The organism is Rhizobium sp. SVR5-9E (assembly GCF_056755095.1).
In genome coordinates, this window is sequence record NZ_JBNDHS010000002.1 from 168,980 (window position 1) to 225,582 (window position 56,603).

The window sequence follows — 56,603 nt, forward strand, 5'->3', positions numbered from 1 at the left end:
CGATCGTCGCAACCGAATGCGCCGGCGAAAAGCCGAGGACAGTGCAGAGATCAGTGTTACCGACCTGAGAGGAGACTGCACGCAGTTCGGTAGCGCTACCGTCTTTATGAACACGCTGGAAAACGACGCCGGTATCGACTTCAGCCGGGTTGAAAGTAATGGAGACTTCCGCGCCGGAATGGACGCCGATGCCCGAAAGCGTCACCGGGCGCGAAACCGTCGTCTGGAAGCCAAGCATGCCAATAACCATAAATATCTGCCTTTATTGCCCTTGCGGTCCCTAGCGCCAAAAGCACGGAAAGCAAACCGCCAAGTAATCTTGCCCACCGCCGAATTGTCGCCATGAAGCAGCGAGGCACGGTGGCCGGGCTCCATACATACGTGTGACAGGGCTGCAATCCAAATCACTGTTCGTTTCGCTTTGTTACGAAACATCCGCTTGAATTGCTTCGGAAAATATGCGGTTTCGTGCCGCTTTGAAACGCCTGTGCCCGGGACTGTTATCCCGGGCACATCCGTGGCGATTCGGTGGCGCGCTTAGTTCGACTGGCGGCGCAGGAATGCAGGAATTTCGAGCTGGTCGTCTTCCTGCACCATGCGGGCTTGCGGAACGGCGCGGCCCTGATCGTCGAGATTCCCGCGGCGCGGTGCATAAAGGCTCGCCTCCGGCGAAAGCGGGCGGCGCTGCTGCGAAGCGGCGGCTGGCGCTGCCGTCATCTCCGTGGCGACCTCTTCCTCGCGGCGGCCAAGCGAATTGGTGATTCGCTTCAGCAGGCCCATCGGGCCACGCTCCTCATGTGCCTGGGGAGCGGCCGGTTGGGTGCGGCGGTCAATCTCGGCCTGAACGACCGGCGGGAAGTCCTCGACCTTCGGCATGCGGACCGGCTGCATGACAGCAGACTCCTGGCGAATCGGCTGCTGCATGACCGGCTGCGGAGCCGGCTGGCTCATGACCGGTGCCGGAGCGTGCTGCACGGGAGCCGGGCGAGCGGCCGGGACTTCCGGAGCGGCTGCGAAGATGCGGCTCTGCGGGCGGAAGGCTTCTTGAGCAGCAGGCTGCTGTACCGGCGCTGCCTGACGCGGAGCTGGCATCTCGAGCTCGCGCTCCATATCGGCTTCCGCCATGCGGATGGCCTGCGCGATCGTGTCGACCGGCTTCGGTGCCTGCATAACTGGCGCAGGCTGAACTGCGGCCGGTGCCGGAGCAGCGGCCGCGGAGGGACGGATAGCCGGCTTGGCGGCAGGCTGGAAGGTCTTGGCCGCCTGCTGGTTGAGCGCACGGTCGATACCGGTTGCGACAACGGAGACGCGGATGATGCCTTCCAGCGATTCGTCGAAGGTCGCGCCGAGGATGATGTTGGCATCCGGATCGACTTCTTCGCGGATGCGCGTCGCAGCTTCGTCGACTTCGAAGAGCGTCAGGTCGCGGCCACCGGTGATGGAGATCAGGAGACCCTGAGCACCCTTCATCGAGGTTTCGTCCAGCAGCGGGTTGGCGATCGCGGCTTCCGCAGCCTGCATCGCACGACCCTGGCCGGAAGCTTCGCCGGTGCCCATCATCGCACGGCCCATTTCGCGCATGACCGAGCGGACGTCTGCGAAGTCGAGGTTGATGAGACCTTCCTTGACCATCAGATCCGTGATGCAGGCAACGCCCGAATAGAGAACCTGGTCGGCCATCGCGAACGCGTCGGCGAAGGTCGTCTTGTCGTTTGCGATGCGGAAGAGGTTCTGATTCGGAATGACGATCAGCGTATCGACCGACTTCTGCAGTTCCTCGATGCCCGCTTCGGCGAGCCGCATGCGGCGGCCGCCTTCGAAGTGGAACGGCTTGGTGACGACGCCGACGGTCAGGATGCCCTTGTTGCGGGCCGCCTGAGCAACGACCGGAGCCGCGCCCGTGCCCGTGCCGCCGCCCATGCCGGCAGTGACAAAGCACATGTGCGTGCCGTTGAGGTGGTCGATGATTTCATCGATGCACTCTTCCGCGGCTGCGCGGCCGACCTCCGGCTGCGATCCGGCACCCAGGCCTTCGGTAACACTAGCACCGAGCTGGATGATGCGTTCGGCCTTCGTCATCATCAGCGCCTGGGCATCGGTATTGGCGACAACAAAGTCGACGCCCTGGAGCCCGGCGGAGATCATGTTGTTGACAGCGTTGCCGCCGCCGCCACCGACACCGAATACGGTGATGCGCGGCTTCAGCTCTGTGATGTCAGGCTTTTGCAGCTTGATAGTCATGTTACCAGTTCCTTCTCTCTATGGCCGCATCGCCACGCCGGCCAATTCACTCAATTTCAGAAGCTTTCCTTCAGCCACTGGCCCATCCGGGCGATGCGGCTGTTATTACCCCCAAGCGACATGAGCAGACCGCTCTGTGACGCATGTGTTTCCATGTCCGCGACCTGCGGATAGATCATCAGGCCGACCGCCGTCGAAAAGGCCGGGCCCTTGGCTGCCGTCGGCAGGCCAGAGACGCCCATCGGGCGGCCGATGCGAACGTTGCGGGCGAGAATGCGCCGCGCCACTTCCGCAAGACCGGTGAGCTGGCTGGCACCGCCCGTCAGCACGACGCGCTTTCCGACGATGGGGCTGAAGCCCGAGCGCTGGATACGGTCGCGAATCAATTCCATCGTTTCCTCGATGCGCGCAGCCACGATGCGCGAGACGAGCGCGCGCGGCACCTGAGTCGGCTGATCGCGCTCATCCTCGCCGATCGGCGGGATGGAGATCAGCTCGCGCTCGTCGGAAGAATTCGAGAACGCCGAAGCATGAACGACCTTCAGACGCTCCGCATCTTCGATACGGGTCGAAAGACCGCGCGCCAGATCGGTGGTGACGTGGTGACCGCCAAGGCCGACCGCATCGGTATGAACAAGCTTGCCTTCCGCAAAGACCGAGAGCGTCGTCGTGCCGCCACCCATGTCGATCGCGCAGCAGCCGAGCTCGACCTCGTCGTCCACGAGAGCGGCAAGACCCGACGCGTAGGGCGTTGCCACGATACCTTCGACGGAGAGATGTGCGCGATTGACGCTAAGCTCGAGGTTCTTCAAAGCGGCACGTTCGGCAGTCACGACATGCATGTCGACGCCGAGAACATCGCCGAACATCGCAAGCGGATCGCGGATACCGCGTTCGCCATCGAGCGAAAAGCCGGTGGCAAGCGAGTGGAGCACAGCGCGATCCTGGCGCAGCGACTGCTGGCAAGCGGCTGCAAGCACTTTCTTGAGATCGTTCAGCTCGACTTCCTGCCCGCCGAGATCGATCGTCGCCGTGTAAACGTCGCTTCCGAGACGGCCGGCAGTCAAGTTGACGATCAGGCTTTCGACGGTAAGACCCGCCATGCGCTCGGCCGCGTCGACGGCGAGACGGATCACACTCTCGAGCGCATCGAGATCGGCGATGACACCGGTCTTGATACCGCGCGAGCGCTGATGACCAATGCCGATGATTTCGATGTTGTGCGTACGGCCCGGAAGGATTTCACTCTCTTCCCGTGGCGTCAGACGGCCGATCATGCAGACGACCTTGGTCGAGCCGATGTCGAGCACCGAAACGATGTGAGACCGCTTCGACGAAAGCGGCTTCAGGCGCGGCAATCCAAAATGGGATGAACCGAACAAGCTCATATATTCTGCCCCGCCTTTTTCAAATCCTTGGTCCGCTGATCGAGAACGACCTGCCGGCGCGCCATGGCCTCCGGGGTCAGTTGGATTGCGGTCCTGTCCGCCAACCTGAGATCGACGGCTGCGATGTCACGCGCCAGAAGATCTTGTTCCTTGTCGAATTTCGAGAGTCTGGCGAGCGCCTGATCGACGTCCTCCGAGGGCAGCTTCACGACGATGCCGTTGTCCATGTGCAAATCCCAGCGGCGGCTGGAGACCCAAACATAAGCCTTCACGCGCGACTTGATGTCGGGCCACTTCGCAAACTCGCCTTCGAGCGAAACCGCAGCTGTTTCCGCATCGCGGCCGACGACGAGAGGCAGCGACGAGAACCTGTTGTCGCGAAGCGGCGCGATCACGCTGCCGTTCTTCTCGATCAGCGAAAGTTCCTGCCCGTGCTGCCAGATCGCATAGGCCTGGCGCTCCTTCAGCTTCACCTCGATCGTCTTCGGATAGACTTTCCTGACCTCGACGCTTTCGACCCAGGGAAGCTTGGCAATCTTCTGGCGCGCAGCATCGACATCGAGCGCCACCAGCGACGTCGTGCCATCAAGCCCGAGAAGCTGGAGAATCTCGATTTCCGAGGTCGCCGAATTGCCGGAGACCTTCACATCTTCGATCGCGAATCCGGCCGCCGTCGTCGTCGCCTGCGCGACCGCTTCCGTATGGCCGCCGAGCGACATTCCGTAGAGACCGGTCGCCGCGAAGAACACCAGAGCGGAGACCGTACCCGCATGGGCCGGAATATGGATACGGCCACTTCCCAGGCTGACGAGGAAGCGCACGATACGGCGCAGCGGGCGCGGCAGAACCATCCGGCCATCGCCCTCAGGCAGAGCGATGACCGATTGACGACTCGGGCGACCTATCCTTTTGACCGTCAACGAGAACAAGAAGCGTCCTCCACCATCCAGCGCAGAAACTCACCAAAGGAATAACCGGCATGGCCGGCCATTTCGGGCACAAGGGAGGTTGGCGTCATGCCGGGCTGGGTATTCACTTCCAGCCAGATAACTTCACCGTCTTCGGAGAACCGATCGTCATAGCGGAAGTCGGACCGACTAACGCCGCGACAACCAATTGCTTGATGCGCCCTTAACGCCAATGTTTGTATTTTTTGGTAAATATTCGGTGAAATTTTCGCCGGAATGACGTGTTTTGAGCCGCCGGCCGCGTACTTGGCGTCATAGTCATAGAAGTTGTGACCCTGCGGCACCACCTCGGTCACGCCAAGAGCCTTGTCGCCCATGACGCCGCAGGTAAGCTCACGGCCATAAACGTACCGCTCGACAATGACTTCTTCGCCGTAGCGCCACTCAGGCGAGCTGATGATCTGCGGCGGATGCGACTGATCCTCTTGAACGATCAGGACCCCGAAGCTCGACCCCTCGCGAACGGGCTTCACCACATAGGGAGGCGCCATCGGGTGCTCGGGCGGGAAGGCAAAGCGATTGATGACCTCTGATTGCGCAACCGGAATGCCTGCCGCAGCGGCAACCCCCTTCGCCTTGCCCTTGTCCATCGCAAGCGCAGAGGCCAGGACGCCCGAATGCGTGTAGGGAATTTCGAGATATTCCAGGATGCCCTGAATCGTGCCGTCCTCACCGAAAGGACCATGCAGCGCGTTGAAGACGACATCGGGACGAAGCGCCTCAAGCTTCGCGGAAACGTCGCGATCGACGTCAATGCGGGTAACCTGAAAGCCTTCGGCTTCGAGAGCATCCGCGCAAGCCGTTCCCGAAGACAGACTTACCGGTCTCTCCGAAGAAAATCCGCCCATCAGGACAGCGACATGCTTGCGACTCATACTTACCCCCAAAATAACTTTCAGCCTGCGTTTCGTGGTTTGCGCCACACTTGCCGGCGAATCCGGCTCACTTCAGACAGCGTAGGGATAAGACAACATTATGGTTAATGAAGTGTTTACTTTTATTAACCGATCGTCCGCGGCCACGATTTCGAACGCCTCTGAGCTGGCGGGTGCCTCTAAGTTTTCGACTCCAAATCAGCGCCTTGCGGCCGCCTGCTGAAGTTCGCTCAGAGCATGAAAAATCGGCACATGGTAACCTGCGAGACATCTGGAGAAGGCCCCAGTCCCTGTGCCTTGTCGAGCAATTTCCAGGCAGGCCAACCAGAAGCACACCGGTCAACGGGCGCCACGCAGGAAATGATCCTCATGCCTGGGCGTCCAATTTCATCACTTTCTTGCTTACTTAACGTTTGCGTGCACTAAAAATTGCGTTAAGACGCCGGCGACCCCGTCGAGGGCCGCCCTCAATATGAAATCCTAAAATGGAATGAAAATGTCTGAAGCGATATCTACCGTATCGCCGACACCTGCTTCATCGAACAGTGCGCAAGTCAATTCGCCGGCGCGTGTTCTGATCGCGAGCCTTGTCGGCACCACGATCGAATTCTTCGATTTCTATGTTTATGCGACAGCAGCCGTCCTGGTCTTCCCGACGCTGTTCTTCCCGAACAATGATCCGACCACCGCTCTCCTCGCCTCCTTCGCCACCTTCTCGATCGCCTTCTTCGCGCGCCCTCTCGGCGCCGTGGTCTTCGGCCACTTCGGCGACAGGATTGGCCGCAAGACGACGCTGGTCGCCGCTCTCCTCACCATGGGAATTTCCACGGTTGTTATCGGCCTCCTGCCCTCCTACGACTCCATCGGCGTCGTCGCACCGCTTCTGCTGGCATTGTGCCGCTTCGGCCAAGGCTTCGGTCTCGGCGGCGAATGGGGCGGCGCGGTCCTGCTGGCAACCGAGAACGCACCGGAGGGCAAGCGCGACTGGTACGGCATGTTCCCGCAGCTCGGCGCCCCGGTCGGCCTGTTCCTGTCCTCCGCGGTCTTCTGGCTGCTTCTTCAGGTCATCTCGCAGGATGCACTGCTGAGCTGGGGCTGGCGCGTGCCGTTCATCGCCTCGATCATCCTGATCGCCATCGGCCTTTGGGTTCGTCTTTCGATCACCGAAACGCCCGATTTCCAAAGGGCGATCGACAAGCATGAGCGTGTTGCCGTGCCGGTCGGCGAACTCTTCCGCAGGCACAAACGCAGCCTCTTCCTCGGCACCTTCGTGGCACTCGCCACCTTCGTGCTGTTCTATATCGGTTCGGCCTATCTTCTCTCCTACAACGTTAAGGTCCTGAAGATACCGTTCCTGGACGCGCTGGAAATCCAGATCATCGGCTCGGTCGTTTTCGGCATCTTCATCCCGATCGTCGGCAAGCTCGCCGAGAGATTCGGACGCCGTGAGATGCTGATCCTGACGACGGTCCTGATCGGTATCTTCTCCTTCTTCCTGCCCGGCCTGATGACCAGCGGCGAAGCAAGCATCGTCGTCTTCGCCATCGTCGCGATGGCTCTCATGGGCATGACCTACGGCCTGATCGGCACCGCGCTGGCGGCACCCTTCCCGACCGCAGTGCGCTACACCGGCTCGTCGATCACCTTCAACCTTGCCGGCATCTTCGGCGCCTCGCTGGCGCCCTATATCGCGACCTGGCTGCAGGCAACCTACGGCATGACCTATGTCGGCTACTATCTCGGCCTCGCCGCCGTGATCACGCTGATCTGCATCCTGGCGTCCGGTCGCGACGAAGTCTGATCGAGACTGTCTGCGTAAGTTCGAAGGCCGCGACGGAAAACCGCCGCGGCCTTTTTGTTGCTGCCTGTTGGCGTTGAGCATACTGTTCCTTCAGAACGGACGAGAACAGGGATGCTGACAAGGCGATCACTGCTGACACAGGGCCTGACTGCTGGCGTTGCCTTATCCATGCCATCGATCGCGCGGCCGGCAACCATCCCACCTGTCAACGTTACCTTCCTCGTCATCAACGACGTCCATGCCTGCCGTTTCGGAGACGGGCTCAGCCCGAACTGCCAGCAGGAAGGCAAAACCGACGCGAATCTGCTGCGGCATATTCTGGCGCTCAATAACATTCATCACCAGACGTGGCCGGACGCGATCGGCGGCAAGCCGAGTGGCTTGAGCGCCGCAGGGCAGCGTATCGCCCGCCCGCAAGGCATCATCGTCTGCGGCGACGTCACCGACGATGGCGGCGGACAGACTGCGGAGTTCGCCGAAGGCTCTCAGCTCCTGCAGTTCTCGCATCGCTACCAGCAGGGCCGCGGCCCGGACCAGGTGCACTTCCCGGTCTATGTCGGGCTTGGCAACCACGATCTCGATCAGGATGGGCGCCCGCCGCAGACCGACTGGTATCGCGACGAGCTTCGCGACTACGTGCAAATGAATCACAAGCCGAGCGTCTTCTTCAAGCCGCTGGTGCCCGTCGACAACTATGACGAAGCCTCGGACAATTACTCCTGGAATTGGGGCGGCCTGCATCTCATACAGGCGCAGCGATACGGCGGTGACACCAACAAAGGCACAGCCAGCGGTCTCGGCTGGATGAAAGAGGATCTCGCGACCTACGCTGCCGACGGCCGGCCAGTCGTCATCTTTCAGCATTATGGCTGGGACCATTTTTCAGTCGAGCGTTGGGATCCGAAAAAGAAGACCTTCGACGACGCTGGAACCGGCACGCCGCATTGGTGGGATGAATCAGAACGTCAGGATCTGCTCGCAACCCTCAGCGGCTACAATATAATCGGCATCTTCCACGGCCATGAGCACGACACGCCGATGGCCTACAAGGTCAACGGCATCGACGTCTTCAAGGCCAAGGCAGCCTTCATGGGCGGCTTCTGTCTTGTCCGGGTGACAAGCAACACGATGGATGTGGCGATCGGCGAAGCCGCAGATGACAAAGGCGGCGTCAGGTTCGACACCGCCTTCAGCAAAGCCCTGCGCTGAAGCGCTCTTATTCGCTGGTCACGCCCTGGAACGGCCGCACCTCGCGGCCCGGCATGAAGGCGCCGAGACGCTTGATCTCCCATTCGAGCTTGATGCCGGAGTTCTCGAACACTTCGCGGCGGACTTGCTCGCCGAGATACTCGAGATCGTAGCCGGTCGCCTGCCCCATGTTGATCATGAAGTTGCAGTGAAGCGACGACATCTGCGCACCGCCGATGACAAGACCGCGGCAACCAGCTTCATCGATCAGCTTCCAGGCCGAATGGCCTTCCGGGTTCTTGAAGGTCGAGCCGCCGGTCTTCTCGCGGATCGGCTGGACCGTCTCGCGGTGATTCCGCACAGCGTCCATCTCGATACGGATTTTCGCGCGATCCTCCGGGTAGCCTTCGAACAGCACGGACGTAAATATCAGGTCGGGCGAGGCAGCGGAATGGCGGTAGGAATACCCCATCTCCTTGTTCGACAGCACGATCTTCTTGCCTTTGCGGTCGATGGCATTGACCTCGACGACACGTTCGCGGGTCTCGCTGCCGTTGGCGCCTGCGTTCATGCGTGCCGCTCCGCCGATGCTGCCGGGGATGCCATAATAGAAATGCAAACCGCCGATGCCGTTGTCCATCGCCATTGCGGCTACGTGCTTGTCCGGGCAGATAGCGCCCGCGAGAATGCGATTGTCACCCGCAAGCTCCAGCCCACCGAAGCCCTTGGCGGAGAGACGCAGCACGACACCGGGAATGCCGCCATCGCGCACGAGAATGTTCGAACCAACGCCGACGACGGTCAGCGGCACCCCTTCCGGAAGGATCTTCAGGAAGGCGATCAGGTCCGCCTCGTCATGCGGCTGGAACATCAGCTCGGCAAGGCCGCCAGCGTGGAACCACGTGACGCGGTCCATCGGGGCATCCGGCGTGATGCGGCCGCGGATGTCTTTCACACCTGCGCCTAGAGACTTGAGAAGCTTTTCCCCATTCACCTGTTTCATGCGGATTTTCCCGAAAGGCCTTCCAGTTGCCCGGGCAGCGCGGCTGCCCAGTAAGTAATACTCCCTGCCCCTAACAGAACCACAAAATCGCCTGGCTTTGCAATCTCAGCGATCATTTCCGGTAGAAGCTCCGGCGTGGCAAGTAAACGCGCGTTTCGATGGCCGCCCGCCTTGATGCGTGAAACCAGCGCTTCGGAATTCGCGCCTTCGATCGGGTCTTCGCCCGCGGCATAGACCGGAGCGAGGAGGATGTTGTCCGCGTCATTGAAGCAGCCGGCAAACTCCTCGAACAGACTCGATAGGCGGGTGTAGCGATGCGGCTGGTGAACGGCAATGACGCGGCCCTTGCAGGCCTCCCGCGCCGCCTTCAGGACGGCCTTGATCTCGACGGGGTGATGTCCGTAGTCGTCGAAGATCTGAACGCCATTCCACTCGCCGGTGAGGGTGAAGCGCCGCTTGACACCACCGAAGGAGGCAAGTCCTTTCGCGATGTCTGCGTTCGAAATGCCGAGACGGTGGGCAACCGCGATAGCGGCCGTTGCATTTGAAATGTTGTGCCGGCCGGGCATCGGCATCACGAGATCATCGAGCCGGATCACCTGCCCCGTGCGGCGGCGGCGGATTTCGACATCGAAGATCGACCGCGCGCCGTCGATACGCACATTCATGAAGCGGACATCGGCCTGCGGATTTTCGCCGTAGGTGACAACCTTGCGATCCTCGATGCGGCTGACAAGAGCCTGCACTTCAGGATGGTCAAGGCACATGACGCCGAAGCCGTAAAACGGAACGTTTTCGACAAACTGCCGGAACGCGGCGCGGACGGCGTCGAAATTGCCATAGTGATCGAGATGTTCGGGATCGATGTTGGTGACGACCGCAACATCGGCTGGAAGCTTTAGGAAGGTGCCGTCGGACTCATCGGCCTCAACGACCATCCACTCGCCCTCGCCCATGCGGGCGTTCGTACCATAGGCGTTGATGATGCCGCCATTGATGACAGTCGGATCAAGCCCGCCCGCCTCAAGCAGCGCCGCGACCAACGATGTTGTCGTCGTCTTGCCGTGCGTGCCGCCGATGGCGATCGCATTGCGGAAGCGCATCAGCTCGGCAAGCATCTCCGCGCGGCGCACGACCGGCAACAGCTTTTCGCGCGCGGCGATGAGCTCCGGGTTTTCGTTCTTGATGGCGGTCGAGACGACCACGACCTCGGCGTCGCCCAGGTTTTCGGCCTTGTGGCCGACGGAGACTTTGATGCCCTTGTCGCGCAGGCGCTGCACGTTGGCGCCGTCGGACTGGTCAGATCCCTGAACCCTGTGGCCGAGATTGTGCAGCACCTCGGCGATGCCGCTCATGCCGATGCCACCGATACCGATGAAATGGACGAGACCTATGGCCTTCGGCAGTTTCATGTGTGCGCCCCCTTGAAGTCTGCAATCGTACGTACGGCGGCAATAGCCTCAACCATGCCGGCAAGCAAGTTCGCAGCGTCCGGTTTCCCAGCCTGCTTTGCCACCGCTGCCATGCGGGCAAGCTTCTCCGGGTCGTTCATCGCTTGGGTCAGGATCGACGCGATCTTCTCCGAGGACAGCTCGGACTGCGCGATGACCTTGGCACCGCCTGTCGCGGCAAGAGCAGCGGCATTTGCTGCCTGATCGTGATCAAGCGCATGCGGATAAGGCACCAGCACGGCAGGGCGGCCGATCACGGAAATTTCCGAAACAGTCGAGGCACCCGAACGGCAAATCACCAGATGCGCATTCGCAAGACGCTCCGCCATGTCAGTGAAGAACGGCGCAATATCCGCACCCATGCGGAGCTGTGCGACACAGCCGCTGACCATCTCCATGTCTTCGGGACGCACCTGCTGGGTGATGCGCAACCGCGCACGCAGTTCGTCGTCGAGCAGGCTGATGGCCGTCGGCATTGCCTTCGAGAAATATTGGGCACCCTGGCTGCCGCCGAAGACGACGAGGTTGAAGGGCTCACCGGCATGGGAAGGCTTGTATGGCACCTTCGCAGCTTCGATAATCACCGGACGGACAGGGTTGCCGGTCGTTACGGTCTTCTCGGGGTAAGCGCCGCCGTTCTCCGGCAGAAAGCCGCCCGCAATGGCCTGCACACGCTGCGCCAGTGCCTTGTTGGCCCGGCCCATCACCGCATTCTGCTCGTGGATCATCGACGGTACGCCGAGACGTGTGGCCGCAAGCAGCGGCGGCACGGTCGGATATCCGCCGAAGCCGACGACGACCGAGGGCTTGACGCGCTGGATCAACCTCTTCGCCGCCCGCATTCCAGTCCAGAGCGTCCAGAGCGAGCGGGCGACGGCAACCGGGTTCTTCGAACCGATCGTCGCCGACGGCACGACATGGATTTCGTCTGCGGGGAACTTACCGGCAAAGCGCTCGGCCCGGCTGTCGGTTACGAGGTGAACGGAATAACCGCGCGCCTTCAGCTCGTAGGCCAAAGCCTCCGCGGGAAAGACGTGGCCGCCGGTTCCTCCGGCGGCAAGCAGGACAATGCCTTTATTCATGGGATTCGCCTTTCAACGGCATATACCCCCTCATCCGCCTGCCGGCCCCTTCTCTCCGAGGGGAGAAGGGCAAATGCCGGGCCGCAGGCGTCCCCTCTCCCCGTCGGGGAGAGGGCTAGGGTGAGGGGGTTAACGCCGCACATAGCCATTATCTTACTCCGCCGGCATTCCGTGCGGCACGCGGAAGAGGCTCCGCTCCTGGGCACGTTTTTCCGGGCGATGGCGCGTCAGCGCGAGAATGAAACCGGCGGTGACACAGATCGCGACCATGGACGAGCCGCCATAGGAAATCAGCGGCAGCGTCATGCCCTTTGCCGGAAGCAGTTCGAGATTGACGCCGATATTGATGATCGACTGGATGCCCATCTGCAGCACGAGGCCAGCAACGGCAAACCGGTTGAAATCGTTCTTCTCCTTATATGCGTGCGACAACCCTCTCAAAACAAGGACCGTGAACAGCAAAACGAGTGCGATACAGAAAACGATGCCGAACTCCTCGGCAGCGACAGAGAAGATGAAGTCGGTATGGGCGTCCGGGATGATGCGCTTGACGATGCCTTCGCCCGGGCCCTGGCCAAACCAGTCGCCACGGATGATGGCCTCACGGGCGGTGTCGATCTGAAACGTATCGCCCTCGCCGGTCATGAACTTGTCTATTCGTCCCGCCACGTGCGGGAAGACATAATAGGCCGTGACCAGACCGCCCACGCCGCCGACGCCGAGCAGAATGATCCATATCCAGGGCATGCCGGCCATGAAGAACATGCCGCCCCAGACAGCGGTCGTCAGGATCGTCTGGCCAAGGTCGGGCTGAGCGACCAGAAGCGAAGCAACCATGCCGAAGAGGATGATCGCAAAGAGATTGCCGGGGATTTCGGGCTGGCGCGCATGCTCGGCGAAAAGCCAGGCACAGACGACGACGAAGGCCGGCTTCATGAATTCCGACGGCTGGATCGAGAGGCCGGCGAGCGTTACCCAGCGGCGGGAACCCTTGACCTCGACCCCGAAGAAAAGCGCCAGAAGCATCATCGCCAGCGAGACGACGAGCAGCACGATCGCTGTCCGCCGCACCTGGCGCGGCGTCAGGAAGGAAAGCCCGATCATGACGGCTATCGACGGGATCATGAAGGCCGCGTGGCGCTTTACGAAATGGAAGGGCTCAAGCCCGATACGCTCGGCAACCGCCGGCGAGGCCGCGAAGGAGAGCATGAAGCCGATGCCCATGAGGAAGATGAACATCGCAAGGAAAAAGCGGTCGATGGTCCAAAACCAATCGGCCAAAGGCCCACGTTCCGCGCGGCTTACCATGTCATTTATCTCCTGTTGCCGAACCGATCAGCATGGTCACTCCATCGAGCGCTGCCACATGGCTGACAAATGCATCGCCCCTGACTTCGAAGTTCTTGTACTGGTCGAAGCTTGCGCAAGCCGGGGATAACATCACCGCGACAGGGCCAGTCTCATCTTTTTCCGCGTCGGCAGCCGCATGCGCGACAGCCCGCTCCAGCGTCCCGGAAATCTCGTATGGCACGGCTTCACCCAACGTCGCAGCAAACTCCGCCGCCGCCTCGCCGATCAGGTAGGCCTTGGCGACGCGCGGGAAGAACGGCGCCAGCGTCGTGATGCCGCCCGTCTTCGGCAGGCCGCCGGCGATCCAATAGATGCGATCGTAGCTCGACAGCGCCGGCGCCGCAGCGTCGGCATTCGTCGCCTTCGAATCATTGACAAAGACGACATTGCCGCGCCTGCCCACCGGCTGCATGCGATGCTTGAGGCCGGGGAAGGAGGCAAGCCCGGCGCGAATCTCCTCGGGCGATACCCCGACGGCGAGGCAGGCCGCAACCGCAGCAGCGGCATTCTGCGCATTGTGGCTGCCGCGAAGCGTCTGGATACCGGTAAGATCGGCGATCGGCAGAGCGGTACCGGAAGACGCCTGCATGATCTTGGCGCCTTCGGCATAGATACCGTCAGCCAGCGCGTGCCGGCGCGAAATGCGGACCACCTTCGTCCCTGCCCGCTCGATACGGTCAGCGATCATTTCGCAATAGCTGTCGTCGACGCCAACGACGGCCGTCCTGCTGCCCGCGACCAGCCGTTCCTTGACGTCGGCATAATGCTGCATCGTGCCGTGGCGATCGAGATGGTCAGGCGTGAGGTTAAGCAGAATGCCAGCAGACGGGTTTAGCGTCGGCGCAAGGTCGATCTGATAGGATGAGCACTCGACGACATAATAGCGCGCGGGCTTCGGCGGATCGAGCGTCAGCACCGCGGTGCCGATGTTGCCGCCAAGCTGCGTATCCCGGCCGGTGGATTTCAGGATATGCGCGATCAGTGCGGTGGTGGTCGACTTGCCGTTCGTGCCGGTAATCGCAATGAACGGGGAATCCGGCGCGTGCGCCCGGCGTTCGCGGACGAAGAGTTCCACGTCGCCGACGATATCAACACCGGCGGCCCGCGCGAGATCGACCGTCCAGTGCGGCTTCGGATGCGTCAGCGGTACGCCCGGGGAGAGCACAAATAGCGACTGCGAAGACCAGTCGATGTTGTGGAGATCGCCCGTCCGGATGCCCTCCGCGCTCGCGGCCGCAACGCTATCGGGATTGTCATCCCATGCGGTCACGTCGGCGCCGCCTGCAACCAGCGCCCGGGCCGTGGCGAGCCCCGAGCCGCCGAGCCCGAAGAGCGCAACCTTTTTTCCAGCGAGCGTGGTGACCGGAATCATGGTCCGCTCACCGCAGCTTGAGGGTGGAAAGGCCAAGCAGCGCAAGGCCGACGGCGACGATCCAGAAACGAATGACCACCTGGCTTTCAGTCCAGCCCTTCTTTTCGAAGTGGTGATGGATCGGCGCCATCAGGAAGACCCGGCGTCCGGTCATCTTGAAGAACCCGACCTGGATGATGACGGAGAGCGTTTCCGCGACGAAGAGACCGCCGATGATCGCCATGACGATCTCGTGTTTGGTGGCGACAGCAACGGTTCCGATCGTGCCACCGAGCGCGAGAGAACCAGTATCGCCCATGAAGATTGCGGCGGGCGGCGCGTTAAACCAGAGGAAGCCGAGGCCCGCACCGATGACGGCGCCCAGGACGACGGCAAGCTCGCCGGTGCCGGGCACGAAATTGATCTGCAGATAGTTCGCAAAGACCGCGTTACCGGCAAGATAGGCGATGACGCCGAAGGAGGCGGCAGCAATCATCACCGGAACGATCGCCAGCCCGTCCAGGCCATCCGTCAAGTTGACTGCGTTGCCCGCCGAGACGATGACGAAACCGCCGAAGACCACGAACATGATGCCGAGATCGACCATGAAATCTTTGAAGAAGGGAAAGGCGACCGAGGAGCCGAAGGTCGAGCCTGCCGTACCGGAGGCAAGCGCCGTGCGCATCATGAAATAGACCGCGATGCCTGCGATGATGAATTCGATGCCGAGGCGCGCCTTGCCCGAAAAGCCCTTGTCGCTCTGCTTGGTGACCTTGAGATAATCGTCATAGAAGCCGATCGCGCCGAAGCCGAGGGTGACGAGCAGCGTCGCGACGACGTAGACATTCGAAAGGTCGGCCCATAGCAGCGAGGCGCCGACGATGCCGGCAAGGATCATCAGCCCGCCCATCGTCGGAGTGCCGGCCTTCTTGAAATGCGTCTGAGGCCCGTCCGCGCGGATCGGCTGGCCCTTGCCCTGCCGAATGCGGAGCGACTTGATGATCGCCGGCCCGAAGAGAAAGACGATGAGAGCGGAAGTGAAGAGGGAGGCACCCGTGCGGAAGGTAATGTATCTGAACAAGTTCAGAAATTTCAGATGGTCCGACAGTTCGACTAGCCAAATCAGCATTCAGGGCCCCTTGTTTACCCGGTCAAAGTTCGCGTTGCGTGTCGGCAAATGGCGTAAACTTGTCAAGGAGCGCGGCGACAATCTTGCCAAACCCAATCCCCAGTGACGACTTCACCATCAACACGTCGCCTGGCGCGACCGAGTTCAATGCATATTTTGCGAGTTCTTCCGCCGTCTCCCGGTATTCGACGTGCACGCTATCCGGAAGAGCATCCTTCAGCGCCGTCATCTCCTTGCCTGCGAGCCAGGCATGTTCGATGCCGGCCGCAAGCAGCGGCTCGGAAAGCTCCGAATGGAGTTCTTGCGCATAGTCGCCCATCTCCAGCATGTCGCCGAGCACCGCGATGCGCCGCCCGTGGCCAGCCGGATCAGCCGCCGCAAGCAGCGCGATTGCAGCGCGCATGGAAGCGGGATTGGCATTGTAGCTTTCGTCGATCAGCTTAAAGCTGCCATTCCCGATCGAAAGCTTGTGGCGGCGGCCCCTGCCTTTTTCAGGCTGCAGAGTGGCCAGCGCCGCGATTGCCTTGTCCAGATCGGCGTTGACGAGGGTGACGACGCCGAGGGCGGCCAGTGCGTTTTCAGCAATGTGCCGTCCGGGCGCGCCGATCGCCACTTCGAGCGTCTCGCCGTCGATCGTCAGCCAGAGCGCTGAGCTTTCATCCGAACCGTTGAATTCGGCAAGACGGAACTCCGCCTTGGCATGCTGGCCGAAGGAATGGATGTTCTGGACACCGAGCGATTGCGCCCTCTGCTCCAGGAAATCGTACTGCTCATTGTCCCGGTTGAGCACAACATGCCCGCCGGGCGCAAGGCCTTCGAGTATCTCGGCCTTTGCCGCGGCGATTTCCGTGATGCTGTTGAAATTGCCGAGATGTGCCGGAGCGATTGTCGTGATGACGGCAACATGCGGCCGGATCATCTGCACGAGCGGACGGATCTCGCCCGGATGGTTCATGCCGACTTCGAAGACGCCGTAATGCGTGTCGAGCGGCATGCGCGCGAGCGTCAGCGGCACGCCCCAATGATTGTTGAAGGACGCGACCGAGGCATGCACCTTACCCGACGGCGAAAGCACGTGGCGGAGCATCTCCTTGGTCGTCGTCTTGCCGACCGAGCCCGTGACGGCGATGATCTGCGCCCGCGAACGCCGCCGCGATGCGACGGCCAACCGCCCGAGGGCGGCAAGGACGTCATCGACGACGATCATCGGAACCGTCAGCCGGCCGAGCCCCGAAAGACGGGCTTCGCTGACGACGAGGAGCGTTGCGCCGTTCGCCATGGCCATCGAGGCGTAGTCGTGGCCGTCGACCCGGTCGCCTTTGATGGCAAAGAAGGCTTCGCCTGGGCTTATCGTGCGGCTGTCGATCGAAATGCCGGTAATGCCTTCAGGAAGCGTGCCGAACGGGCGGCCCGCCATGGCGTTGATCATGTCTTCCGTCGTCCAAAGCCAGCTCACGATTTCAGCTCCTCCAAAGCCTCACGCACCTCGGCATGATCGGAGAAGGGCAGCGTCACACTCCCGATGGTCTGTCCCTCTTCATGCCCCTTGCCCGCGACGATCAAGGTATCGCCGGATTTCAGCATTTCGACGGCCTGATAGATCGCTTTCGAACGATCAGGGATTTCAGTGGCACATGGCGCCGCCGCCATAATCTCGGCGCGGATCGCCGAAGGCTCCTCCGAACGAGGATTGTCATCGGTGACGATCACAACATCCGCAAGGCGGCAGGCGATCTCGCCCATGATCGGGCGCTTGCCCCGGTCCCGATCGCCGCCGCAGCCGAAGACGACGATCACACGGCCCGTGGTGAACGGGCGGACAGATTCCAGAACATTGGCGAGCGCATCCGGCTTGTGCGCGTAATCGACATAGGCAAGCGCGCCATCCTTCGTATGGCCGACGAGTTCGAGACGGCCGGAGGCGCCCTGCAGCTTCTCCAGCGCCGCCATGGCCGTCTTGGCCGGAACGCCGGTGGACATGGCGAGCGCAGCCGCAACCAGTGCGTTGGCGATCTGGAAATCGCCGGCCAATGGAATATCGACCTCGAAAATCTCGTCCCCGGCATGCACCTCGGCGATCTGCTTGTGGCGGAAGTGCTCGACCCGCTTGAGCGTCAGATAATCACCCTTGCGGCCGACGGTGCGGACATCATGGCCCGCTTCTCTGGCCGCCTTGATCGCCTGCTCGGACCAGGCATCATCAGCGAAGATGATGGCGGGCGAGCCCTTCGGCAGCAGCGTATCGAACAGCCGCATCTTGGCAGCCATGTAGCTTTCCACCGTGGGGTGATAGTCCATGTGATCGCGGCCGAGATTGGTGAAGGCGGCAGCCGAAAGCCGCACGCCGTCGAGGCGGCATTGATCGAGCCCATGACTCGATGCCTCCATCGAAGCGTGCGTGACGCCCTCGTCAGCGAGATCGGCGAGCAGTTTGTGGAGCGAAACCGGATCGGGCGTGGTCAGCGAGCCATATTGGTTGCGGGTCGGAGAAACGACGCCGGTCGTACCGATCATGGCTGCCGGGTGTCCGGCATAGGTCCAGATCTGGCGCGTGAAGGACGCCACCGAGGTCTTGCCCGCCGTGCCGGTTACGGCAACCATCGTCTCCGGCTGCCTGCGATAGAAATTCGCCGCGGCGACTGAAAGAAAGCGGCGCGGTTCCTTGACCGGAAGGACCGGAATGGAAGCCTCGACGGATTGCGAGGAAACGATCAGCGCCGCACCGTGTTTGGCGGCATCGGCGATAAAGCTGGCGCCGTCGGCCTTCGAACCGGCGACGGCAACGAATGCCATTCCAGCCTCGATCTTGCGGCTATCGGCTGAAAGGCCGGAGATCTCCAACCCGCCCAGCGGCCCTTCGAGTTGTTCCTTGATTTCCGGAAACGCACTTCCGGCGATGTCCCGCAGTTTCATTGAATGTCTTTTCTCTTCTCACGCCGACCACCCCACGCGAATCGGCGCTAATATTCATTCACACTCAATAAGACACCAGCAAGGCCGACCCGTCTTCGCCGAATTGCGGTTCGACCCCAAGGATCGGCGCGGCGCGCCTGATGATGTTCTTGACCATCGGTGCAGCCGTATAAGCGGCGATGTTCTGGCCCTTTTCGCCGTTATGCGGCTCGTCGCAGAAGGTCAGCACAACATATTGTGGATTATCGATCGGGAACGCTGCGAGGAATGCGTTGAAGTTCAGGTTACTCGCATAGCGACCGTTGACGACCTTGTCGGCCGTGCCCGTCTTGCCGCCGACATTGAAGCCCGGAACGTCGGCATTGCGCCCGGAGCCCTTGAGGCCGTTCAATTTGAAAAGGTAGCGAATGTTGTCGCTGGTGCTCTTCTTGACGATGACCTCTGCGGCCTCATCTGCCTGCTCTCGCGTCCGCGGCAGGAAAGTCGGCTCGATGAGCTTGCCTCCGTTGACGAGTGCGGCGCCGGCGACCGCTGTCTGCAACGGTGTCGTGGACACGCCGTGACCGAAGGAAATCGTGATCGAGTTGATCTTCTTCCAGACCTTCGGCTGGCTCGGCATCTTCACTTCCGGCAGCTCGGTCTTCATCTTCGTCAGCAGACCGAAGCGTGTCAGGTATTCCTTCTGCAAATCCATGCCGACGAGATCGATCATCTTCGCCGTACCGATATTGGACGAATATTCGAAGATTTCCGGCACGGTCAGCCATCGGCCCTGACCATGGAAATCATGGATGGTGAAGCCGCCGATGCGGATCGGCCGGGTGGCGTCGAAGCTGGAGTTGAGGGTAACCTTGCCGCTGTCGAGCGCCATGGCCGTGCTGAACGTCTTGAAGGTCGAGCCCATTTCGAACGTTCCGTTCGACATGCGGTTCAGCCAGCCTTCCTTGGCGCCCCCTTCCGGATTGTTCGGGTCGAAGTCGGGCGCCGAAGCCAACGCCAGGACCTCGCCCGTGTGAACGTCGAGAACGACGGCGCCGGCCCCCTTCGCTTCATAATTGATCACCGCGCTGGACACGACATCGCGCACGATGTTCTGGACACGCAGGTCGATCGAGAGTTTGACCGGCTCAAGCGGCTGATCGCTGGTCATGCCCACCGATGCCAGATCGGCGAGCCCCTGGTCGTCGATGTACTTCTCCATGCCGCTGACGCCGCGGTTGTCGATGTTCACGTAACCGAGGATGTGCGAGGCCGTCGGGCCACCCGGATAGAAGCGGCGCTTTTCCGGACGAAAACCGATGCCGGGAATGCCAAGCGCCAGAATCTGGCTCTGCTGCTTCGGCGTCAGTTGCCGGCGAAGCCATGCGAAATGCGAGCTCTTGACGGACAGTTTCTTGTAAGTGCCCTTCGCGTCGAGATCCGGCAAAACGGTCGAGAGCTTCTCGATCGCCTCATCCACATCGACGATCTTGTTCGGTTCGGCGAAGAGCGAAACCGTGCGGATGTCGGTTGCCAGCACCTCGCCGTTGCGGTCGAGAATATCCGGACGCGATGCCATCAGACGATCGGGCGGCAGGATGCTGGAGACAACCTCCGGATCCTTCAGCGCATATTCTACCAAGCGCCCGCCGATGATGCCGTAAATTGCGGTGAACCCCAGGATGAGGAGACCGACGCGGCTTTTTGCCTGACTGGCTCGCTTCTTGCGCGATCCCTCGAGCGGCAAGCTCGCCGATGGGCCGCCGAAACGGTTATAGACGCCGGAGGAAAAGTGCGCCTGGCTCTTCAGCACCATAATGCGAGAGAGGAACGACATGGCTACTCCACCGATCCGGTTGACATGAGGTCCTCTTCTTCTGGACGCGCGGCAGGAGCCGGCGGCGCCTTGGCGGCAACGGCCATTCCCGCGCCTGCGCCCGGCTTCGCGCGGTTCTTGGCCTCGGTAGTTGCCGGAACCGGAACCTGCGACTTCAGCATCGGCAACTCACGCAGATGAACAAGCGCCGTCGAGTCCGTCGGCTGCAGCTTGAGTTCGTCGTTGTATGCGTTCACCAGCCGCTCCAGCCGGTTAGGCTGCGACTGCAGCGCCCAGTCTGCCTTGAGCAGATCAATGGTGTCCTTTTCGAGCTTGATCTCGGCCTCGAGGCGATGAACCTCTTCGAGCTTCAGCTCTGCGCGGTGCTTGATCGTGTAGGTGACCGCAGCTGCCGCCGTCATGATGCCGATCAGTACGACGTCGAACGTTCTCAGCATTTCAACCCCCAAGCTTTCCGAGGCTGGCAAGATTGGGCAACCCGAAGATCGACATATCCGCGGCTTCAGCCGTCGCATGCGTACGAATGCCGGCCCGCAGCTTGGCCGAACGCGCCCGCGGATTTGCCTCGGCTTCCGCCTTGCCTGCAGCAATCATTGATTTCCCGAGCGGTTCGAAAGTCGCGGCGCGCTCATGCGCCACCGGCAGATGACGAGAGCCCGAAGCCTTGCCGGCGCGATCGGAGAAGAATTTCTTGACGATACGGTCTTCGAGCGAATGGAAGGTAACGACGACGAGGCGACCGCCCGGTTTCAAGACGCGTTCGGCAGCAAAGAGCGCCTGCCCCAATTCCCCAAGCTCGTCATTGACGAAGATGCGGAGCGCTTGGAAAACGCGAGTCGCCGGATGAATCTTGTCCTTCATCTTGCGCGGCGTCACCAGCTCGATGAGCCCTGCAAGATCGCGCGTCGTCTCGAACGGCTTTTCCGCCCGGCGTTTCTCGATGGCGTGGGCGATGCGGGGCGCCTGATCCTCTTCGCCCAGAAAATGAAAGATGCGGATGAGCTCCGCCACCTTGGCGCGATTGACGACGTCGGCGGCAGAGACACCGGAACCCGACATGCGCATATCGAGTGGGCCGTCCTTCTGGAAGGAGAAGCCGCGCTCGGCTTCATCGAGCTGCATCGACGAAACGCCGATATCGAGCACGACACCGTCGAGCCCGTCAGTCGGCGCGTGATCAGCAAGATTGGAGAACTGCGATTGAATGAGTTCGAGGTGACCGGCGTGGGCGGCGACCATTTCCTGACCGGCGGCAATTGCCGTCGGGTCGCGATCCAGCGCAATCACGTCCGCCCCAGCCGCAAGAATGGCTGACGTATAGCCGCCTGCACCGAAGGTCCCGTCGAGAATGACTTTTCCGGAAGCGGGCTGAAGCGCCGAAAGCACCTCGGCAAGAAGAACCGGAATGTGGCGAACCGGTCCGCCACCGGCATCAGTTGAACCTCCGCCAGGATTCGCCGCCATTCCATGCCCTCGTTTTATCCGGGGTGCCTGCCCGCCGGCCTGCGCCCCCCTCGTGCCTGTGTCTGGGCGGCCTGAAATGCACGCGGCTGCCACAGCTGAAAATGATCCGCCCGACCGACAAAGGCCACCTCGTCCGAGATGCCCGTAAAGTCGCGGATGAAATCCGTGACCATCAGCCGCCCTTCGGCGTCGAGCTTCATGAAGACCCCGCCACCATGAATGAGAAGCGACATCTCGTTCGCATCCGGCGAAAACGGATCCTCCGCAGCAATCTGCCGCTCGAACCTTTCGAGAAGGTCCGGGCCGCCGACGCTGATCGCCGGAAAGACAAAGTCCTGAAAGCAATACAGCTCCTGGACGTTGCGCTGGGCCAAAACGGACCGAAAAGCCGCAGGCACGGAAACCCTGCCCTTGGAATCGATCCTGTTGGTCGCATTTGAAAGGAAGCGGCTCATGACACGAAACATCCGTTTCCGAAAGGGCCCGAACGGAACTCAGCTGCCCGGGACCCTCAAATTCAGGCACAGCTTCGCCAGCCGGATGAACAATACTCCATCCGACGCCTCTGGAGAAAAAGACGCCTTGGCTTTGCGATTGATGGGCGCTTAATGGCCCTCTTGCAGTGCACTTCTGGGATATCATGGGACCATGTGGGCGTCAATGGGAAACGCCCGTCTCGCGATGAGCGCCGTATCTTAAATTCATAAGCCGTTAAGTTTAACAAAGGGTTAGGATTCCGGCCCAAGGAAGCCTCGAAAACGCCGCAGGAAGCCGAGCAGAATACGGCCATCAGCCCCTGAAAACCAAGGGCATAGCAAAAGCTGCCGCTGCCGCGGCGCCACAAGAAATTGATTGCCAGTTGGCCTGTAAGCCGGGTTCTGTATGGCTCCGGCCGAAACCGGAACGTGGCAGCCATTCCTCTGGGACAGCGTTTGCACGCTGCCTCACGCAACCCACCCGGATGACTGGCCTGGAAACCGGCCGGCGGGCTTTCGCCCGCCACGTCATCCCTATTCGGTCTTGCTCCCGGTGGGGTTTACCGTGCCATCTCCGTTGCCGGAGACGCGGTGGGCTCTTACCCCACCCTTTCACCCTTACCTGTCACGACAGGCGGTTTGCTTTCTGTGGCACTTTCCCTAAGGTCACCCTCGCCGGACGTTATCCGGCACCGTATTTCCGTGGAGCCCGGACTTTCCTCACCCTACCGCCTTTCGGCATTGGTAAAGCGCGGCTGCCCGGCCAACTGGCATGGCTCAAATAGTCGAGAGCGCTGCCAATTACCACCGGAAATATCGGTGTCTTACCGGAAAGCGGGTTTGAAATCCGTGCGGTAGCCCTGATCTCCGATTCCGCCTTGAAGCAGCAGCTCGGCCCCGAGACGGCCGATCTCATCCGAACTCTTCGCCGACGTCCCGGCGCAGCCGGTCAGAACGGCTATGTTCGGCGAGGACGTGTAGCCGATCATCGGATAGGCGCTCTTCGTGTGCGACACTGCGCAGGCCGCCGTCGAGACGGACAGCGGTCTCATATCCGGAACAAGTCGACGCGCAATGGCCATGAGATGATCGCGCGCCGACGGGCGGCCGTCGGTCCTGAACCAGGCGCGCAATTCCTTCTCCGTCTCAAGCCGGTAGTCATCGGGGTCGCCGCCGACCTTCAGATAGTACTTCCCATCAGAATAACGGATCGGCGGAAGCAGGTAGATGTCAATATCGGGAGCCTCGAGGATCAGCGACGGCATGGCGCCAAATTCTGCGGCCTGCGCATCGCTGACCTCAAACAGCGTAACCGTGCGACCATGAACCGATATGCCAACAGATTGCGGCAACAGATTCTGACCAATGGAAAAACCGCCCGCGGCCAGCAGCACCTTTTCGGCCGTATAGGTCCGTCCGCCGGAAGTCTCGACTGCGGCAACGCGGCCCTCGTCGCGGATCGCCGTCACGTAATCACGAACGACCGTGGCGCCCGCCTTCTCGGCGATAACTGACTGCGCTTTCACCAGCCGGCGCGGACTGATGTGACCGGCGCCTTTCGCCTGAAAGACGCCCTCGCTCCCTTCTGGCAAGGCGAAGAAGGGAAACGCTGATTTGAGGCCGGGGTCGTCCAGCCGTCTCGTTTCCACCCCGAGTGAGGCAGCGGCGTTCGCCGTCTTGGCGATGTAATCGCTCTTTGTCGGCGCCACGACGACGCAGCCCGCTTCGGTGTAGAACGCAATGCCGCTCTCCGCTTCGATCTCCGGATATCGGGCAATCGAGCGATTGGCGAGGAGCGCCCAATCCCGATCCGGATCGACGGTCCGGGTGATGCGGCCCTCGTCATAATGGCTGGCGAAAACGCCTTCATGCGCCTTGCGGTTTTCCGGCTCGTCGGGACCGATGACGGCCACGCCGTCCGTCTGCTTCGCGAGATGCTTCGCGGCCGCCGCCCCCATCATGCCCCGTCCGACGACGATATATTTGAAATCCGCTGCCATGAATGCCTCTTTGCCTTACCGGAAGACCGGCGTCAGTTCCTCGCCGAAGTCGCTTTCACCGAGACCGCCCTCGCAGATCAGCACGGCACCAAGACGCCCGAGCTCGTCCGACGATTTTGCGGCGACGAAATTGCCCCCGGTCAGGACTGCGATCCGCGGTGAATCCGTAAAGCCGGCATAGGGATAGCCATCCCTCGTGTAGGTCGCAACGCAGGGCGCCGAGGTAACCGGGGAGGACTTAAGCCCCGGCATGATGGTCGAGGCAATCGCCGCCAGATGCTCCCGCTCGGCCTTGTCGCCGTCGGCGCGGAACCATTCGCTTGCCGCCGCCAGCGTGTCGAACACACGGCTTTCCGTATCGCCGCCGAGTTTGAGGTAGGCCTTGCCATCGGGATAGCGTACCGGCGGCAGGATATAGACATGATCCTCCTCACGGTCGCCGAAAACGATCGTCGACGGCATGGCGCCGAAGATCTCCATCTCGCTTGCACCGAGTTCATAAAAGGCGACCGTCCGCGCCGAGACTCGGATGTCGACCGTGCGCGGCAGGAGATTATTGAAATTGCTGAAACCGCCGGCGGCGACGAGCACCTTCTCCGCCGTGTAGCGCACGCTGCCAGCGGTCACCTCCACATGCGAGCCTGCATCGCGAACCGCAGTTGCCGTTGCATCGATCAACCTGACGCCGCCTCTCTCTGCAAGAAGAGCCTGGGCGCGGACGAGCGCGCGCGGGTTGATATGCCCTGCCCTGCGGCTCTCCAGGTAGCCGTGAAAGGTGAGGTTGAACGCAAATTGCGGGAAGCGCCGCGAAAGCTCGTCCGGCGGCAGCGATTTGACGGGGAGTTGCATCTCATCCGCCACATCGAGCGCGCGACCGAGATAGCTCTCACCGCGGACCGCAGGCGGTCCGGCAAAGAGGCATCCCGCCTCCGTGTAGAAACGTATGCCGCTTTCGACCTCGATCTCCGCGTAGCGGTCGAGCGAACGGGCCGCCAGCGTCGCCCAAACGACATCATCGTCGAAGGTTCGGGTGATGCGCGCTTCGTCGTAATGGCTGGCGAAGACGCCATGATGGCTTTTCCGATCCGCCGGCTCACCCGGCCCGATCAGCGCAATACCATCCGACATGCCGGCGAGATGGCGGGCCGCCGCCGCACCCATCATGCCACGCCCAAGAATGATCGTCTTGAAATCAGCCGCCATGTCTCACCTCGCTTTCGAGGTCAGATAACACGGCGGTTAGCTTGATTCATACTCTTAAGTCGGGTTCGAAATCGATGCCGTTTCAGCCACTTCTGCCGCGCCTTGCATGAGCGCCAGCACCTTGCCGCAATAGGCCTTGGAAACCGGGTTCATGCGCTTCGCCGCATGGCCCGCGTTGTATTTAAGGATCGTCCCGCAGGTTTCCCCGCCGCCGAGCTCATGAGCCCCCGCTAGGTATTTCATGCCGTATTTGATGTTCGTCTCCGGATCGAAAAGGTCCTTCTTGGTACCTGTGTAACCCATCATGCGCGCCGTCGCAGGCTTGATCTGCATCAGCCCGACCTCACCCGCGCTGCCGAGTGCATCCGGATCGAAATTGCTTTCGACGCGAACGACGGCCCGAGCAAGCTCGACGGGGACGTCATATTCCTTTGCGTATTTGACGATCAAAATGGAATATTTGAGGGTCTCGAAATCCGGGATTGCATAACCGCTCTGGCGATCGACGGTCTTGAAGTTCACCGTCAGGGTTTCATCCTTAGTCTTGTTTCCCGTATCGTCAGCAAAAGCGCAGCCATACCCTATCAGCAACGCGCTCGCGCACGCCGCCGCACCAATAAGCATATCTCTCATCTAGTCTAATTACTCCGGCCCAAAGAATAGCTGGATCGCGCGCGGCGCAGTCGTCCGGTTACACGTCCCAAGAACTGGAAACATGCCGCAGCAATTCTCATCGTTTCATTTGACGCCCGCGGTTACACACAAAAAACCGGACGAGCCCCGCTCAGTGACTGAGGTTAGACCATCGTAATGAGGAGATAATTTGGAAAGGATGTGGCAGCGCGCCTGTCAATGCATTTTTGGAAAAAAAGTTGCTCGGAACGTCACACGGATGTCACGAATACCGCGACAGCGTCGCAAGCAGACGATGCAGCGTGTCGATCGTCGAAAAATCGGCAATTCCATCGACCCGTTCCTGCCGGAAATGCCGCTGGAAAGCTTCTACGTCACCGGCGGTCTTGTCGCTGAATTCGCCCGTGATTTCCGTAGCATAACCGTAGAGGGACAGCATGGACTGCAGCGCCTCGATCGGCTGGCCGCGGTCACCGCGCTGGAAGAAGCGGCCGCCGGTGATCGGTGCCGGCTCGACCCAGTGCCCTACGCCTGATCTATGCAATTCGCCCCAAGGAAATTTTTCGCCCGGATCAACCTTGCGAACCGGCGCAATATCTGAGTGTCCGAGCACCAATTCCGACTTAATCGACCAACGTTCAACACAATCGCGACACAATTCTATGACTGCCGCAATCTGTTTTTCGGGAAAATCCGGCAGCCCGCCGGGATGTCCGGCATTGGCGATTTCAATGCCGATGGACCGGGAGTTGATATCGCCCTCACCGCGCCAGCTGCTCTTGCCCGCATGCCACGCCCGCCGTTCCTCCGGCACGAGCTGAACGACATCGCCGCTCTCATGCACGAAATAGTGGCTGGAGACCTGGCTCTCGTCGCGACAGAGCCAGGCAAGCGCCTCTTGGTGAGAGGACATGCCTGTGTAATGAAGGATGATCATATCCGGCTTGCGACCGCCGGCGCGCTCGCCATGGTTCGGCGACGGCTGCACGGAAGCCTTGCGGTAATCGGCCGCGAATGTGGTCATGCGGCGCGACGTTCCTTCTCGATCGTCGCATAGGCGTCATTGAGGGCAGCCATGCGCTCGTTGGCGATCGCATGGAACTCTTTGGGTACGCCCCGCGAAATCAGCCGGTCGGGATGGTTCTCGCTGACCAGGACGTGATAGCGGCGGCGGATCGTCGGAAAGTCGTCGGAAGGCAGAACACCGAGAACCTTGTAGGGGTCGCGGCCAATCGAAACATGGCGCGCAGCGATCTGCTCGAAACGCTCGTCGCTCATCTCGAAGATCTGGCCGATGTGGCGAAGGAAATTCATCTCCTTTTCATGCACCAGTCCATCCGCCTTGGCGATGTGGAAGAGGCCGTCGAGCACATCTTCCAGTACCGAGCAATTGGCAGCGCAGCTGATGCAGAGCGAAGACAGCTTGGCGGCATAGGCTTCGTAACCAGCGATATCCTGACGCGCAAGATTGTAGAGTCGCGCGACGTTCTTCGCCTGGTCCTGCGGAAATTCAAAGATATCCTGGAAAGCCTGGACTTCCTTCTCGCTGACGATGCCGTCCGCCTTGGCCATCTTCGCGGAAAGCGCGATGATGGCAACAGAGATCGCCACCTTGCGGCGGGTCTCCGGATCACCCTCAAAAACGGTGCGGACAGCCTCGACCACCGCCGAGAGCACGTTGCCCGCAGCACTACCGATGGCATTCAGCAATCTTTCCCAGAAGGACATCAAAGTCTCTCGCATCGCAACATGTAAGAGACAGGTTGATCAAATAATCGAAGCCTTTGCAAGGCAGCCATTGGTCGCACTATCGAAAACACTTTTCACAATCCGGTAACAGTCGTGGTTCTTAGATGCGGCGCACCTCAAGCGTTCGTTGTTAGACTCGGCGACACCTTGTAGATTGCGACGACATCTCGGAGATTAGAAACATGGCGCTCAAGCGGATGGACAACGTAGGAATCGTCGTCGAAGACCTCGAGGGGACGATTGATTTCTTTCGCGAACTCGGCCTCGATCTCGAAGGACGGGCCACGATCGAAGGAGAATGGGCCGGACGTGTCACGGGACTGGGCGATCAGCGTGTCGAGATTGCCATGATGCGCACACCGGACGGCCACAACCGGCTCGAGCTTTCCCGCTTCCTCACGCCTGATGTCGTCGCAGATCACCGGAACGCCCCGGTCAACGCCCTGGGCTACCTCCGCGCCATGTTCACCGTGGACGACATCGACGACACGCTTGAAAGGCTCCGCGCGCGCGGCGCGCAGCTCGTAGGCGAAGTAGTCCAGTATAAAGACGCGTATCGGCTCTGCTACATCCGTGTGCCTGAAGGGCTTCTCATCGGACTCGCCCAAGAACTCAGCTGAGGACAAATGGTCGCCATGGACGGTCTTCTGCTCCGACGTATCAGCCACTGACGTTCTCAAACGGACTCTTAGACGTGATCGGCGATCGGGTGCCCCGATCGGGCCTCTCACCCCACGCTACGCTCTGCCCGCATACGATTTCCACAGCGGCTCTCCGGCCCGCATCCAAGCTTGAAACGATTAGATGAGCGCCCGAGGCGAAGCCCGCCTCTTTTTCGTAAATTCTTTACTTTACAGCGTTCTTTTCGTGCCGCATCCATGCGAGAGGTAAGCACATCCGAACGCTCAAGGAGGGAAAAATGGCCAAACAGAAAGTAGCAATGCTGACCGCCGGAGGCCTGGCGCCCTGTCTTTCTTCTGCCGTCGGCGGCCTGATCGAACGCTACACTGATGTCGCCCCCGATCTCGAAATCATTGCCTATAAATCGGGCTATCAGGGCGTGCTTCTTGGCGATAGCGTCGTGATCAGCAAGGAGATGCGCGAAAAGGCTCCGCTTCTCCATCGCTTTGGCGGCTCACCGATCGGCAACAGCCGGGTTAAGCTCACGAACGCCGCCGACTGCGTCAAGCGCGGTTTGGTCAAGGAGGGCGAAAATCCGTTGCGTGTGGCGGCAGAGCGCCTTGCCAATGACGGCGTGACCATCCTTCACACCATCGGCGGCGACGACACCAACACGACAGCCGCCGATCTGGCCGCCTATCTCGCCGCCAACAACTATAACCTCACCGTCGTCGGCTTGCCGAAGACGGTCGACAACGATGTCGTGCCGATCCGCCAGTCTCTGGGCGCCTGGACGGCTGCCGAAGTCGGCGCGCATTTCTTCGACAATGTCAGCAATGAGCAGAGTGCAGCACCGCGCACACTTGTCATCCATGAGGTCATGGGCCGTCACTGCGGCTGGCTGACGGCGGCAACCGCCCGCGCCTATTTGAGCCGCACGAAGAACTATGAATATGTCGACGGGCTGATGATGAATGCCGGTCTGAAGAGCATTGATGCCGTCTACCTGCCTGAGATGGCCTTTGACCTGCAGGCCGAGGCCGAACGCCTCAAGGAGATCATGGACAGGACCGGTCACGCGACCGTCTTCGTCTCGGAAGGTGCCTGCCTCGATGCCATTGTCGCCGAGCGGGAAGCCGCCGGCGACACCATCAAGCGTGATGCCTTCGGACATGTGAAGATCGACACGATCAACGTCGGCGGCTGGTTCCAGAAGCAGTTCGCCAACCTGCTCAATGCCGAGCGCTCGCTGGTTCAGAAATCCGGCTATTTTGCCCGCTCGGCGGCCGCCAATGCCGACGACCTTCGTCTCATCCAGAGCATGGTCGACCTGGCCGTCGAAAGCGCGCTCAACAAGGTCTCCGGCGTCACGGGTCACGACGAAGCGCAAAACGGCAAACTCCGGACCATCGAATTTCCGCGTATCAAGGGCGGCAAGCCCTTCGACCTCTCGACCAAATGGTTCGCCGAAGTGATGGAAACGGTGGGGCAAAAATACCAGGAAGTATGATTGACGCAGGGCGACTATGGTGTCTTTGCTTAGTTCCTAAGGAACAGGAGGAGATTCCATGTCGCTCGAAGCCTGGCTCGCTTTCGCCGCTGCATCCGCCATCATGCTGGCCATTCCGGGACCGACGATCCTGCTCGTCGTGTCCTACGCGCTTGGCCATGGGCGCAAGACGGCGCTGGCGACTGTCAGCGGCGTGGCGCTCGGCGACTTCACCGCGATGACGGCTTCCCTCTTCGGACTGGGCGCGCTCCTGGCTGCATCGGCAACGCTTTTCACGGTGCTGAAGTGGATCGGCGGTGCGTACCTCATCTACCTCGGTATCAAGCTCTGGCGCTCGCCGATCATCACCGAACCGGTCGCTGACAACGACAACCTGCCGGATCAAAAGTCACTGAAGATCTTCCTGCACGCCTATATCGTGACGGCGCTCAATCCGAAGAGCATCGTTTTCTTCGTCGCCTTCGTTCCGCAGTTCCTCAATCCTGCGAATCCCTTCTTCGAACAGATGCTCGTCATGGAGCTGACCTTCCTCATTCTCGCGACGATCAATGCTTCCTGCTATGCGCTTCTTGCGAATGCCGCGCGCGGCCTGATCCGCAAGGCAAGCGTGCAGCGCACGGTCAACCGTACCGGTGGAACGCTGCTCATCGCCGCCGGCGCCGTGACCGCGGGCTATCGCCGCATCGCCGCCTGAGGCTGGGTGGGTTGCGACACAACCACGAATAAGTTAATGGAAAAATCAGGGCTTAGGTTTTCAGTAACTTAATCGCTGCCAGGGCGGCGCGAATCGCGAAAGTGACAGAATGGTAGCGAAGGGGTTATCCGTCCTGATAGGCGGCCTTGTCTTGACGATGCTGGGCGGCGTTGCGGGATGCTCGACCGTCGAATACACGTCCCTGGCGGAATTGACCGCCGTGCAGACCGTTGTTCCGACCCCCAAGCCCGGCGAAGATGCAATGATGATGGCAGCGGTACCGGCCGCTGACGGCACCAGCCAGCCCGCAGACGCATTCGCCGCGGCCAGCCCGCAGGCAACACCGGCCCTCACCGCCGACGCGATGACTATGCCTGGGACGGAAGCTCTTGCCGATCCCGCCATGCAACAGATGGCGGCCGCGGCAACCCAGATCCCGCTGACGCCGGAAATGACGGCGATCCAGTCGGTCGTGCCCACGCCGCGCCCGGGCACTCCGCCCTCGCCATCGACCCAGCTTGCCTTCGCGGCGACGACGCCGCAGAGTGGCGCTCTGGCCGCCATTGCTTCCATTGGCGCGACGCAGCGCTCGATGTCGGACTTCACGTTCGACGAGTCCGCCCCGATGGATCCGCCGGCCGCGCCGCCGATGTTCAGCGACAGCGACGTCGACACCGCTCCCACCGTTGAAAAAAGCTTTATCAGCAAGCTGATCAGCAAGTACTCGAAGCTCTACGAAGTCCCTGAATCGCTGATCCATCGCGTCGTGCATCGGGAAAGCCGTTACAATCCCAACGCCTACAACAAGCGCGGTTATTTCGGCCTGATGCAGATCAAGTACAACACGGCGAAATCGATGGGCTATGACGGCCAGCCCAACGGCCTGCTCGATGCCGAAACCAACATCAAATATGCCGCGAAATATCTGCGCGGCGCATGGCTCGTTTCGAACAGCAATGAAGAAGACGCCGTCAAGCTCTATGCCCGCGGCTACTACTACGATGCAAAACGCAAGGGCATGACGGACATCGCCCAGGGCACCTACTAAAAACCACCCCGCCTGTAATGCCTAGTCAACTGGCCGGCAGCGCGGCCAGCACCTGTTTCAGCAGCACCTGCGGCTTGTAGCCTAGCGAGCTTGGCGTCAGCCCCATCCGGACAAACACGAGATTGGCGGAAGGCACGATTGCCATGCTCTGCCCGTCGTGCCCTTCCAGCCAGAATGTATCTTCCGGCAGCCCGGCCTCGGTGCTCGTATCGCCGCCCGGGGCAGCGAGCCATGCCTGGCCCTGAGTATATGTGCCGCCCGACGACCGGGTCGGCGTGCGCATGAAGCCGACGAATCCTTCCGGCAACAGCCGCTGGCCGTTCCAGACGCCGTCCTGCAGCAGAAACTGTCCAAAACGCGCCCAGTCATGCGCCGTCGCGTAGAGATACGAACTGCCGACAAAGGTGCCCCGAGCATCAGCTTCGAGAACCGCGCTCGACATACCGAGCGGTCTGAAAAGCGCGTCAGTCGGATAGGCAAGCGCCTTCTGCTGGCCGCCGATCCAATCCATCCATATCCGCGACAACAGGACCGATGTGCCGCTCGAATAGCGGAAACGCTCTTCCGGCTCCGCCTCCAATGGCGCATTGGCGGGAAGCGTAACCATGTCGGGGTCGAGATAGAGCATACGCGTTACATCCGCGACGCTGCCGTAATTCTCATTGAAGGCAAGACCGCTCTCCATCCCCAGCAGGTCACGGAGCTTGATGCGTGACCGCTCATCGTCCTTCCACTCCGGCAACAGGCTGGTCGTTTCGAAATTGCCCTTTCCTTCGTACATCGCGCGACCGACGAGCGCCGCGTTGACGGTCTTGGTCATCGACCAGCCGAGCAGCGGCGTCTTTGCGCTGAACCCTTCGCCATAGCGTTCCGCGACGATCCGGCCATTGTGAACGACGACGATCGCGCGCATCTGCGGACCGGCGAGCGCCTCGTTCGCCAACAAAGACGCCAGTTCTCCATCATTGGCGGCGGCAACGCCCTCGCCTTCCGGCCACAGGGCGGTGTTCTCCTCGGCAGGCGGAACTGGATCCAAGGGCGTGGCTTTGGCGGCAGCCTCGAAATCGCCGTCAGGCACGCTCGTGCAGCCGAAAACCCCGCGATAGAGAGCATAGCTGGGTGCAAAGAGACCAAGGATGCGCGCCGTCACACGCCCCTGCTCGCGATCGACCGAAACGCGTATCAGGCGCAACAGCGGATTGCCGGGCGCTTGCACATCGTTATTGAGGACTGCCTGCGGATCCCGTCCTGCCATGAACACGTTCGAGCAGACGATCTTTGCTGCATAGCCGTCACCGACGCGCAGGAGCTCCGGTGGCCGAACATAAAGCCAGATCGCCCCACCAGCCACGATGGCGACGATGGTTGCAGTGAGCGCCTTCAGGGTACGCCGAATAGGTCGCATATCATTCCCTCCACGAACGGAGAGAAGCAGGAAACGCTTTCACAAAAAAGAGCATGACGACGTAAACGGCGTTTCGTGACAGTCAATTCCTGTAGAAAGCCTACCCACAGTCTGCGTCATCAAACTGTAGCAGGGACGCGCTACACGCCCTGAACGCTAAAAGGGTGACAGACTCATATGACGGAATTTGCACCGGATACCGGCTTCCGCAAGAACCGGAAACTCAAGGACGCTCTTCTCCGCCACAAGGCATTTTCCAAGGACGGCTTTTCGGAACGGCTTTTCGGCCTGCTCTTTTCCGGCCTCGTCTATCCGCAGATCTGGGAAGATCCGGACCTCGACATGCAGGCCATGGAACTGCAGCCGCACCATCGCATCGTCACGATCGGCTCGGGCGGCTGCAACATGCTTGCCTATCTTTCCAAGGCACCCGCCTCCATCGACGTGGTCGATCTCAACCCGCATCACATCGCGCTGAACCGCCTGAAGCTTGCCGCCTTCCGGCATCTTCCGAGCCATGCCGATCTCGTCCGCTTCCTCGCCATGCCCAACGAGCGCTCGAACAGCCATGCGTTCGACCGCTTTCTCTCGCCTAGCCTCGACGAAGCGACGCGCTCTTATTGGAACGGCCGCAAGTTCGGTCGCCGCCGCATCACCGTCTTCGACCGCAACATCTATGAAACCGGCCTGCTCGGCCGCTTCATCGGCGCGGCCCATCTGCTCGCCCGCCTGCACGGCGTCGATCTCCGGCAAATGACGAAAACCGGTTCGATCCGCGAACAGCGGCAATTCTTCGACGAGCAGGTTGCGCCGCTCTTCGAAAAACCCGTCGTGCGCTGGATCACTGGACGTAAGAGCTCCCTTTTCGGGCTCGGTATCCCGCCGCAGCAATATGACGAACTTGCGAGCCTCGCCGCCGATCAGTCGATCGCGCCGGTGCTGAAGCATCGCCTCGAAAAGCTCGCCTGCCATTTCCCGATGCGCGAGAACTATTTCGCCTGGCAAGCCTTCGGCCGCCGTTACGCGGCTGCAGACGAAGGCCCGCTTCCGACTTACCTGAAGCCGGAGCACTACGAAGTGATCCGCGCCAACGTCGATCGCGTCAATGTCCACCATGCAAGCTTCACCGAGCTTCTCGCCGGCGAGCCGGCCGCCTCCCGCGACCGCTATGTCCTGCTCGACGCGCAGGACTGGATGACCGATCAGCAGTTGAACGATCTGTGGGCGGAGATCAGCCGCACAGCCCGCCCCGGCGCCCGCGTCATTTTCCGGACGGCTGCCGAAAAGAGCGTCATCGAAGGCCGCCTTTCTGCGGCGATCCGCGACCAGTGGGAATATTTCGAGGAGAAGTCCCGCGATATGACCGTGCTCGACCGCTCGGCGATCTATGGCGGCTTCCACATCTACGGGAAGAAGGCGTGACCGAGATCCGCACCATCGTGGAGAGCAAAGCAGAAAGACATGCCAATCTGATGGATGGCATGTATCGCTACCAGCGCCACGTGTATGATCTGACCCGCAAATACTACCTGCTCGGCCGCGACCGGACGATCCGTCATCTGGATGTTCCGGAAGGCGGTACGCTGCTGGAAGTCGGCTGCGGGACCGGCCGCAATCTGGCGCTCGCACATCGTCACTTTCCCCGCGCCAAGCTCTACGGCCTCGACATTTCGCAGGAAATGTTGATCTCGGCGCGCAAGACCTTCGCCACGAAAGCCACGATTCCTGACTTTCGGGTATCCGATGCCACGGCGTTCACGCCGCGAGAATTCGGGCTCGGCGGTTTCGACCGCATCCTGATTTCCTATGCGCTTTCGATGATTCCCGATTGGCAACGCGCGGTCGATGCCGCAATCGCCGCATTGAACCCGGGAGGACAGTTGCACATCGTCGATTTCGGCCAGCAGGAGGATTTGCCGCGCTGGTTCCGGACGATGCTGAAGGCATGGCTTGGAAAATTTCATGTCACGCCACGAGCCGATTTGCGCGAAGTTCTGGAAGCGCAAGCTCATGAAAATAAGGCGAGATTGTCGTTCGAGCAGATCGGCCGGGGCTACGCCTGGCGGGCGTCTATTGTCTCCGAGCGTTCATAATTAGCTTGAAACTAACCGATTTTTTACGTTGATATGCTGGAATGAGGGGGATTCCTCTACTGAAACTCGTCATTCGAAGGTCAGACTGTGGGGCAAGCAGATCACTCGGCTCACGACGGGACATCCATGCGCCGGCTTTTGTTATGCGTCCTGCCTTTGGCGTTGATGCTCGCCGGTTGTACGTCAGCGGGATATGATTATCTCGATACAGCATCCGTAAAGCCGCAGACCCGTTTCAAGGATTCCGACCCGCAGGATTTCGGGGCCAACCACCCGAACCGGAACGAAATCCACGGCATCGACATCTCCAAGTGGCAGGGCGATATCGACTGGCAGACCGTGAAGAATTCCGGCGTCGCGTTTGCCTTCATCAAGGCAACCGAAGGCAAGGATAGGTTCGACCCGCGCTTCAACGAATACTGGCAGCGTGCCCGCGCTGTCGGAATCCCGCATGCCCCCTATCACTTCTACTATTTCTGCTCGTCCGCCGACGAGCAGGCCGACTGGTTCATCCAGAACGTCCCGCGGGAATCGATGCGGCTGCCGCCGGTCCTGGACGTCGAGTGGAACGGCGAATCGCCGACCTGCCGTTTCCGGCCCGATCCCGCAACGGTTCGGGCTCAGATGCAGCGCTTCATGGACCGCCTGGAAGCCTATTACGGCAAGCGGCCGATCATCTATACGTCAGTCGATTTTCACCGCGACAATCTCGCGGGCTATTTTCAAGACTATCACTTCTGGGTGCGGTCCACCGCCAAGCATCCGGAAGTCACCTATGCCGGACGCCGCTGGGCTTTCTGGCAATACACTTCGACCGGCGTGATCCCCGGCATCAAGGGGCCTGCGGACATCAACGTGTTTGCCGGTTCTGCCAAGAACTGGACCAATTGGGTCGCAACCGTCTCCAAGGACCGAAATTCGTAGCAACGTCCGCTGATCTTTCTTGCTTCCGTCACATTCATCTGTGAAAGAGCGAGACATTTCTTTCGGATATAAGGACGACCCAATGCACCGCTCGCTCGCAAGCCGCTCTGCACTTGCTCTTTTGTTTGCAGTCACCTCAGCCGCCACAGCGTTTGCTCAGGAGCAGGCAATGGCTCCGGCGGCGTCCGCTGCCCCGTCCGCGGCGCCTCAGGCTCCTGCCGTGGCTTGTGGCGGTGATCTCTCCGAGTTTCTGGCTGGCGTGAAGGCAGATGCCGTTGCCGCCGGCGCCTCTGCCGAAGCAGCCGACAAGGCGCTCGCCGGCGCACAGATCGATCCGAAGGTCCTCAGCCGCGATCGTGCGCAGGGCGTCTTCAAGCAGACATTCCTTGAATTCTCGCAGCGTACCGTCAGCCAGGCCCGCCTCGATATCGGCCGCCAGAAGATCAAGCAGTTCGCCGATGTCTTCGCCAAGGCCGAGCAGGATTATGGCGTTCCGGCAGGCGTCATTACCGCTTTCTGGGCAATGGAAACGGACTTCGGCGCCGTGCAGGGCGATTTCAACACGCGCAACGCCCTTGTCACGCTGGCACATGACTGCCGCCGCCCCGAACTTTTCCGCCCGCAGCTGATCGCGCTGGTCGAAATGGTCCAGCACGGCGACCTCGACCCGGCGACCAATACCGGCGCATGGGCAGGCGAGATCGGCCAGGTGCAGATGCTACCGCGCGATATCGTCGCTTACGGCATGGATGGAGACGGCGACGGCCACGTACGCCTGAAGCAGAGCGGCCCGGACGCGATCCTGACCGCTGCGAAGTTCATCCAGCATCTGGGTTTCGAACGCGGCCAGCCGTGGCTGCAGGAAGTCACCCTGCCCGACGATCTTCCTTGGGAAAAGTCGGGTCTCGGAGGCAGCATGACGGCGGGCGAATGGTTCGCCCTCGACGTCAAGCCGCGCGACGGCAACACCAGCTTCGGCAATCTGGAGGGCGCCCTCGTTCTCCCGCAGGGCCGCCACGGGCCGGCCTTCATCGCCTATCCCAATTTCAAGATTTATCTCGAGTGGAACAAGTCCTTCATCTACACGACGTCGGCCGCCTACTTCGCCACCCGCTTTGAGGGCGCGCAGCCTTACCTCAAGGGGACCCCGGAACAAGGCCTGGCGAATGACCAGATGAAAGAGTTGCAGACCAAGCTGCAGTCCAAGGGCTATGACGTCGGCGAGATCGACGGCATCCTGGGCTCCGGCACGCGTGTGGCGATCCAGAAGGAGCAACAGCGTCTCGGAATGCCGGCCGACGGCTGGGCGACACTCGGGCTGCTGGACGCCCTCTAAGCAGCCCGCAATTTCGCGAAGCAGCCAATTTCGACCGCGTCCCGGCAAAGCCGGGGCGCGATTTCATTTTTTGCCGTAATGTCAATAGTTTCCGGCCATGCCTTGATGTTGCCGCTAGCGTTAACGGCCGGTCGCCAATTTTAACGCGCGGTTAAATTGCGTGAAAAAAATTTCATCGTGATTTAGCAGCTAATTCCAAATGGTTAGCTCATGGCTAGCCGCTTTATTCACAAGCTGCCGCTGCGTTGCAGCATGGAAATCGCTTCCCAGCCGACACAATTCAGACATATTATGCCGCCGTTAACGCGAGGAGGCAGACATGGGTATCACACGATCCTTGAATGTCCTGTTGGTTAGTGCAGCGTTCGCGTTCGTCTTGTCCATGCTCTTTATTTGAGACGTAGACGAACCCCATGACTGAAATACCAGGCTCCTAAGAGGCTAACAGTTCAACCAATTGAAAGCGCATGCCGGCCGCCCGGCATGCGCTTTCTTATTGGGTACGAGGTTAGCCCTCAGGCAGCCGCACCGGCCCTCTTCGCGCCTTCCCGCTCGAGGCCGAGGTTACCAAGCACAGCGGAGACAAGCGGCGAGCGGTTCATGGTATAAAGATGAAATTCGTGCAGGCCACGGCGAACGAGATCCTCGATCTGTTCGACGGCGACATCTGCCGCAACCTTCAGCCGTTCTTCCACCTTGTCGTCGAGACCGGCAAAGCGCTCATCGAGAACAGCCGGGATGACCGTGCCGCAAGCGCTGGCAAAACGCTTCAGTTGCGTCAGGTTCTGGATCGGCATAATACCCGGCACGATCGGGATCTTGATACCCGCGGCCCGCACCTTCTCCAGATAACGCTCGAAACTATCGTTGTCGAAGAAGAACTGCGTCAGCGCGCGATCGGCGCCATTGTCAGCCTTGCGCTTCAGCATGTCGATATCGGCCGCCACATCCTTGCTCTCCGGATGCTTTTCCGGATAGGCGGCAACCGAAATCTCGAAATCGCCCATCTCGCGAAGACCGGCGACAAGGGCGGCCGCGTTGGCGTAGCCGCCCGGATGCGGCTGATAGGGAGCTCCCGCCCCGCCCGGCGCATCGCCGCGCAGCGCCACGAAGTGCTTCACGCCGGCCTTGCGGAAATTGTCGATCACCTGATGCGTCTCGTCCTTCGTGGCACCGACGCATGTGAGGTGCGATGCCGTCGCAAGGGGCGTCTCGTTGAGGAACCGTGTGACCGCAGTCAGTGTCGGCGCCTTCGTCGTGCCGCCAGCACCATAGGTTACCGAGACGAAGTCCGGGTTCCAGTCCTGCAGCTCGGCCACGGCATTCCAGAGCTGACCTTCCATTTCCTCCGATTTCGGCGGGAAGAACTCGAAGGAAATGCCGATATTGCGGCGGTTACCGGTTTTCAAAGCCATTTTATATCTCTCCGGCCAATACTGTTTCTGCGCCCTCGGATGCAATGAGGCGCCTCGGATCGCGCGCAAGCCAGATGGTGACAGTAAGCCCCTTCTCGCCCTGCAGACCCGGATGAAGATCGACGGTCTGCTCCACGTCGAGCCCCGCCTTGTGCAACCAGTCGGACATGGCCTGGTGCGAGAAACCGAGGCGAACATGCGCGTGCTCGTCGCGAAGATACTCGAGCCCGTGCGGCGCGAGGTCGATGACCATCAGACGTCCGCCGGGCGCGAGCATTCGGGCTGCCTCGGCGATCGCGACTTCCGGCTGATCGAGGAAGTGCAAAACCTGATGGATGGTGACAAGATCGAAGTCCTGTCCCTCGAAGGGCAGGTTCAGAATGTCGGCATGCCGCACCGACGCCTTGGTGATCCGGGCCTTGTCGAGATTGGCGCGGGCAACGCTCAGCATGTCGCGGCTGGCATCGACCCCGATCGCGCGGCGATAGACCCCGGACAGCAGTTCCAGCATGCGGCCGGTCCCCGTGCCGAGATCGAGCAGCGAGTAGACAGGCTGATTGCCAAGCAATTTGATGACGGCGGCATCTACCTCCTCGTCGGCGGCATGCAGTCGGCGAAGCTCGTCCCACTCGGCGGCGTTACGGCTGAAATAGGCTTGCGCCCGCTCGGCCCGCTGACGCTTCACCGTAGCAAAGCGCTCGCCGTCGCGCAGAATGACCGGATCGTTCTCGGATGCATGCGCCAGGAGCACGCGCACCAGCGCCGCCGCCCTGCCGTCCTGCCTCAGCCGGAAATAGGCCCAGGCGCCCTCCTGATAGCGGTCGATCAGTTCCGCCTCGCCAAGCAGCTTGAGATGCCGCGAAATGCGGGGCTGCGACTGGCCGAGAATTTCGGTAAGATCGGTCACCGTCAGGTCGCCTCCGGCGAGAAGCGCCAGAAGGCGAAGACGAGTGGGTTCGCCGGCCGCCTTCAAGACGTCCACCAGCGCATCCAATCCCAGTCTGACAAACTCAGCCATAGTCGACCCAATCAACATATAAAGATATCTTTATGTGATTTGCGAAGGGCTGGCAAGCAAGAATCCGCTCTGTTCACGAAATTCGCTAATCCAAAAACGACCGGCTGAAACAGCAAAAGCCCCGGCGTCTGCCGGGGCTTTCGATGTAAAAGGGATAGAGAGATCAGCGCGTCAGGCGCTTGTAGGTCACCCGATGCGGGTTGATCGAGTCGACGCCGAGGCGGCGCATCTTGTCCTTTTCGTAATCCTCGAAGTTGCCCTCGAACCATTCCACATGGCTGTCGCCTTCGAAGGCGAGGATATGGGTCGCCAGGCGATCGAGGAACATACGGTCGTGGCTGATGATGACGGCGCAACCGGCGAAGTTTTCGAGCGCGTCTTCGAGAGCCGCCAGCGTTTCCGTATCGAGGTCGTTCGTGGGCTCGTCGAGCAGAAGCACGTTGCCGCCGGCCTTCAGCATCTTGGCGAGATGCACGCGGTTGCGCTGGCCACCCGACAAGTTGCCGACCTTCTGCTGCTGGTCGCCGCCCTTGAAATTGAAGGCGCCGCAATAGGCGCGCGAATTCATCTCGTACTTGCCGAGCTTGATGATGTCGTTGCCGCCGGAAATCTCTTCCCAGACGGTCTTGCCGCCGTCGAGCGAATCGCGGCTCTGGTCGACGTAGCCGAGATGCACGGTATCGCCAATGCGGACGTTGCCGGAATCTGGCGTTTCCTGGCCGGTGATCAATCGGAACAGCGTCGTCTTGCCGGCGCCGTTCGGGCCGATGACGCCAACAATGCCACCCGGCGGCAGCTTGAAGGTGAGGTCTTCGAAGAGGACGCGGTCGCCATAGGTCTTGGAAATGTTCTCCACCTCGATGACCACCTGCCCCAGGCGTTCGCCGATCGGGATGATGATCTGCGCGTCGCCGGGACGGCGATCCTCGGCCGCCGCGACAAGTTCGTCATAGGCGCGTATCCGCGCCTTCGACTTGGCCTGGCGCGCCTTCGGGCTGGCGGAAATCCATTCCTGTTCGCGGGAGATCGCCTTCTGGCGGGAGGCTTCTTCGCGGCCTTCCTGCGCCATGCGCTTCGCCTTCGCCTGGAGGTAGGCCGTATAGTTGCCTTCGTAGGGAATGCCGCGGCCGCGGTCGAGTTCGAGGATCCAGCCGGTGACATTGTCCAGGAAGTAGCGGTCGTGGGTGACCATCAGGATGGCGCCCGGATATTCGCGCAGGTGCTTTTCGAGCCAGGCGATCGTCTCGGCGTCGAGATGGTTGGTCGGTTCGTCGAGCAGCAGCAAGTCCGGCTGGGCAAGCAGCAGGCGGCAGAGAGCCACGCGGCGCTTTTCACCGCCCGAAAGATTGTCGACCGGCGCATCGCCTGGCGGGCAGCGCAGCGCGTCCATGGCCATTTCGACTTGGCTCTCGAGGTCCCAGAGGTTCTGGCTGTCGATGACATCCTGCAGCTTGGCGCCCTCTTCGGCCGTCTCGTCGGAATAGTTCATCATCAGCTCGTTGTAGCGATCGAGGATCGCCTTCTTGTCGGCGACACCTTCCATCACATTGCCCATCACGTCCTTGGACGGATCGAGCTGCGGCTCCTGCGCCAGATAGCCGAGCGTTGCGCCTTCGGCGATCCAAGCCTCGCCCGTCCATTCCTTGTCGAGGCCCGCCATTATCTTGAGCACGGTGGACTTACCGGCGCCGTTCGGGCCGAGGATGCCGATCTTTGCATCGGGGTAGAAAGAAAGGTGGATGTTTTCCAGCACCTTCTTGTTGCCATAGGCCTTGTTGAGGCCGGCCATGTGATAGATGAACTGACGTGCCATTATGCGCTGCTCCGGGCGGAAACTTGAAAACCGTGGCCGCTATGTAGGCGAAAGCCGGCGCCCGGGCAACGCCGAAACCGGCTTCTCTCGGCATTAACGGCAGTCTTTTCCGTCAGAACCCCGCGGCGTCAACGACGCCTTGATCGCACCCAAAGGAGGTGTGGCCGGCACTTTGAATGAGTTTTGCAAGACCCGCGCCGGCTTTCTCCGCCGAACCCGCATCCTCCGACAAGCCGATCGTCAGTTCGCTGATCACGCGCACGCCGCCCGCGCGGCGGCAGCTCATCTTGGCGCGCTCACCCGCTCCCGCACCAAAGCTCTTGTCGAACGCCGCCTTGATCTGATCCGCCTTGAGCGTCTTGCCGACATTTTCGGCAAAAAGCTCGCGCACAGCCGAACCGTTCAGATCACCGATCAGGCGGGTCGCGACGCCGAAGTAGTCGTCGGCGCTCATCTTCGCGCAGGTACCGTGCTTCGTCCATTCGTGGCGCTCGAGGCGCGACTGCGTTCCGGGCATCACCTTCGCGAGTGTTGCAGTATTCTCAGGCGTCAGCTTGACCTCGGGCAGCTTTTGCCAATCACCGTCCTTGTCTGCCGCCTGCACGTCCTTCGAGACGCCACAATAGTTCTGCCGTAGCGGCCAGAGACCATGCAGCGAGAAATTCGTCGCGTCGAAGCGCTCCTTCGTCTGGCTGCTGCATTCCGGCTTCTGCTGATTTGTCTGGCAGAATGCCGGCTGCCAGCTTGCGGCCAGAATGAAGCGTGTCCTCCCCTGTTCCTCCTGAGCCAGCGCCGCACCGGCAACGACCAACGACACGAGATACGCTGCAAAACACAGAAAAACCCTGCTCATCACGCTCTCCAACAAAGAACATTACAGGAACAACTAAGCATGAAGCCAAACTGTCTGCAACCCTGAATCGCAAGGAAATGCACCGTAAAATCGATGGGCCATGTTGCATTTGCCGGGCGATCTGCTCTGTTGCCGCCAGGAGCATAGAAAATGTATTTGCAGACACAATGGCTTGAGGCGCCTGAAACGGCGCTCGCATTTCATCATGAGCCAGCCAATGGCCAGCCGCGCGGCATTCTGCTGATTTTGCACGGCCTGGCCGAGCATTCCAAGCGTTACGCAGGCTTTGCAGCCGCAATGGCCGCGCGCGGCTATCACGTCTACGCCCATGATCACCGCGGCCATGGCGCAACGGCGGCAAGCGGCGCTCCGATCGGCCAGTTCGCGCGGCGTGACGGTGCAGACCGCGTCACCGCCGACGTCGCAGCAATGCGCGATCATGCGGCCTCGCGGCATCCGGGCCTGCCGGTCATCGTTTTCGGCCACTCCATGGGCGGGCTTGTCGCGCTGAACACGGCAATAACCCATCCCGAAAAATTCAACGCGGTTGCCGTGTGGAATTCGAATTTCGCGGTTGGTCTTGCAGGCCGCGCCGCCCAAGCCATCCTGCTTGCCGAAAAAGCCCTGAAAGGCTCGGACGTTCCAAGCGGGTTTTTACCACGACTTACTTTCGAGACCTGGGGCAAATCCATCCCCGGCCAGCGGACGGCATTCGACTGGCTTTCTCGCGACCCTAACGAGGTCGACAAATACATCGCCGATCCGCTTTGCGGCTTCGATGCCTCCGTTTCGCTCTGGCTCGACATCTTCGCCCTCACCTTCCGCGCGCCGCAGGAGCAGCATCTGGACAAGCTGCCCAAAGACCTGCCGATCCACCTCGTCGGCGGCGGCGAGGATCCGGCGACCGAGCGCGGAAAAGCAGTGATCTGGCTGGCGGACCGATTGAAGCGCCACGGCTTCTCCCGTATTAGCACTCAGATATATCAGGACATGCGGCACGAAACCTTGAATGAGATCGGTGCCGAAGCTGCAATTTCCGCCTTTGCCGATTGGTGCGATAAAGCAACCGCAAGGTCCTGACGAAAGGACCTTGGAATGAGCAGCGCCGCGACGACCACAAATGTCTCCTCCGAAGTAACAATGGGCCTGCTGCTCATGTTCCTTTCGGTGCTCGTGTCGCCGATCATCGATATCTTTGCGAAACTGGCGATCGTGACAATTCCGTCCGCGGAAATCACCTTGGCTCGCTTCGTCGTTCAAGCACTTTGCATGCTTCCGGTCGTACTTTTGCGGCGGAGCTGGGCGGCCTTTACATGGCGGCAAAGCGGCTACCATGCGATCCGCGGAGCGATCATCACCATTTCCATGGTGAGCTTCGTGGCAACGCTGAAATACATGTCGGTTGCCGATGCGATCGCGATCTTCTTCGTCGAACCGATCATCCTGACGATCCTTTCCAGCATCTTCCTGAAGGAGACCATCGGCTGGCGGCGATATACGGCCTGCGGCGTCGGTTTCCTGGGAGCGATGCTGATCATCCAGCCGAGCTTCCAGGAAGTCGGGTTCGTGGCGCTCCTGCCGGTGGTCAGCGCGCTCTGCATCGCCATTTTCGCGCTGATGACCCGCGTGCTGTCGCACCGGGAAGACCCTTGGGCGATGCAGTTTCAGACGGGTCTCTGGGGCATGTTGTTCTGCGCCATCCTGCTCTTCATCGGCCAGGGCACCGGCTCGGACGTCTTCGATCCGGTTGTGCCTTCGGCAATTGCCCTTTTCTACCTTGCAGGTGTCGGCGTGATGGCCGCCATCGCCGGCATACTCGGCGTCTACGCCTATCGCTCCGCACCAGCCTCGACGCTCGCGCCTCTGCAGTACTTCGAGATCGTTTCGGCAACGATCTTCGCCTGGCTGGTCTTCGGCGATTTCCCGGATGCCATCAAATGGCTCGGCATTTTGGTCATCATCGCTTCAGGCCTCTACATTCTCTTGCGCGAGCGGCGCTATGCATCCAGGCCGGTATCCGATACATCTGAATCCACACGGGCGCCGTGAGCCGTTCTCGGGAGGAACATGACGGGCAGTAACAAGAAGCCACCGCTATCAGGCATCAGGGTCATCGAACTCGCCCGCGTCCTGGCCGGTCCCTGGGCAGGCCAGATGCTCGCCGATCTCGGCGCGGACGTCATCAAGGTCGAAAATCCGGAAGGCGGCGACGATACCCGCCAATGGGGCCCGCCCTTCGTCGAGGGGGCGGACGGCGAAAACCTCTCGGCCGCCTACTACCATTCCGCAAACCGCAACAAGCGTTCGATCACCGCTGACCTCAGGACCGAGGAAGGCCAGTCGCTAGTGCGCCGGCTGGTCGCCACCGCCGATGTGCTGATCGAGAATTTCAAGCTCGGCGGGCTGGTGAAATACGGGCTGGATTACGAGAGCCTGCGCAAGGTCAATCCGAAACTCGTCTATTGCTCGATCACCGGCTTCGGCCAGACAGGTCCCTACGCCAATCTCGCGGGCTATGATTACATTGTCCAGGGCATGTCCGGCTTCATGTCGATCACCGGCGAGCCGGATCGCCAGCCGATGAAGGCGGGTGTTGCCACTGCCGACATCTTCACAGGCATATATGCGGTCTCGGCGATCGAGGCGGCCCTCATCCACGCCCTGAAAACCGGAGAGGGCCAACTCGTCGACATGGCGCTGCTCGACGTACAGTCCGCGGTGCTCGCCAACCAGAACATGAATTACCTGATTTCCGGCCGGGCACCGGCCCGGCTCGGCAACGCGCACCCGAATATCTCGCCCTATGAGGTCGTGCCGGCTGCAGACGGCTACCTCATCCTCGCTGTCGGCAATGACGGCCAGTTTCGGCGCCTCTGCACCATTTTGGGTATCGAAGGCGTCGCCGGCGACGAGCGCTTTTCAACCAACAAGGCGCGCGTCGCAAACCGCGACGAGGTACGCCGTCTGGTTTCGACGGAGACGTTGACGTGGCAGAAGGCCGACCTGCTGAAAGCCTGCGAAGCAAATGCGGTGCCTGCCGGCGCAATCAACACGATCGAGGAAATGTTCGCCGATCCGCAAATCAAGGCGCGCGAACTACGTGTGGATCTCCCAGACGCGGCCGGAACTGTGATCCCTGGCGTTAGGACGCCTATCGTGCTTTCCGAAACGCCCTTGCGTTACGAAAGGCCGAGCCCCCGGCTCGGCGAGCATCAGGAAGAAGTTCTGGCGGAGCTCGAGGAATTGGAGCGCGCACAGAGGGAGAGGAAACCCGCATCATGAAGAAGACCGGCGGCGAGTTGATTGTCGAAGCGCTAAAGGCGAACGGCGTGTCACGGCTTTCCTGTGTCCCCGGCGAAAGCTTCCTCGCCGTGCTGGATGCCCTTTACGACAGCGAAATCGAAGTGATCGTCTGCCGCCAGGAAGGTGGGGCCGCCATGATGGCCGATTGCTGGGGCAGACTGACCGGCGAACCCGGCATCTGCATGGTCACCCGCGGCCCCGGCGCCGCCAACGCCACGGCGGGCCTGCATATCGCGCGGCAGGACTCGGTTCCGATGATCCTCTTCATCGGCCAGGTCCAACGCGATGCCCGCGAACGCGAGGCTTTCCAGGAGGTCGAATTTCGCCGCGCGCTCACCGAATATGCCAAATGGGTCGGCGAGATCGATGACGCCGCACGCATCCCGGAATTCGTCACCCGTGCCTTTGCCATGGCCACCTCCGGCCGCCCGGGCCCCGTGGTTCTGACGCTCCCTGAAGATATGCTGCGTGATGAGGTGGAGGCGCCGCGTGCCAGGCCTTATGCGCGTGTCGCAGCTCATCCCGGCCGCCGCCAGGTCGACGATTTCTACATGCGGCTGCTTCGGGCCGAGCGTCCGATGGTCATTCTCGGCGGAACACGCTGGGATGCGGATGCGGTGGCCGACTTTCAGGACTTCGCCGCGCGGTTCAAGCTGCCGGTCGGCTGCTCCTTCCGCCGCCAGATGCTCTTCGATCACCTGCATCCGGGCTATGCCGGTGACGTCGGCATCGGCATCAATCCGGCGCTTGCCAAAGAGATCAAGGAAAGCGACCTGCTGGTTTTGCTCGGTGGCCGCATGTCGGAAATGCCATCATCGGGCTATACGCTGATCGACATCCCCTACCCGGCACAATCGCTGGTCCACATCCATCCCGATCCCTCCGAACTCGGCCGCGTCTATCGCCCGGACCTTGCGATCTCAGCCTCGCCGCAAGACTTCGTCGCCGCACTTGCCGATCTCGAAGCGCCCGCCGAGCCGCGCTGGTCGGAGCGGACGGAACGCATGCACGAGGCCTATCTTTCCTGGTCGAAGCCGCCGCAAACCGGCCCGGGTACCGTGCACATGGGGCCGATCATGGAATGGATCGAGGGCAACACGAAAGCGGATGCGATCTTCACCAACGGCGCAGGAAACTACGCCACCTGGCTGCACCGCTTCCATCGCTTCCGGCAGTTCAATACGCAAGCCGCGCCGACATCAGGCTCGATGGGCTACGGATTGCCGGCTGCCGTTGCCGCCAAGCAGCGCTTTCCCGAGCGCGAGGTCATCTGCTTTGCGGGCGACGGCTGCTTTCTGATGCATGGTCAGGAATTCGCGACCGCCGTCCGGTACAAGCTGCCGATCATCGCCATCGTCATCAACAACGGCATCTACGGCACCATCCGCATGCATCAGGAGCGCGAGTATCCGGGCCGTGTGAGCGGCACCGATCTGACCAATCCGGATTTCGCAGCCCTTGCCCGCGCTTATGGCGGCCACGGCGAGACGGTGGAGACGACGGAGGATTTCGCGCCAGCCTTCGAGCGTGCTCGCGCCAGCGGCAAACCGGCGATCATCGAGGTCAAGCTCGATCCGGAAGCCATCACGCCGACGCGCACGCTGTCGGAGATTGCCCAAACAAAAAGCCGGTGAGCGAACTCACCGGCTTTGGTGTTGGCATATGCTGTGAAGCTTAGTCGATCGCAGCAGTTACGGTGAACTCGACCTTGTACTTCGGAGCTGCAAGCTTGGCTTCGCTCGTCGCGCGGGCCGGCGTGTTCTTCGGGTCGACCCAGGCTTCCCAGGCAGCGTTCATTTCGGCGAAGTAGGACATGTCCGAGAGGTAGATCAGCGTCTGCAGGATCTTCGACTTGTTGGAACCTGCAGCAGCGAGTAGACGGTCGACCTCGGCGAGCGCCGACTTGCACTGTTCGGCAACGCTCTCGCCTTCGCCGACCTGACCGGCGAGATAGACGGTGTTGCCGTGGATGACTGCGCCGCTCATGCGGGCGCCGACGTCGATACGCTTGATGCTCATGATATTCTCCTGACTGTGAAATGAAGGGCGCGGTCGCAAAGCCGCGCCGGAAGATCAGTTACGAATGTGCTGCGTCTTCTGGTAGATCGCCGTGGAGCGCGCACCGGAGCGGCAATAGCCGAGCATTGGACGCGGAAATTCGTCGAGTGCGTCGACCATGCCCTGCACCGCTTCCTCCGTCACACCCATCGGCCCCACGGGCACCTGCGCGATCTCAAGACCCAGTTCCTTGGCGCGGGCTGCGATCACCGAAAATGGCGTCTGGTCCGGGCTTTCCTGGTCCGGGCGATGGCAGACGATCGACTTGAAGCCCATCGCCTTGATCTGATCGAGATCCTCCAGCGTGATCTGGCCGGATACCGAATATTCGTCGTCGATCTGGCGGATGTCCATCGCGCGTTTCTCCTCAAAATGAATGGCAGAAGCTCTACGACGCAAGACCGGAAGCGTCAACAAAACAGTTCGCTCAAACGAACGCGAAGCGAAGCGCATAACTCCGGCTTTCGCCTGGCTTCAGCATGTTGAACTCGCCGCCCGCCTGAAGCTCCTCACGCGAAACCCAGCGATGCGAAACCGGTTCGATGCCGAGCACGTCCGCCGGCGCCTTCTGGTTCCGCCAGACCTGCAGATAGGGCAACGTGTCTGTGCGGAAGCGCACGCGCAGCGTCTTGCCGCCGACAGCCGCCATCGGGCCAAGTCGGACCTCCGCTAAGCCGCCTTCGCTGGCCGCTGCCTCGACACAGAAGATGCCGCCAAGCTCTTCGCCGAAGGTCCACGGGAAACCGCCGCCTTCGAGCATCTCGCCTTCCAGCCGTGTACCTGGGTCGAACCATTTGCCCCCGGTATTCATGTGGTACATCAGGAAGGTCGGGACCGTCCGGCTGCTGGTGTTGACGATCTTGTCGTCCAGCGACACTTCGCCCGTCGTTCCATCAATGCGCCACAACCTTTCGATCCGCTGCGCCAATCCTTCGACGGTGACGATATCGATGTCGGCGCGGCATTCGGCGTGACCGTTCTCGAACTTGGTCCAGAGAACCCTGGCCGGATGGCCGGAAGCCGACCCATGCAACGGATAGATCTTGCCGTCCGTCCGGCCAGGGATCGGCTCGCGATGGCGGATGTGATCCGGACCACAGGTGAAGAGAAAGCCTTCGAGCGAGTGGTCGATCCGCGGATCGCCGTCGTCCGGAATAGCGCGCTTCGGCGCGATATCGACGCCTTCGACGATGCATCCGCCGATATCCATCACGGATGTCTCATCAAGCATCAGGCGCGGCCCCTTGGCGGCGGCGAATTCGATCATCGCGACTCCTCCTTATCTTTGAGATGCCGTAGCGTTAGGATCCGCACACCTGTTCGTCAATTGTGGAAAACATGCCCCCAGCGCAACCAGCGCTTCGCGATGGAACCCGCTTACAAAACCAAGCGTTTAGCCGCGGGTAACAATCACAGTTTTTTTCATCTTTTGTTTAGTACGAATTCATAATTTCCACATTAGCGTCAAAATTTGCGGGTGTGTGTCGGCACAGCCACTGGTCGAGGTGAAAGACGTGAATCGCTTTGTAAAATCGGGTTTGTCCCTTGCTGCTGCCGTGCTTGCGTTAACCGCTGTCGCACCCGTTGCGGATGCGCAGCAGTTTGGCCGCCGCGAGCGCGGTGTCGTCATGGTAACCCCGGACGGCGCCATCATTGATTACGTGCCGCCCGGCGCTGACGTCTATTATACACGCGATCGCAACGGCAACCGCGTCTTGGTCGATAGATATGGCAACGTCGTCGCGACCGAAATGCAGGCCCGCAACTATTATCCGCGGCCGCCTGTCCGCGAAACCTATGGCGACGACCCCTACTATGCCGAGGACAGCGAGGGCGGCCGCTACAGGGAGCGCGGCGCGGTTACCGGCGCCATTCCCCGGGATGCGGAGATCCAGCGCGAACCACTTGACGATCAGCCCTATCCGGGCACCGAGGGCCGGGGCTATCCGCCGAACGAGAACTATGCGTCGATCGAACCGGATCAGCAGTTCCCGAACGAGGCGCAGCCGGCACCGCCCTCAGAGCCCGTTATCACGCTGAAGGGTAAATCGAAGCCGGAGATCGTCGCCATTCAGGTCTTCCTCGATCGCGCCGGCGTTTCCCCGGGTGTCATCGACGGCCACATGGGCTCGAACGTCACCAAGGCGATCTACGCCTACGAGCAGATGACGGGTGAAAAGCTGGACCCGAACAATACCGACGCGATTCTCGAGGAACTTCGTCTGTCAGGCGGACTGCCCATCGTGAGCTACACGATCACGCCCGCGGACGCGGCAGGCCCCTATGTCGCTCAGATTCCGGAAGACTATTCGCAGAAGGCGCTTCTGCCTTCGATGGGCTACACATCGACGACGGAAATGCTCGCCGAGCGTTTCCATATGGATGAAGCCTTCCTCAAGGAAATGAACCCCGGCGCCGACTTCACCGTTCCGGGCACGGTCATCAAGGTCGTCAATCCCGGCCAGAACAAGGCAGCCACCGTCGCCAGAATCCTCGCGGACAAGGCCAAGAAGCAGGTCTTCGCCTATGACGATGCAGGCAAGCTCGTTGCCGCTTATCCCGCCTCGATCGGCTCCACCGACACCCCCTCGCCTTCCGGCCTTGTCAACGTCGAACGCGTCGCGCTGAACCCGGGCTACACCTACAACCCGAGGATCAACTTTCAGCAGGGCGCAAACGACAAGATCCTGAATATTCCGCCCGGCCCGAACGGTCCGGTCGGAACGGTCTGGATCGCGCTTTCGAAGCCGACATACGGCATTCACGGCACGCCCGAACCTTCGAAGATCGGCCGCACGCAGAGCCACGGCTGCATCCGCCTGACGAACTGGGATGCAACGGAACTCGCCAAAATGGTGAAGCCGGGCGTGACGGTTGAATTCGTCGATTAAGCCGACAAGTCCAAGCGCACGTAGGAACCAACAGCTAGCCGCAAGGACCTGGCCGTTGTCAGGATTTTCGCGACAGCGCCGCCAGCAAGTCGGCCAGTTGATTGGCGCGGACATCATCCAGCTTCGTGCCTAGATGGCGTTGCAGCGCCGAGGCATAGACCGTCCACATGCGCGCTTGCATGGCGTGCCCTGCCTCGGTCACGGTAACCCACCGGCCCCGGCCGTCCTCGCGGAACAGCTCGCGCTGAACAAGCCCTTCCTTCTCCATCCTGTCGATAAGCCGTGAAAGATTGTGTTGCGCGAGCAGCGTGCGCTCCTCGATCTCGTAGGGGCGCAACTTGCCGTCCTCAGCGCGCGTCAGCTCCAGCAGAACGTCATACCAGCCGAGCGGTGGCAAGGCCGCCGCCTTCAAGTCCTGCTCGATCGCCGTCAACAGCAGCCGTTGAGCACGCATAAGACGGATCCATGCACGTGTGATGGACGGCGAAGGCTGATTGGTTGTGAGGTTTGAACAATCCGACATAGATGCATTTACATCTATATTGACCCACAAAGCAAGCCGCAATATAGATGCAATTACATCTATAGCGACGGAGCCTTCGCATTCGATCCGTTGATTCCAGCAAAATAGGAGCTTCATCATGTCCGACGCCAAGCTGACCCTGATCAGCCATCATCTCTGCCCCTACGTCCAGCGCGCGGCCATTGCGCTGATCGAGAAAGGCGTTCCGTTCGAGCGCAGGTATATCGATCTCGCCGCAAAGCCCGATTGGTTCCTCGCCATTTCCCCTCTCGGCAAGGTGCCGTTGCTGGTCGTGCGACAGGTGGATGGAACGGAGGCGGTGTTGTTCGAAAGCGCCGTCATCTGCGAATATCTCGAAGAGACCCAATCCGGCATCCCGCTCCATCCGGCCGATCCGCTCGCGCGGGCGCAACATCGCGGCTGGATCGAGTTCGGTTCGTCCATCCTCTCGGACCTGTGGGGATTTGAGACCGCAAAGGATCCGGCGACCTATGAGGCAAAGCGCTTGGCGCTGATCGAAAAGTTCAGGCGCATCGAGGATGAGTTGGGTGCCGGGCCCTTCTTCGCCGGTCCTGCATTCAGCCTCGTCGATGCGGTATTTGCGCCGATTTTCCGCTATTTCGACGTGTTCGACGCGATTGCGCCGAACGGCGTGTTCGATAACCTTGCGCATGTGACGGCCTGGCGAAAGACGCTGGCCAGCCGGGAAAGTGTGACGCAGGCAGTAACTGAGGACTATGCCGATCGCCTCGAGGTCTTCCTCAAGAACCATGACGCGTGGCTTCTGAGACAGGCCGCCTGAGACGCTGACTTTTGTAGCCTCACAAATGCAGAGCACTATCCGGTGAGTTGAGGTCGCATCGCCCCGCTTAAGCGACCGCGCCTCAGTGCAACGTCCAGATCAAGCCGCGTCGCGCATTAGCAGGCCGGCAAGGCGTGCCGCTGCCGGAAGCCTGACGGGCACCTTGCGCATGATTTCTTCGACAAAACAGAGCGCATTCTCGCGCGCTCTGTCGAGGTTGGAGACGCGCGCCGGGTCCATGCTGTGCAGCGTACCGCCGCAATCGAAAATATCGCGGAATGCCGAGCGCTCTATGATGGCCGTATCGAGGACCGGAACATTCCGTTGGCTGAGCAGCGATTTGACGAGCTGCAGCGCACGCGTGGTCACCATCGAGTTGACACGGGTCAGAACCACCGAATGAGCGATCTTGATACCCGCCTTCTCATTGAGATACTGCAGCAGTTCCAGCACCTGCGCGCCACCGCGCGCATCCATGGCGCAGCCCTGGATCGGGATCAACACATGGTCGGAAAGACCGACAGCGGTGGCCAGCAGCGGATTGCGTGCGCCGGGCAGATCGACGACGAAGTAGTCGATGGTTTCGCTATTCTCGCTGATGTGAAGTGGAAGCGAGGCGGAGGTCACGAAATCGATGACCTCAAGGTTCGGCACATCGCCGGAAATCTCGTGCCAGCGCGTGATCCAGTGCTGCGGATCTGCATCGAGGATGGCGACCCGATAACCTTTGCGGGCAAGCTCGGTCGCCAGCAAAAGAACAGCCGTGGTCTTGCCGGCGCCGCCCTTGGTGTTTGCAAATGTGATCACTGCCATGTTCGATCCTCAAAGTCGCGAGCGACATCGCTCTCTTGCGCACTTTCGGACTCAGCGTGCGTTAATCCATCCTTTCGAATCATGGTTAACAAAATTTAAACAACGGCGGCGAAATTGCGGTCGGATTTCTCATATTGCTGAAAACTGGAACGACGAAAAAACAAAAAAACCCCGGAAAGCTGGGCTTTCCAGGGCCGATTTGAATGCTCCGGCTTACATCAAAAGGAGCCGGGTGAAATCAGTGTCGATCAGGCGTATTGCCGGCTACTTCGCGAGCGGGCTGCATGTTCCGACATCTGCCGGCCTCGGATGGCCAGCCTGCAGATCAGCCAACTGTGGAAGCGTCGAGTCGGGCCTCCCCAGCGAGGATTCGAAGACGGCACGATTGAGCGTGACTATCCGTCCACTCTTCGAGAAGCTGACCATATCCTTTTCCCCGACATAAGCCAAGCTTGCCCGGATACGGCAGAAGAACTGCTCGTTACCCTTCGAAACCACCCAGCCGAGACCTCCAAACTTTCCCGGTCCAAGCACGCTAACGGAATAGCCCTGTTCTGCAAGGCTTGGAAAGGACTCAGCGCTTGCCGCGGCCGGCAGTGCCAAGCTCATGAATGCTGCGGCTGCAAACAAACAGCGAGATGAACGATGCATAGATTCCTCCCATTATGCATTTACTCCTCCACCCTCTTTTTTAGGTTTAATAAAGATATTTTGCAATCATTACGATGAAGGTGCGACGACGTATCCCCTTGCGGAACGCCGCCGGCGTGTTTTAGAAGCACTCCGCGAAAAGCGCCTTGGTATTTTCGAGCGTCATCGGCACAGGATTGCCGCCCGCGCTCGGATCCTCGATCGCCATTGCGGACAATTCGGCGATTCGGTCTGGTTTGATTCCCATAGCCGAGAGGCTTTCCGGTACGCCGAGTCCGGCGCGAAGCTGCAACACATAGTCGTAGAAGCCGTCGAAGCCGCCGGAAATGCCGAGATAGGCTGCGGCGCGCGCGATCTTGTCTTCGATGGCCTTGCGGTTGAACCGGAGCACGGCAGGCATGACGACCGCATTGGTCATGCCGTGATGCGTGTTGTAGACGGCGCCGATCGGGTGCGACAGCGCATGGATCGCTCCGAGCCCCTTCTGGAAGGCGACGGCGCCCATGGCAGCTGCCGCCATCATGTTGGCGCGGGCTTCGAGGTCCGTTCCCTCTTTGTAGGCGCGCGGCAGGAATTCCTTGACGAGACGCATGCCTTCCAGCGCGATGCCGGCCGACATTGGGTGGTAGAAGGGCGAGGAATAGGCTTCGAGGCAATGTGCGAAGGCATCCATGCCGGTACCCGCGGTGATGATCTTCGGCATGCCGACCGTCAGTTCCGGATCGGAGATAACCACGCCCGGCAGGAACTTCGGGTGGAAGATGATCTTCTTCACATGCGTTTCTGAATTGGTGATGACGCTGGCGCGGCCGACTTCCGAGCCGGTGCCCGCCGTCGTCGGCACGGCAACGATCGGCGCAATGCGTTCGACGCTCGCGCGCGTCCACCAGTCGCCGATGTCCTCGAAGTCCCAGACCGGGCGCGTCTGCCCGGCCATGAAGGCCACGCATTTGCCGAGGTCGAGACCGGACCCGCCGCCGAAGGCAACCACGCCGTCATGGCCGCCATCCTTGAAGGCCTTAACGCCGGCATCGAGATTCTTGTCGTTCGGATTCGGATCGACGTCGGCGAAGATCGCGCGGCCGAGGCCGGCGTCTTCAAGGATATCAAGCGCGTTCCTGGTGATGGCCATCGAAGCCAGGCCGCGATCGGTGATCAAGAGTGGCTTCTTCATGCCGAGGCTCTTGCAGGCGTCCGCCAATTCCTTTATGCGGCCGCGGCCGAGCTTGACGGCGGTCGGATAGCTCCAGTTGGCTGTGATGTTGCTGCTCATGCTGTGACTTTCTTGAGGTGGAAGGATTTCGGACGCGTCAAATTGTGGAAGCCGATGATCGAGAGCGAGCCGCCGCGGCCGGTTTCCTTGACGCCCGTCCAGCAAAGCGCGGGATCCAGATAGTCGGCGCGGTTCATGAAGACGGTGCCGGTTTCGATCTCGCGGCCAAGCCGCCCTGCCCGCTCCGGATCCCTCGTCCAAAGCGAAGCCGTCAGCCCGTACTGGCTGTCGTTCATCAGCGCCAGCGCTTCCTCGTCGCTCTTCACCTTCATGATGCCGACAGCCGGGCCGAAGGTCTCCTCGCGCATGAACGACATGGAATGATCAACATTGACGAGGACCTGCGGGGCGAGATAGGCGCCACCATCGTCCTGCGGGAAGAGCTTCGGATCGACCAGCGCCTTGGCGCCCTTGGAAACGGCATCGGCGATCTGCTCGCGCACGACCTTGGCGAAACGCTTGTTCGCCATCGGCCCAAGCGAGGTTTCCGGATCGAGCGGGTTACCGAGCTTGTAGTTCGACACCCAGGCGACCGATTTTTCGACGAACGCGTCATAGAGCGACTCGTGCACGTAGATGCGCTCGATGCCGCAGCAGCACTGGCCGGAATTGTAGGTCGCGCCGTCCATCAGCGTGTCGACGGCGGCATCGAGGTCGGCGTCTTCCATGACGTAGCCTGGATCCTTGCCGCCGAGTTCGAGACCGAGGCCCGTAAAGGTACCGGCCGCAGCCCGCTCCATCGAGCGGCCGCCTTCGACCGAACCGGTGAAGTTGACGAAGTTGAAGCTGCCGGCGGCAATCAGTGCCGAGGTCGTCTCGTGATCGAGGAAGACGTTCTGGAAGACATCATCTGGCACGCCCGCCTCGACAAAGGCCTGCACCAGCCGTTCGCCGACGAGCAGCGTCTGCGAGGCATGCTTCAGGACGACTGCGTTGCCGGCCATCAGCGCCGGCGCGATCGTGTTGATCGCCGTCATGTAGGGGTAGTTCCAGGGCGCCACGACGAACACGACGCCATGCGCTTCGCGCTCGATGCGGCGCTCGAACTTGTCGCTTTCCTCGACAACGAGCGGCGCAAGCGCATCGGCCGCGATTGAGGCCACATAGTTGGAGCGTTCGTTGAAGCCGCGATATTCGCCGCCGTACTTGACCGGGCGGCCCATCTGCCAAGCGAGTTCCGGCACGACGACGTCGGACATTTCATTGAGCCGCGCAACACCCTTGAGCACCAGTTGGACGCGCTCTTCGAGCGGCCGTTTTGCCCAGGCCTTCTGCGCCTTGCGGGCGCGGGCGACGGCCTCCTTGGCCGCCTCCAGCGAAAGCGCCTGGCGTTCTGCGTAAACCGATCCATCGACCGGTGATATGCATTGGATCATTGTCATTCAATCTCACTCCGATTTTTAACAGGCCAGGGTTTTCACGTGGCCCGCGGCGCCATAGGCGAGGATAGCTCTGTCGCGAGTAATGATGGTCAGGTC

The 56,603-nt window shown here is 60.9% G+C and carries 52 protein-coding genes and 1 other RNA gene (2 of these 53 running past the window's edge); 16 read left to right on the forward strand and 37 right to left on the reverse strand.

The genetic code is table 11. The features are described 5' to 3' along the window. The 5 genes from lpxC to ACPYOJ_RS02125 all read right to left on the reverse strand — a co-directional run. Positions 1–250: the start of a UDP-3-O-acyl-N-acetylglucosamine deacetylase gene (gene lpxC, locus ACPYOJ_RS02105; protein ID WP_481414770.1), read on the reverse strand. 707 nt of this gene lie to the left of the window's left edge; only the first 250 of its 957 coding nucleotides appear in the window; it begins with the start codon at positions 248–250; its stop codon lies beyond the left edge, outside the window. Between the two features lie 287 nt (positions 251–537). Next, positions 538–2,241 carry a cell division protein FtsZ gene (ftsZ, locus tag ACPYOJ_RS02110; RefSeq protein WP_481414771.1) on the reverse strand — a complete coding sequence of 568 codons (1,704 nt, stop codon included), beginning with the start codon at positions 2,239–2,241 and terminating at the stop codon, positions 538–540. Positions 2,242–2,297: 56 nt separating this feature from the next. Next, a complete protein-coding gene (gene ftsA, locus ACPYOJ_RS02115) occupies positions 2,298–3,629 on the reverse strand; it encodes a cell division protein FtsA (protein ID WP_168830691.1) in 1,332 nt (443 codons plus the stop codon). Beyond that, positions 3,626–4,558, reverse strand: coding sequence for a cell division protein FtsQ/DivIB (locus ACPYOJ_RS02120; RefSeq protein ID WP_481414772.1), 933 nt, complete (start codon positions 4,556–4,558; stop codon positions 3,626–3,628). Before ACPYOJ_RS02120 ends, ftsA begins: the two co-directional genes overlap by 4 nt. After that, positions 4,546–5,472 (reverse strand): D-alanine--D-alanine ligase, encoded by a 927-nt coding sequence (locus tag ACPYOJ_RS02125; RefSeq protein ID WP_481414773.1) that lies wholly within the window; start codon positions 5,470–5,472, stop codon positions 4,546–4,548. Before ACPYOJ_RS02125 ends, ACPYOJ_RS02120 begins: the two co-directional genes overlap by 13 nt. Before the next feature lie 496 nt (positions 5,473–5,968). Here ACPYOJ_RS02125 and ACPYOJ_RS02130 point away from each other — a divergent pair, with 496 nt between their 5' ends. Then, positions 5,969–7,273 (forward strand): MFS transporter, encoded by a 1,305-nt coding sequence (locus ACPYOJ_RS02130; RefSeq protein WP_481414774.1) that lies wholly within the window; start codon positions 5,969–5,971, stop codon positions 7,271–7,273. Positions 7,274–7,384: 111 nt separating this feature from the next. Then, positions 7,385–8,482, forward strand: a complete 1,098-nt coding sequence (locus ACPYOJ_RS02135) for a metallophosphoesterase (RefSeq protein ID WP_481414775.1) — start codon at positions 7,385–7,387, stop codon at positions 8,480–8,482. A gap of 7 nt (positions 8,483–8,489) precedes the next feature. Here the strand turns inward: ACPYOJ_RS02135 and murB are convergent, their stop codons facing one another. The 18 genes from murB to ACPYOJ_RS02225 form a co-directional block, all read right to left on the reverse strand. Then, positions 8,490–9,464, reverse strand: a complete 975-nt coding sequence (gene murB / locus ACPYOJ_RS02140) for a UDP-N-acetylmuramate dehydrogenase (protein WP_481414776.1) — start codon at positions 9,462–9,464, stop codon at positions 8,490–8,492. Then, positions 9,461–10,876 (reverse strand): UDP-N-acetylmuramate--L-alanine ligase, encoded by a 1,416-nt coding sequence (gene murC / locus ACPYOJ_RS02145; RefSeq protein WP_481414777.1) that lies wholly within the window; start codon positions 10,874–10,876, stop codon positions 9,461–9,463. Before murC ends, murB begins: the two co-directional genes overlap by 4 nt. Continuing rightward, positions 10,873–11,997: an undecaprenyldiphospho-muramoylpentapeptide beta-N-acetylglucosaminyltransferase gene (gene murG / locus ACPYOJ_RS02150; protein ID WP_481414778.1), complete on the reverse strand. Its 1,125-nt coding sequence runs from the start codon at positions 11,995–11,997 to the stop codon at positions 10,873–10,875. Before murG ends, murC begins: the two co-directional genes overlap by 4 nt. A gap of 153 nt (positions 11,998–12,150) precedes the next feature. Next, positions 12,151–13,305 (reverse strand): putative lipid II flippase FtsW, encoded by a 1,155-nt coding sequence (gene ftsW / locus ACPYOJ_RS02155; RefSeq protein ID WP_168830683.1) that lies wholly within the window; start codon positions 13,303–13,305, stop codon positions 12,151–12,153. Position 13,306: 1 nt separating this feature from the next. Next, positions 13,307–14,719 (reverse strand): UDP-N-acetylmuramoyl-L-alanine--D-glutamate ligase, encoded by a 1,413-nt coding sequence (gene murD / locus ACPYOJ_RS02160; RefSeq protein ID WP_481414779.1) that lies wholly within the window; start codon positions 14,717–14,719, stop codon positions 13,307–13,309. A 7-nt stretch (positions 14,720–14,726) separates the two neighbouring features. Beyond that, positions 14,727–15,827 carry a phospho-N-acetylmuramoyl-pentapeptide-transferase gene (gene mraY, locus ACPYOJ_RS02165; protein WP_481414780.1) on the reverse strand — a complete coding sequence of 367 codons (1,101 nt, stop codon included), beginning with the start codon at positions 15,825–15,827 and terminating at the stop codon, positions 14,727–14,729. Positions 15,828–15,849: 22 nt separating this feature from the next. Then, the gene (locus tag ACPYOJ_RS02170; protein ID WP_481414781.1) at positions 15,850–17,283 is read right to left on the reverse strand and encodes a UDP-N-acetylmuramoylalanyl-D-glutamyl-2,6-diaminopimelate--D-alanyl-D-alanine ligase; all 1,434 of its coding nucleotides are present in this window, start codon (positions 17,281–17,283) and stop codon (positions 15,850–15,852) included. Then, positions 17,280–18,740: a UDP-N-acetylmuramoyl-L-alanyl-D-glutamate--2,6-diaminopimelate ligase gene (locus ACPYOJ_RS02175; protein WP_481414782.1), complete on the reverse strand. Its 1,461-nt coding sequence runs from the start codon at positions 18,738–18,740 to the stop codon at positions 17,280–17,282. The genes ACPYOJ_RS02170 and ACPYOJ_RS02175 overlap by 4 nt, the downstream gene beginning before the upstream one ends. Before the next feature lie 64 nt (positions 18,741–18,804). Beyond that, positions 18,805–20,556, reverse strand: coding sequence for a peptidoglycan D,D-transpeptidase FtsI family protein (locus tag ACPYOJ_RS02180; RefSeq protein WP_481414783.1), 1,752 nt, complete (start codon positions 20,554–20,556; stop codon positions 18,805–18,807). Positions 20,557–20,558: 2 nt separating this feature from the next. Then, positions 20,559–20,993 carry a cell division protein FtsL gene (gene ftsL / locus ACPYOJ_RS02185; RefSeq protein ID WP_481414784.1) on the reverse strand — a complete coding sequence of 145 codons (435 nt, stop codon included), beginning with the start codon at positions 20,991–20,993 and terminating at the stop codon, positions 20,559–20,561. A 1-nt stretch (position 20,994) separates the two neighbouring features. Further along, on the reverse strand, positions 20,995–22,020 hold the full coding sequence (gene rsmH / locus ACPYOJ_RS02190; RefSeq protein ID WP_481414785.1) for a 16S rRNA (cytosine(1402)-N(4))-methyltransferase RsmH: 1,026 nt from the start codon (positions 22,018–22,020) through the stop codon (positions 20,995–20,997). A gap of 14 nt (positions 22,021–22,034) precedes the next feature. After that, entirely contained in the window at positions 22,035–22,475 is a 441-nt protein-coding gene (gene mraZ / locus ACPYOJ_RS02195) for a division/cell wall cluster transcriptional repressor MraZ (protein ID WP_168830675.1), read from the reverse strand. Between the two features lie 396 nt (positions 22,476–22,871). Beyond that, positions 22,872–23,267, reverse strand: an RNA gene (gene rnpB, locus ACPYOJ_RS02200) — RNase P RNA component class A. Between the two features lie 53 nt (positions 23,268–23,320). Then, positions 23,321–24,496, reverse strand: coding sequence for an NAD(P)/FAD-dependent oxidoreductase (locus ACPYOJ_RS02205; RefSeq protein WP_481414786.1), 1,176 nt, complete (start codon positions 24,494–24,496; stop codon positions 23,321–23,323). Between the two features lie 15 nt (positions 24,497–24,511). Then, complete coding sequence (locus ACPYOJ_RS02210) at positions 24,512–25,699, reverse strand: NAD(P)/FAD-dependent oxidoreductase (RefSeq protein WP_481414787.1); 1,188 nt, start codon at positions 25,697–25,699, stop codon at positions 24,512–24,514. A gap of 54 nt (positions 25,700–25,753) precedes the next feature. After that, entirely contained in the window at positions 25,754–26,332 is a 579-nt protein-coding gene (locus tag ACPYOJ_RS02215) for a lytic transglycosylase domain-containing protein (RefSeq protein WP_481414788.1), read from the reverse strand. 262 nt (positions 26,333–26,594) lie between these two features. Continuing rightward, a complete protein-coding gene (locus tag ACPYOJ_RS02220) occupies positions 26,595–27,356 on the reverse strand; it encodes an N-acetylmuramoyl-L-alanine amidase (RefSeq protein WP_481414789.1) in 762 nt (253 codons plus the stop codon). Further along, positions 27,353–28,060 (reverse strand): TerB family tellurite resistance protein, encoded by a 708-nt coding sequence (locus ACPYOJ_RS02225; protein ID WP_481414790.1) that lies wholly within the window; start codon positions 28,058–28,060, stop codon positions 27,353–27,355. Before ACPYOJ_RS02225 ends, ACPYOJ_RS02220 begins: the two co-directional genes overlap by 4 nt. A 203-nt stretch (positions 28,061–28,263) precedes the next feature. Between ACPYOJ_RS02225 and ACPYOJ_RS02230 the strand changes: the two genes are divergently transcribed. From ACPYOJ_RS02230 to ACPYOJ_RS02245, 4 genes are all read left to right on the forward strand, one after another. Further along, positions 28,264–28,701, forward strand: coding sequence for a VOC family protein (locus ACPYOJ_RS02230; RefSeq protein ID WP_481414791.1), 438 nt, complete (start codon positions 28,264–28,266; stop codon positions 28,699–28,701). Between the two features lie 299 nt (positions 28,702–29,000). After that, positions 29,001–30,212 carry a pyrophosphate--fructose-6-phosphate 1-phosphotransferase gene (locus tag ACPYOJ_RS02235; RefSeq protein ID WP_481414792.1) on the forward strand — a complete coding sequence of 404 codons (1,212 nt, stop codon included), beginning with the start codon at positions 29,001–29,003 and terminating at the stop codon, positions 30,210–30,212. 58 nt (positions 30,213–30,270) lie between these two features. Then, a complete protein-coding gene (locus ACPYOJ_RS02240) occupies positions 30,271–30,906 on the forward strand; it encodes a LysE family translocator (protein ID WP_481414793.1) in 636 nt (211 codons plus the stop codon). A 109-nt stretch (positions 30,907–31,015) separates the two neighbouring features. Beyond that, positions 31,016–31,954 carry a transglycosylase SLT domain-containing protein gene (locus tag ACPYOJ_RS02245; RefSeq protein WP_481414794.1) on the forward strand — a complete coding sequence of 313 codons (939 nt, stop codon included), beginning with the start codon at positions 31,016–31,018 and terminating at the stop codon, positions 31,952–31,954. A 25-nt stretch (positions 31,955–31,979) separates the two neighbouring features. Here ACPYOJ_RS02245 and ACPYOJ_RS02250 read toward each other — a convergent pair whose 3' ends face one another. Next, entirely contained in the window at positions 31,980–33,359 is a 1,380-nt protein-coding gene (locus tag ACPYOJ_RS02250; RefSeq protein WP_481414795.1) for a serine hydrolase domain-containing protein, read from the reverse strand. 177 nt (positions 33,360–33,536) lie between these two features. On the opposite strand from ACPYOJ_RS02250, the gene ACPYOJ_RS02255 reads away from it, so the two are divergent. The 4 genes from ACPYOJ_RS02255 to ACPYOJ_RS02270 all read left to right on the forward strand — a co-directional run bounded on the left by ACPYOJ_RS02255 (position 33,537) and on the right by ACPYOJ_RS02270 (position 37,712). Next, positions 33,537–34,781: a BtaA family protein gene (locus ACPYOJ_RS02255; RefSeq protein WP_481414796.1), complete on the forward strand. Its 1,245-nt coding sequence runs from the start codon at positions 33,537–33,539 to the stop codon at positions 34,779–34,781. A gap of 50 nt (positions 34,782–34,831) precedes the next feature. Continuing rightward, complete coding sequence (locus ACPYOJ_RS02260) at positions 34,832–35,452, forward strand: class I SAM-dependent methyltransferase (protein ID WP_481414840.1); 621 nt, start codon at positions 34,832–34,834, stop codon at positions 35,450–35,452. Between the two features lie 126 nt (positions 35,453–35,578). Further along, the gene (locus ACPYOJ_RS02265) at positions 35,579–36,376 is read left to right on the forward strand and encodes a glycoside hydrolase family 25 protein (protein WP_168830664.1); all 798 of its coding nucleotides are present in this window, start codon (positions 35,579–35,581) and stop codon (positions 36,374–36,376) included. Positions 36,377–36,458: 82 nt separating this feature from the next. Beyond that, positions 36,459–37,712: a lytic murein transglycosylase gene (locus ACPYOJ_RS02270; RefSeq protein ID WP_481414797.1), complete on the forward strand. Its 1,254-nt coding sequence runs from the start codon at positions 36,459–36,461 to the stop codon at positions 37,710–37,712. A 515-nt stretch (positions 37,713–38,227) separates the two neighbouring features. Here the strand turns inward: ACPYOJ_RS02270 and metF are convergent. The 4 genes from metF to ACPYOJ_RS02290 form a co-directional block, all read right to left on the reverse strand. Further along, positions 38,228–39,127 (reverse strand): methylenetetrahydrofolate reductase [NAD(P)H], encoded by a 900-nt coding sequence (metF, locus tag ACPYOJ_RS02275; RefSeq protein WP_481414798.1) that lies wholly within the window; start codon positions 39,125–39,127, stop codon positions 38,228–38,230. A 1-nt stretch (position 39,128) separates the two neighbouring features. Beyond that, a complete protein-coding gene (locus ACPYOJ_RS02280; RefSeq protein WP_481414799.1) occupies positions 39,129–40,145 on the reverse strand; it encodes an ArsR/SmtB family transcription factor in 1,017 nt (338 codons plus the stop codon). A 163-nt stretch (positions 40,146–40,308) separates the two neighbouring features. Next, positions 40,309–41,958, reverse strand: coding sequence for an energy-dependent translational throttle protein EttA (gene ettA, locus ACPYOJ_RS02285; protein ID WP_481414800.1), 1,650 nt, complete (start codon positions 41,956–41,958; stop codon positions 40,309–40,311). Positions 41,959–42,070: 112 nt separating this feature from the next. Next, entirely contained in the window at positions 42,071–42,811 is a 741-nt protein-coding gene (locus ACPYOJ_RS02290) for a ribonuclease T2 family protein (RefSeq protein WP_481414801.1), read from the reverse strand. 150 nt (positions 42,812–42,961) lie between these two features. Between ACPYOJ_RS02290 and ACPYOJ_RS02295 the strand changes: the two genes are divergently transcribed. The 4 genes from ACPYOJ_RS02295 to ACPYOJ_RS02310 are packed head-to-tail and all read left to right on the forward strand — an operon-like array spanning position 42,962 to position 47,748. Then, entirely contained in the window at positions 42,962–43,891 is a 930-nt protein-coding gene (locus ACPYOJ_RS02295) for an alpha/beta fold hydrolase (RefSeq protein WP_481414802.1), read from the forward strand. A 15-nt stretch (positions 43,892–43,906) separates the two neighbouring features. Then, the gene (locus ACPYOJ_RS02300) at positions 43,907–44,860 is read left to right on the forward strand and encodes a DMT family transporter (RefSeq protein WP_481414803.1); all 954 of its coding nucleotides are present in this window, start codon (positions 43,907–43,909) and stop codon (positions 44,858–44,860) included. An 18-nt stretch (positions 44,861–44,878) separates the two neighbouring features. Continuing rightward, positions 44,879–46,093: a succinate--glutarate CoA-transferase gene (gene caiB, locus ACPYOJ_RS02305; protein ID WP_481414804.1), complete on the forward strand. Its 1,215-nt coding sequence runs from the start codon at positions 44,879–44,881 to the stop codon at positions 46,091–46,093. Continuing rightward, positions 46,090–47,748, forward strand: a complete 1,659-nt coding sequence (locus tag ACPYOJ_RS02310) for a thiamine pyrophosphate-binding protein (protein WP_481414805.1) — start codon at positions 46,090–46,092, stop codon at positions 47,746–47,748. The genes caiB and ACPYOJ_RS02310 overlap by 4 nt, the downstream gene beginning before the upstream one ends. A gap of 40 nt (positions 47,749–47,788) precedes the next feature. Here ACPYOJ_RS02310 and ACPYOJ_RS02315 read toward each other — a convergent pair whose 3' ends face one another. The 3 genes from ACPYOJ_RS02315 to ACPYOJ_RS02325 all read right to left on the reverse strand — a co-directional run bounded on the left by ACPYOJ_RS02315 (position 47,789) and on the right by ACPYOJ_RS02325 (position 49,439). Next, positions 47,789–48,133 carry a RidA family protein gene (locus ACPYOJ_RS02315; RefSeq protein ID WP_481414806.1) on the reverse strand — a complete coding sequence of 115 codons (345 nt, stop codon included), beginning with the start codon at positions 48,131–48,133 and terminating at the stop codon, positions 47,789–47,791. A gap of 54 nt (positions 48,134–48,187) precedes the next feature. Next, positions 48,188–48,526 carry a protein tyrosine phosphatase family protein gene (locus ACPYOJ_RS02320; RefSeq protein ID WP_481414807.1) on the reverse strand — a complete coding sequence of 113 codons (339 nt, stop codon included), beginning with the start codon at positions 48,524–48,526 and terminating at the stop codon, positions 48,188–48,190. A gap of 73 nt (positions 48,527–48,599) precedes the next feature. After that, the gene (locus tag ACPYOJ_RS02325; RefSeq protein WP_481414809.1) at positions 48,600–49,439 is read right to left on the reverse strand and encodes a DUF4432 family protein; all 840 of its coding nucleotides are present in this window, start codon (positions 49,437–49,439) and stop codon (positions 48,600–48,602) included. Between the two features lie 247 nt (positions 49,440–49,686). On the opposite strand from ACPYOJ_RS02325, the gene ACPYOJ_RS02330 reads away from it, so the two are divergent. Beyond that, positions 49,687–51,063 carry a L,D-transpeptidase gene (locus ACPYOJ_RS02330; RefSeq protein ID WP_481414810.1) on the forward strand — a complete coding sequence of 459 codons (1,377 nt, stop codon included), beginning with the start codon at positions 49,687–49,689 and terminating at the stop codon, positions 51,061–51,063. A gap of 58 nt (positions 51,064–51,121) precedes the next feature. Here ACPYOJ_RS02330 and ACPYOJ_RS02335 read toward each other — a convergent pair whose 3' ends face one another. Continuing rightward, complete coding sequence (locus tag ACPYOJ_RS02335) at positions 51,122–51,586, reverse strand: MarR family winged helix-turn-helix transcriptional regulator (RefSeq protein WP_481414841.1); 465 nt, start codon at positions 51,584–51,586, stop codon at positions 51,122–51,124. 118 nt (positions 51,587–51,704) lie between these two features. Between ACPYOJ_RS02335 and ACPYOJ_RS02340 the strand changes: the two genes are divergently transcribed. After that, positions 51,705–52,388 (forward strand): glutathione S-transferase family protein, encoded by a 684-nt coding sequence (locus tag ACPYOJ_RS02340; RefSeq protein ID WP_481414811.1) that lies wholly within the window; start codon positions 51,705–51,707, stop codon positions 52,386–52,388. Between the two features lie 99 nt (positions 52,389–52,487). On the opposite strand, the gene ACPYOJ_RS02345 is transcribed toward ACPYOJ_RS02340, so the two are convergent. The 5 genes from ACPYOJ_RS02345 to ACPYOJ_RS02365 form a co-directional block, all read right to left on the reverse strand. Next, the gene (locus tag ACPYOJ_RS02345) at positions 52,488–53,201 is read right to left on the reverse strand and encodes an AAA family ATPase (RefSeq protein ID WP_481414812.1); all 714 of its coding nucleotides are present in this window, start codon (positions 53,199–53,201) and stop codon (positions 52,488–52,490) included. 264 nt (positions 53,202–53,465) lie between these two features. After that, positions 53,466–53,852, reverse strand: a complete 387-nt coding sequence (locus tag ACPYOJ_RS02350; protein WP_168830648.1) for a hypothetical protein — start codon at positions 53,850–53,852, stop codon at positions 53,466–53,468. Positions 53,853–53,973: 121 nt separating this feature from the next. Continuing rightward, the gene (locus ACPYOJ_RS02355; protein WP_481414813.1) at positions 53,974–55,125 is read right to left on the reverse strand and encodes an iron-containing alcohol dehydrogenase; all 1,152 of its coding nucleotides are present in this window, start codon (positions 55,123–55,125) and stop codon (positions 53,974–53,976) included. Next, entirely contained in the window at positions 55,122–56,507 is a 1,386-nt protein-coding gene (locus tag ACPYOJ_RS02360) for an aldehyde dehydrogenase family protein (RefSeq protein ID WP_481414814.1), read from the reverse strand. The genes ACPYOJ_RS02355 and ACPYOJ_RS02360 overlap by 4 nt, the downstream gene beginning before the upstream one ends. 18 nt (positions 56,508–56,525) lie before the next feature. Beyond that, positions 56,526–56,603, reverse strand: the 3' portion of a protein-coding gene (locus ACPYOJ_RS02365) for a type II toxin-antitoxin system VapC family toxin (RefSeq protein ID WP_481414815.1). 339 nt of this gene lie beyond the right edge of the window; only the last 78 of its 417 coding nucleotides appear in the window; its start codon lies off the right edge, out of view; it ends in the stop codon at positions 56,526–56,528.

Coding starts and splice junctions, on each gene's coding strand:
- ftsZ (WP_481414771.1), bottom strand. CDS start 2,241: ATGACTATCAAGCTGCAAAAGCCTGACATCACAGAGCTGAAGCCGCGC.
- ftsA (WP_168830691.1), bottom strand. CDS start 3,629: ATGAGCTTGTTCGGTTCATCCCATTTTGGATTGCCGCGCCTGAAGCCG.
- ACPYOJ_RS02125 (WP_481414773.1), bottom strand. CDS start 5,472: ATGAGTCGCAAGCATGTCGCTGTCCTGATGGGCGGATTTTCTTCGGAG.
- ACPYOJ_RS02130 (WP_481414774.1), top strand. CDS start 5,969: ATGTCTGAAGCGATATCTACCGTATCGCCGACACCTGCTTCATCGAAC.
- ACPYOJ_RS02135 (WP_481414775.1), top strand. CDS start 7,385: ATGCTGACAAGGCGATCACTGCTGACACAGGGCCTGACTGCTGGCGTT.
- murB (WP_481414776.1), bottom strand. CDS start 9,464: ATGAAACAGGTGAATGGGGAAAAGCTTCTCAAGTCTCTAGGCGCAGGT.
- murC (WP_481414777.1), bottom strand. CDS start 10,876: ATGAAACTGCCGAAGGCCATAGGTCTCGTCCATTTCATCGGTATCGGT.
- murG (WP_481414778.1), bottom strand. CDS start 11,997: ATGAATAAAGGCATTGTCCTGCTTGCCGCCGGAGGAACCGGCGGCCAC.
- ftsW (WP_168830683.1), bottom strand. CDS start 13,305: ATGGTAAGCCGCGCGGAACGTGGGCCTTTGGCCGATTGGTTTTGGACC.
- murD (WP_481414779.1), bottom strand. CDS start 14,719: ATGATTCCGGTCACCACGCTCGCTGGAAAAAAGGTTGCGCTCTTCGGG.
- mraY (WP_481414780.1), bottom strand. CDS start 15,827: ATGCTGATTTGGCTAGTCGAACTGTCGGACCATCTGAAATTTCTGAAC.
- ACPYOJ_RS02175 (WP_481414782.1), bottom strand. CDS start 18,740: ATGAAACTGCGGGACATCGCCGGAAGTGCGTTTCCGGAAATCAAGGAA.
- ACPYOJ_RS02180 (WP_481414783.1), bottom strand. CDS start 20,556: ATGTCGTTCCTCTCTCGCATTATGGTGCTGAAGAGCCAGGCGCACTTT.
- ftsL (WP_481414784.1), bottom strand. CDS start 20,993: ATGCTGAGAACGTTCGACGTCGTACTGATCGGCATCATGACGGCGGCA.
- rsmH (WP_481414785.1), bottom strand. CDS start 22,020: ATGGCGGCGAATCCTGGCGGAGGTTCAACTGATGCCGGTGGCGGACCG.
- mraZ (WP_168830675.1), bottom strand. CDS start 22,475: ATGAGCCGCTTCCTTTCAAATGCGACCAACAGGATCGATTCCAAGGGC.
- ACPYOJ_RS02205 (WP_481414786.1), bottom strand. CDS start 24,496: ATGGCAGCGGATTTCAAATATATCGTCGTCGGACGGGGCATGATGGGG.
- ACPYOJ_RS02210 (WP_481414787.1), bottom strand. CDS start 25,699: ATGGCGGCTGATTTCAAGACGATCATTCTTGGGCGTGGCATGATGGGT.
- ACPYOJ_RS02215 (WP_481414788.1), bottom strand. CDS start 26,332: ATGAGAGATATGCTTATTGGTGCGGCGGCGTGCGCGAGCGCGTTGCTG.
- ACPYOJ_RS02220 (WP_481414789.1), bottom strand. CDS start 27,356: ATGACCACATTCGCGGCCGATTACCGCAAGGCTTCCGTGCAGCCGTCG.
- ACPYOJ_RS02225 (WP_481414790.1), bottom strand. CDS start 28,060: ATGTCCTTCTGGGAAAGATTGCTGAATGCCATCGGTAGTGCTGCGGGC.
- ACPYOJ_RS02230 (WP_481414791.1), top strand. CDS start 28,264: ATGGCGCTCAAGCGGATGGACAACGTAGGAATCGTCGTCGAAGACCTC.
- ACPYOJ_RS02235 (WP_481414792.1), top strand. CDS start 29,001: ATGGCCAAACAGAAAGTAGCAATGCTGACCGCCGGAGGCCTGGCGCCC.
- ACPYOJ_RS02240 (WP_481414793.1), top strand. CDS start 30,271: ATGTCGCTCGAAGCCTGGCTCGCTTTCGCCGCTGCATCCGCCATCATG.
- ACPYOJ_RS02245 (WP_481414794.1), top strand. CDS start 31,016: ATGGTAGCGAAGGGGTTATCCGTCCTGATAGGCGGCCTTGTCTTGACG.
- ACPYOJ_RS02250 (WP_481414795.1), bottom strand. CDS start 33,359: ATGCGACCTATTCGGCGTACCCTGAAGGCGCTCACTGCAACCATCGTC.
- ACPYOJ_RS02255 (WP_481414796.1), top strand. CDS start 33,537: ATGACGGAATTTGCACCGGATACCGGCTTCCGCAAGAACCGGAAACTC.
- ACPYOJ_RS02260 (WP_481414840.1), top strand. CDS start 34,832: ATGGATGGCATGTATCGCTACCAGCGCCACGTGTATGATCTGACCCGC.
- ACPYOJ_RS02265 (WP_168830664.1), top strand. CDS start 35,579: ATGCGCCGGCTTTTGTTATGCGTCCTGCCTTTGGCGTTGATGCTCGCC.
- ACPYOJ_RS02270 (WP_481414797.1), top strand. CDS start 36,459: ATGCACCGCTCGCTCGCAAGCCGCTCTGCACTTGCTCTTTTGTTTGCA.
- metF (WP_481414798.1), bottom strand. CDS start 39,127: ATGGCTTTGAAAACCGGTAACCGCCGCAATATCGGCATTTCCTTCGAG.
- ACPYOJ_RS02280 (WP_481414799.1), bottom strand. CDS start 40,145: ATGGCTGAGTTTGTCAGACTGGGATTGGATGCGCTGGTGGACGTCTTG.
- ettA (WP_481414800.1), bottom strand. CDS start 41,958: ATGGCACGTCAGTTCATCTATCACATGGCCGGCCTCAACAAGGCCTAT.
- ACPYOJ_RS02290 (WP_481414801.1), bottom strand. CDS start 42,811: ATGAGCAGGGTTTTTCTGTGTTTTGCAGCGTATCTCGTGTCGTTGGTC.
- ACPYOJ_RS02295 (WP_481414802.1), top strand. CDS start 42,962: ATGTATTTGCAGACACAATGGCTTGAGGCGCCTGAAACGGCGCTCGCA.
- ACPYOJ_RS02300 (WP_481414803.1), top strand. CDS start 43,907: ATGAGCAGCGCCGCGACGACCACAAATGTCTCCTCCGAAGTAACAATG.
- caiB (WP_481414804.1), top strand. CDS start 44,879: ATGACGGGCAGTAACAAGAAGCCACCGCTATCAGGCATCAGGGTCATC.
- ACPYOJ_RS02310 (WP_481414805.1), top strand. CDS start 46,090: ATGAAGAAGACCGGCGGCGAGTTGATTGTCGAAGCGCTAAAGGCGAAC.
- ACPYOJ_RS02315 (WP_481414806.1), bottom strand. CDS start 48,133: ATGAGCATCAAGCGTATCGACGTCGGCGCCCGCATGAGCGGCGCAGTC.
- ACPYOJ_RS02320 (WP_481414807.1), bottom strand. CDS start 48,526: ATGGACATCCGCCAGATCGACGACGAATATTCGGTATCCGGCCAGATC.
- ACPYOJ_RS02325 (WP_481414809.1), bottom strand. CDS start 49,439: ATGATCGAATTCGCCGCCGCCAAGGGGCCGCGCCTGATGCTTGATGAG.
- ACPYOJ_RS02335 (WP_481414841.1), bottom strand. CDS start 51,586: ATGTCGGATTGTTCAAACCTCACAACCAATCAGCCTTCGCCGTCCATC.
- ACPYOJ_RS02340 (WP_481414811.1), top strand. CDS start 51,705: ATGTCCGACGCCAAGCTGACCCTGATCAGCCATCATCTCTGCCCCTAC.
- ACPYOJ_RS02345 (WP_481414812.1), bottom strand. CDS start 53,201: ATGGCAGTGATCACATTTGCAAACACCAAGGGCGGCGCCGGCAAGACC.
- ACPYOJ_RS02350 (WP_168830648.1), bottom strand. CDS start 53,852: ATGCATCGTTCATCTCGCTGTTTGTTTGCAGCCGCAGCATTCATGAGC.
- ACPYOJ_RS02355 (WP_481414813.1), bottom strand. CDS start 55,125: ATGAGCAGCAACATCACAGCCAACTGGAGCTATCCGACCGCCGTCAAG.
- ACPYOJ_RS02360 (WP_481414814.1), bottom strand. CDS start 56,507: ATGACAATGATCCAATGCATATCACCGGTCGATGGATCGGTTTACGCA.